This window comes from Nocardia sp. NPDC047038 (assembly GCF_040644075.1).
GTDB lineage: Bacteria > Actinomycetota > Actinomycetes > Mycobacteriales > Mycobacteriaceae > Nocardia > Nocardia sichangensis.
Genome location: NZ_JBEYVQ010000001.1, coordinates 869,631 through 924,308 on the forward strand (window position 1 = coordinate 869,631; position 54,678 = coordinate 924,308).

56 protein-coding genes and 1 pseudogene (1 of these 57 cut by a window edge) are annotated in these 54,678 nt (G+C 70.1%); 28 read left to right on the forward strand and 29 right to left on the reverse strand.

Annotation, left to right across the window (positions count from 1 at the left end; translation table 11 throughout):
- Both ABZ824_RS04225 and ABZ824_RS04230 read right to left on the reverse strand, forming a co-directional pair.
- Positions 1-695, reverse strand: the start of a protein-coding gene (locus tag ABZ824_RS04225; protein WP_356961562.1) for a methyltransferase. Its footprint begins 823 nt before the window's first position; only the first 695 of its 1,518 coding nucleotides appear in the window; the start codon lies at positions 693-695; the stop codon falls past the left edge of the window.
- 95 nt (positions 696-790) lie between these two features.
- Complete coding sequence (locus tag ABZ824_RS04230; RefSeq protein WP_355070344.1) at positions 791-1,534, reverse strand: VOC family protein; 744 nt, start codon at positions 1,532-1,534, stop codon at positions 791-793.
- A 190-nt stretch (positions 1,535-1,724) separates the two neighbouring features.
- Between ABZ824_RS04230 and ABZ824_RS04235 the strand changes: the two genes are divergently transcribed.
- Positions 1,725-3,020 (forward strand): MFS transporter, encoded by a 1,296-nt coding sequence (locus ABZ824_RS04235; protein ID WP_355070346.1) that lies wholly within the window; start codon positions 1,725-1,727, stop codon positions 3,018-3,020.
- Between the two features lie 19 nt (positions 3,021-3,039).
- Here the strand turns inward: ABZ824_RS04235 and ABZ824_RS04240 are convergent, their stop codons facing one another.
- The gene (locus ABZ824_RS04240) at positions 3,040-3,393 is read right to left on the reverse strand and encodes a DUF3099 domain-containing protein (RefSeq protein ID WP_355071024.1); all 354 of its coding nucleotides are present in this window, start codon (positions 3,391-3,393) and stop codon (positions 3,040-3,042) included.
- Positions 3,394-3,732: 339 nt separating this feature from the next.
- Here ABZ824_RS04240 and ABZ824_RS04245 point away from each other — a divergent pair, with 339 nt between their 5' ends.
- Positions 3,733-3,969: a DUF3039 domain-containing protein gene (locus ABZ824_RS04245; protein WP_039799212.1), complete on the forward strand. Its 237-nt coding sequence runs from the start codon at positions 3,733-3,735 to the stop codon at positions 3,967-3,969.
- Between the two features lie 9 nt (positions 3,970-3,978).
- Here the strand turns inward: ABZ824_RS04245 and ABZ824_RS04250 are convergent, their stop codons facing one another.
- The gene (locus ABZ824_RS04250) at positions 3,979-5,121 is read right to left on the reverse strand and encodes a YihY/virulence factor BrkB family protein (RefSeq protein WP_356961564.1); all 1,143 of its coding nucleotides are present in this window, start codon (positions 5,119-5,121) and stop codon (positions 3,979-3,981) included.
- A gap of 228 nt (positions 5,122-5,349) precedes the next feature.
- Between ABZ824_RS04250 and ABZ824_RS04255 the strand changes: the two genes are divergently transcribed.
- Positions 5,350-7,068 (forward strand): DEAD/DEAH box helicase, encoded by a 1,719-nt coding sequence (locus ABZ824_RS04255; RefSeq protein WP_355071026.1) that lies wholly within the window; start codon positions 5,350-5,352, stop codon positions 7,066-7,068.
- A 6-nt stretch (positions 7,069-7,074) separates the two neighbouring features.
- Here the strand turns inward: ABZ824_RS04255 and ABZ824_RS04260 are convergent, their stop codons facing one another.
- Positions 7,075-7,677, reverse strand: coding sequence for a TetR/AcrR family transcriptional regulator (locus ABZ824_RS04260; RefSeq protein ID WP_356961566.1), 603 nt, complete (start codon positions 7,675-7,677; stop codon positions 7,075-7,077).
- Positions 7,678-7,781: 104 nt separating this feature from the next.
- Between ABZ824_RS04260 and ABZ824_RS04265 the strand changes: the two genes are divergently transcribed.
- A complete protein-coding gene (locus ABZ824_RS04265) occupies positions 7,782-8,522 on the forward strand; it encodes an SDR family oxidoreductase (RefSeq protein ID WP_356961568.1) in 741 nt (246 codons plus the stop codon).
- Between the two features lie 274 nt (positions 8,523-8,796).
- Here ABZ824_RS04265 and ABZ824_RS04270 read toward each other — a convergent pair whose 3' ends face one another.
- Positions 8,797-9,351, reverse strand: a complete 555-nt coding sequence (locus tag ABZ824_RS04270) for a hypothetical protein (RefSeq protein WP_355070351.1) — start codon at positions 9,349-9,351, stop codon at positions 8,797-8,799.
- Positions 9,351-11,117 carry a DEAD/DEAH box helicase gene (locus ABZ824_RS04275; RefSeq protein WP_356961569.1) on the reverse strand — a complete coding sequence of 589 codons (1,767 nt, stop codon included), beginning with the start codon at positions 11,115-11,117 and terminating at the stop codon, positions 9,351-9,353. Before ABZ824_RS04275 ends, ABZ824_RS04270 begins: the two co-directional genes overlap by 1 nt.
- A 157-nt stretch (positions 11,118-11,274) precedes the next feature.
- On the opposite strand from ABZ824_RS04275, the gene ABZ824_RS04280 reads away from it, so the two are divergent.
- Complete coding sequence (locus ABZ824_RS04280; protein WP_356962451.1) at positions 11,275-11,982, forward strand: TetR/AcrR family transcriptional regulator C-terminal domain-containing protein; 708 nt, start codon at positions 11,275-11,277, stop codon at positions 11,980-11,982.
- A gap of 104 nt (positions 11,983-12,086) precedes the next feature.
- On the opposite strand, the gene ABZ824_RS04285 is transcribed toward ABZ824_RS04280, so the two are convergent.
- Positions 12,087-12,281, reverse strand: a complete 195-nt coding sequence (locus tag ABZ824_RS04285; protein ID WP_036538000.1) for a hypothetical protein — start codon at positions 12,279-12,281, stop codon at positions 12,087-12,089.
- Positions 12,282-12,557: 276 nt separating this feature from the next.
- Here ABZ824_RS04285 and ABZ824_RS04290 point away from each other — a divergent pair, with 276 nt between their 5' ends.
- Positions 12,558-12,917, forward strand: a complete 360-nt coding sequence (locus ABZ824_RS04290) for a DUF952 domain-containing protein (protein ID WP_356961571.1) — start codon at positions 12,558-12,560, stop codon at positions 12,915-12,917.
- Here ABZ824_RS04290 and ABZ824_RS04295 read toward each other — a convergent pair whose 3' ends face one another.
- Together ABZ824_RS04295 and ABZ824_RS04300 are read right to left on the reverse strand one after the other, a co-directional pair.
- The gene (locus ABZ824_RS04295; protein ID WP_355070358.1) at positions 12,918-13,565 is read right to left on the reverse strand and encodes a response regulator transcription factor; all 648 of its coding nucleotides are present in this window, start codon (positions 13,563-13,565) and stop codon (positions 12,918-12,920) included.
- Positions 13,562-14,737 (reverse strand): histidine kinase, encoded by a 1,176-nt coding sequence (locus ABZ824_RS04300; RefSeq protein WP_356961573.1) that lies wholly within the window; start codon positions 14,735-14,737, stop codon positions 13,562-13,564. Before ABZ824_RS04300 ends, ABZ824_RS04295 begins: the two co-directional genes overlap by 4 nt.
- 111 nt (positions 14,738-14,848) lie before the next feature.
- Between ABZ824_RS04300 and ABZ824_RS04305 the strand changes: the two genes are divergently transcribed.
- A complete protein-coding gene (locus ABZ824_RS04305) occupies positions 14,849-15,331 on the forward strand; it encodes a cation:proton antiporter regulatory subunit (protein WP_355070361.1) in 483 nt (160 codons plus the stop codon).
- 3 nt (positions 15,332-15,334) lie between these two features.
- The gene (locus ABZ824_RS04310) at positions 15,335-16,519 is read left to right on the forward strand and encodes a cation:proton antiporter (RefSeq protein WP_355070363.1); all 1,185 of its coding nucleotides are present in this window, start codon (positions 15,335-15,337) and stop codon (positions 16,517-16,519) included.
- Here ABZ824_RS04310 and ABZ824_RS04315 read toward each other — a convergent pair whose 3' ends face one another.
- From ABZ824_RS04315 to ppgK, 3 genes and pseudogenes are all read right to left on the reverse strand, one after another.
- Positions 16,520-17,284 carry a rhomboid-like protein gene (locus ABZ824_RS04315; protein WP_355070365.1) on the reverse strand — a complete coding sequence of 255 codons (765 nt, stop codon included), beginning with the start codon at positions 17,282-17,284 and terminating at the stop codon, positions 16,520-16,522.
- A gap of 165 nt (positions 17,285-17,449) precedes the next feature.
- Positions 17,450-18,859 (reverse strand): annotated as a pseudogene (locus ABZ824_RS04320) (RNA polymerase sigma factor); the annotation flags it as partial.
- Positions 18,860-19,010: 151 nt separating this feature from the next.
- On the reverse strand, positions 19,011-19,769 hold the full coding sequence (ppgK, locus tag ABZ824_RS04325) for a polyphosphate--glucose phosphotransferase (RefSeq protein WP_355070367.1): 759 nt from the start codon (positions 19,767-19,769) through the stop codon (positions 19,011-19,013).
- A gap of 198 nt (positions 19,770-19,967) precedes the next feature.
- Between ppgK and ABZ824_RS04330 the strand changes: the two genes are divergently transcribed.
- Positions 19,968-20,870, forward strand: a complete 903-nt coding sequence (locus ABZ824_RS04330) for an inositol monophosphatase family protein (protein WP_356961576.1) — start codon at positions 19,968-19,970, stop codon at positions 20,868-20,870.
- Here ABZ824_RS04330 and cei read toward each other — a convergent pair whose 3' ends face one another.
- Complete coding sequence (gene cei, locus ABZ824_RS04335) at positions 20,871-21,548, reverse strand: envelope integrity protein Cei (RefSeq protein WP_356961577.1); 678 nt, start codon at positions 21,546-21,548, stop codon at positions 20,871-20,873.
- Between the two features lie 376 nt (positions 21,549-21,924).
- On the opposite strand from cei, the gene ABZ824_RS04340 reads away from it, so the two are divergent.
- Positions 21,925-22,227: a DUF4193 domain-containing protein gene (locus tag ABZ824_RS04340; RefSeq protein ID WP_014351871.1), complete on the forward strand. Its 303-nt coding sequence runs from the start codon at positions 21,925-21,927 to the stop codon at positions 22,225-22,227.
- 24 nt (positions 22,228-22,251) lie between these two features.
- Here ABZ824_RS04340 and ABZ824_RS04345 read toward each other — a convergent pair whose 3' ends face one another.
- Positions 22,252-22,743 carry a DUF3093 domain-containing protein gene (locus ABZ824_RS04345; protein WP_355071029.1) on the reverse strand — a complete coding sequence of 164 codons (492 nt, stop codon included), beginning with the start codon at positions 22,741-22,743 and terminating at the stop codon, positions 22,252-22,254.
- Between the two features lie 73 nt (positions 22,744-22,816).
- Between ABZ824_RS04345 and dut the strand changes: the two genes are divergently transcribed.
- Both dut and ABZ824_RS04355 read left to right on the forward strand, forming a co-directional pair.
- The gene (gene dut, locus ABZ824_RS04350; RefSeq protein ID WP_355070372.1) at positions 22,817-23,317 is read left to right on the forward strand and encodes a dUTP diphosphatase; all 501 of its coding nucleotides are present in this window, start codon (positions 22,817-22,819) and stop codon (positions 23,315-23,317) included.
- Between the two features lie 5 nt (positions 23,318-23,322).
- Entirely contained in the window at positions 23,323-24,180 is an 858-nt protein-coding gene (locus ABZ824_RS04355; protein WP_356961579.1) for a DUF3710 domain-containing protein, read from the forward strand.
- A 10-nt stretch (positions 24,181-24,190) separates the two neighbouring features.
- Here the strand turns inward: ABZ824_RS04355 and ABZ824_RS04360 are convergent, their stop codons facing one another.
- Positions 24,191-24,886 carry an alpha/beta hydrolase gene (locus ABZ824_RS04360; protein WP_356961580.1) on the reverse strand — a complete coding sequence of 232 codons (696 nt, stop codon included), beginning with the start codon at positions 24,884-24,886 and terminating at the stop codon, positions 24,191-24,193.
- 132 nt (positions 24,887-25,018) lie between these two features.
- Here ABZ824_RS04360 and ABZ824_RS04365 point away from each other — a divergent pair, with 132 nt between their 5' ends.
- The 3 genes from ABZ824_RS04365 (at position 25,019) to ABZ824_RS04375 (ending at position 26,886) form a co-directional block, all read left to right on the forward strand.
- Entirely contained in the window at positions 25,019-25,396 is a 378-nt protein-coding gene (locus tag ABZ824_RS04365) for an OB-fold nucleic acid binding domain-containing protein (protein WP_067808861.1), read from the forward strand.
- 3 nt (positions 25,397-25,399) lie between these two features.
- A complete protein-coding gene (locus tag ABZ824_RS04370; protein ID WP_356961582.1) occupies positions 25,400-26,092 on the forward strand; it encodes a DUF3159 domain-containing protein in 693 nt (230 codons plus the stop codon).
- Positions 26,093-26,259: 167 nt separating this feature from the next.
- Positions 26,260-26,886, forward strand: a complete 627-nt coding sequence (locus ABZ824_RS04375) for a sigma-70 family RNA polymerase sigma factor (RefSeq protein WP_355070380.1) — start codon at positions 26,260-26,262, stop codon at positions 26,884-26,886.
- A 53-nt stretch (positions 26,887-26,939) separates the two neighbouring features.
- On the opposite strand, the gene ABZ824_RS04380 is transcribed toward ABZ824_RS04375, so the two are convergent.
- Together ABZ824_RS04380 and ABZ824_RS04385 are read right to left on the reverse strand one after the other, a co-directional pair.
- Positions 26,940-27,611 (reverse strand): TrkA family potassium uptake protein, encoded by a 672-nt coding sequence (locus tag ABZ824_RS04380; protein ID WP_355070382.1) that lies wholly within the window; start codon positions 27,609-27,611, stop codon positions 26,940-26,942.
- A 2-nt stretch (positions 27,612-27,613) separates the two neighbouring features.
- The gene (locus tag ABZ824_RS04385; RefSeq protein ID WP_355070384.1) at positions 27,614-28,279 is read right to left on the reverse strand and encodes a TrkA family potassium uptake protein; all 666 of its coding nucleotides are present in this window, start codon (positions 28,277-28,279) and stop codon (positions 27,614-27,616) included.
- 161 nt (positions 28,280-28,440) lie between these two features.
- Here ABZ824_RS04385 and ABZ824_RS04390 point away from each other — a divergent pair, with 161 nt between their 5' ends.
- Together ABZ824_RS04390 and ABZ824_RS04395 are read left to right on the forward strand one after the other, a co-directional pair.
- Positions 28,441-30,429: an APC family permease gene (locus ABZ824_RS04390; RefSeq protein WP_355070385.1), complete on the forward strand. Its 1,989-nt coding sequence runs from the start codon at positions 28,441-28,443 to the stop codon at positions 30,427-30,429.
- Between the two features lie 19 nt (positions 30,430-30,448).
- The gene (locus ABZ824_RS04395) at positions 30,449-31,870 is read left to right on the forward strand and encodes a TRAM domain-containing protein (protein ID WP_356961583.1); all 1,422 of its coding nucleotides are present in this window, start codon (positions 30,449-30,451) and stop codon (positions 31,868-31,870) included.
- 4 nt (positions 31,871-31,874) lie between these two features.
- Here the strand turns inward: ABZ824_RS04395 and ABZ824_RS04400 are convergent, their stop codons facing one another.
- Positions 31,875-32,678, reverse strand: a complete 804-nt coding sequence (locus ABZ824_RS04400) for an enoyl-CoA hydratase (RefSeq protein ID WP_356961585.1) — start codon at positions 32,676-32,678, stop codon at positions 31,875-31,877.
- A gap of 122 nt (positions 32,679-32,800) precedes the next feature.
- Here ABZ824_RS04400 and ABZ824_RS04405 point away from each other — a divergent pair, with 122 nt between their 5' ends.
- A complete protein-coding gene (locus tag ABZ824_RS04405; RefSeq protein WP_356961586.1) occupies positions 32,801-33,100 on the forward strand; it encodes a DUF1330 domain-containing protein in 300 nt (99 codons plus the stop codon).
- A 25-nt stretch (positions 33,101-33,125) separates the two neighbouring features.
- Entirely contained in the window at positions 33,126-33,491 is a 366-nt protein-coding gene (locus ABZ824_RS04410; protein ID WP_067809896.1) for a glyoxalase, read from the forward strand.
- 29 nt (positions 33,492-33,520) lie between these two features.
- Here ABZ824_RS04410 and ABZ824_RS04415 read toward each other — a convergent pair whose 3' ends face one another.
- Positions 33,521-34,195: an SIMPL domain-containing protein gene (locus ABZ824_RS04415; protein ID WP_355070392.1), complete on the reverse strand. Its 675-nt coding sequence runs from the start codon at positions 34,193-34,195 to the stop codon at positions 33,521-33,523.
- Between the two features lie 51 nt (positions 34,196-34,246).
- Positions 34,247-36,064 carry a glutaminase A gene (gene glsA, locus ABZ824_RS04420; protein WP_356962453.1) on the reverse strand — a complete coding sequence of 606 codons (1,818 nt, stop codon included), beginning with the start codon at positions 36,062-36,064 and terminating at the stop codon, positions 34,247-34,249.
- A gap of 193 nt (positions 36,065-36,257) precedes the next feature.
- Between glsA and dxs the strand changes: the two genes are divergently transcribed.
- On the forward strand, positions 36,258-38,153 hold the full coding sequence (gene dxs / locus ABZ824_RS04425; protein ID WP_356961587.1) for a 1-deoxy-D-xylulose-5-phosphate synthase: 1,896 nt from the start codon (positions 36,258-36,260) through the stop codon (positions 38,151-38,153).
- A gap of 34 nt (positions 38,154-38,187) precedes the next feature.
- Here dxs and ABZ824_RS04430 read toward each other — a convergent pair whose 3' ends face one another.
- Both ABZ824_RS04430 and ABZ824_RS04435 read right to left on the reverse strand, forming a co-directional pair.
- Entirely contained in the window at positions 38,188-39,426 is a 1,239-nt protein-coding gene (locus ABZ824_RS04430; protein WP_355070395.1) for an HRDC domain-containing protein, read from the reverse strand.
- Between the two features lie 137 nt (positions 39,427-39,563).
- Entirely contained in the window at positions 39,564-40,202 is a 639-nt protein-coding gene (locus ABZ824_RS04435) for a DUF3000 domain-containing protein (RefSeq protein WP_084823786.1), read from the reverse strand.
- Between the two features lie 123 nt (positions 40,203-40,325).
- Here ABZ824_RS04435 and hemE point away from each other — a divergent pair, with 123 nt between their 5' ends.
- The 5 genes from hemE to hemQ all read left to right on the forward strand — a co-directional run bounded on the left by hemE (position 40,326) and on the right by hemQ (position 45,673).
- On the forward strand, positions 40,326-41,390 hold the full coding sequence (hemE, locus tag ABZ824_RS04440) for a uroporphyrinogen decarboxylase (protein WP_355071032.1): 1,065 nt from the start codon (positions 40,326-40,328) through the stop codon (positions 41,388-41,390).
- Between the two features lie 310 nt (positions 41,391-41,700).
- A complete protein-coding gene (locus ABZ824_RS04445; RefSeq protein WP_356961589.1) occupies positions 41,701-43,062 on the forward strand; it encodes a protoporphyrinogen oxidase in 1,362 nt (453 codons plus the stop codon).
- A 196-nt stretch (positions 43,063-43,258) separates the two neighbouring features.
- Positions 43,259-43,732: an Rrf2 family transcriptional regulator gene (locus ABZ824_RS04450; RefSeq protein WP_356961591.1), complete on the forward strand. Its 474-nt coding sequence runs from the start codon at positions 43,259-43,261 to the stop codon at positions 43,730-43,732.
- Entirely contained in the window at positions 43,729-44,973 is a 1,245-nt protein-coding gene (locus tag ABZ824_RS04455) for a globin domain-containing protein (protein WP_356961592.1), read from the forward strand. The genes ABZ824_RS04450 and ABZ824_RS04455 overlap by 4 nt, the downstream gene beginning before the upstream one ends.
- Before the next feature lie 4 nt (positions 44,974-44,977).
- Entirely contained in the window at positions 44,978-45,673 is a 696-nt protein-coding gene (gene hemQ, locus ABZ824_RS04460) for a hydrogen peroxide-dependent heme synthase (RefSeq protein WP_355070401.1), read from the forward strand.
- A 97-nt stretch (positions 45,674-45,770) separates the two neighbouring features.
- Here hemQ and msrB read toward each other — a convergent pair whose 3' ends face one another.
- From msrB to ABZ824_RS04480, 4 genes are all read right to left on the reverse strand, one after another.
- Positions 45,771-46,214: a peptide-methionine (R)-S-oxide reductase MsrB gene (msrB, locus tag ABZ824_RS04465; protein WP_356961594.1), complete on the reverse strand. Its 444-nt coding sequence runs from the start codon at positions 46,212-46,214 to the stop codon at positions 45,771-45,773.
- A complete protein-coding gene (locus tag ABZ824_RS04470) occupies positions 46,211-47,545 on the reverse strand; it encodes a glycosyltransferase family 87 protein (RefSeq protein ID WP_356961596.1) in 1,335 nt (444 codons plus the stop codon). The genes msrB and ABZ824_RS04470 overlap by 4 nt, the downstream gene beginning before the upstream one ends.
- Before the next feature lie 82 nt (positions 47,546-47,627).
- On the reverse strand, positions 47,628-49,184 hold the full coding sequence (locus tag ABZ824_RS04475) for an alpha/beta hydrolase (protein WP_356961598.1): 1,557 nt from the start codon (positions 49,182-49,184) through the stop codon (positions 47,628-47,630).
- A gap of 31 nt (positions 49,185-49,215) precedes the next feature.
- Entirely contained in the window at positions 49,216-49,995 is a 780-nt protein-coding gene (locus ABZ824_RS04480; RefSeq protein ID WP_355070408.1) for a pyrimidine reductase family protein, read from the reverse strand.
- Between the two features lie 17 nt (positions 49,996-50,012).
- Between ABZ824_RS04480 and zapE the strand changes: the two genes are divergently transcribed.
- From zapE to ABZ824_RS04495, 3 genes are all read left to right on the forward strand, one after another.
- On the forward strand, positions 50,013-51,029 hold the full coding sequence (zapE, locus tag ABZ824_RS04485; RefSeq protein ID WP_356961600.1) for a cell division protein ZapE: 1,017 nt from the start codon (positions 50,013-50,015) through the stop codon (positions 51,027-51,029).
- A gap of 75 nt (positions 51,030-51,104) precedes the next feature.
- Entirely contained in the window at positions 51,105-51,887 is a 783-nt protein-coding gene (locus tag ABZ824_RS04490) for a tyrosine-protein phosphatase (protein ID WP_356961602.1), read from the forward strand.
- A gap of 68 nt (positions 51,888-51,955) precedes the next feature.
- Positions 51,956-52,708 carry an alpha/beta hydrolase gene (locus ABZ824_RS04495; protein WP_355070414.1) on the forward strand — a complete coding sequence of 251 codons (753 nt, stop codon included), beginning with the start codon at positions 51,956-51,958 and terminating at the stop codon, positions 52,706-52,708.
- Positions 52,709-52,715: 7 nt separating this feature from the next.
- Here the strand turns inward: ABZ824_RS04495 and ABZ824_RS04500 are convergent, their stop codons facing one another.
- Positions 52,716-53,255, reverse strand: coding sequence for a GNAT family N-acetyltransferase (locus ABZ824_RS04500; RefSeq protein ID WP_355070416.1), 540 nt, complete (start codon positions 53,253-53,255; stop codon positions 52,716-52,718).
- A gap of 106 nt (positions 53,256-53,361) precedes the next feature.
- On the reverse strand, positions 53,362-54,588 hold the full coding sequence (locus ABZ824_RS04505; RefSeq protein WP_356961604.1) for an MFS transporter: 1,227 nt from the start codon (positions 54,586-54,588) through the stop codon (positions 53,362-53,364).
- Positions 54,589-54,678 lie beyond the last annotated feature (90 nt).

Here is a 54,678-nt window from a genome sequence, read left to right on the forward strand (position 1 = left end):
GGATTGGCCACGACCTGGTCGAACCGCCTGCCCCGCACCGGGTCGAACCAGGAGCCTTCCACCAGTTCGATGTCCAGCTCGTTGAGCGCGGCGGTGGCCTCGGCCAGCCACAATGCGCGGGGATTGACATCGGTTGCGGTCACGCGCCGCGCGTAGGAGGCGGCGTGCACCGCCTGCACGCCGCACCCGGTGCCGAGGTCGAGCACCGTGCCGACCGGCCGGGTGGGTGTGGCGCGCAGCAGCGAGAGGGAGGCGTGGCCGACGCCGAGGACGTGATCCTCGGTCAGTGTGCGCCTGCGCATCGAGTCGTCGAGGTCGGACAGCACCCACCGAGTGCCCGCGCCCGTGTCGAGCGGCCGCAGGTCGAGCGCCGCACGCACCTCGTCGCCCTCGCGCTCCAGCAGGCCCGCCGCGACCGCGCGATCCATCTCGACCGGCGCCAGCGCCGCGGCCACCTCCCGCTCGGGCAGCGCGTCGCCCAGCAGCAACAGACGGATGAGGGTGCCCAGCTCGCCTGCCGCGCGGGCCGCGCGGCGCACCGGTACCGGCTCCGACCGGCCCAGCGCAGCGTGCGCGTCGCCGAGCACCTCGAGCAGGGTGTCGGCGTCGTAGCCCACCCGGGTGAGCGCGGTCCGCAGATCCGGGCACAGCGCGGCGAGCAGCGATCCGGTGGTCGTCGATCGGTTCGTAGGCACACCGGTACTCTGCCACCGCGACCACCGGGCGCGGATCAGGTGCCCGCTGTGTTCCGCGGCACCGCGCTGCCACCTCGGGCCGCCGCCGGAGTCGGTCAGACCCCGCTGGGGTCGCGTCCGGTGACGCAGTACAACGCGTCGCCGGGATCGCTCAGGACTATCCAGTGTTCGTGACGTTCCACCACGGTCGCACCGAGTGACTCGTGCCACGCGGCGGTGGCGTCGATGTCGGTGGCCGCCAGATCGACGTGCGCGCTGGTGGGGCGGTTCTCGCCGAGGCGCTGCAACAGCAACTGCGCGGGCAGCTGCCGTTCCTCGGAGCGCAACCGGGCGAACTCCGGCCGTCTGCCCGGTTGATGGGTCCAGCCGGTCAGCAGCGTCCAGAAGCGGGTCTCGACCTCGTGATCGTCGGGGCCTATGTCGAGGCACACCTGGTCCAGGCGCGACAGCGCGCCGTCCGGAGCCCGGACGGCGGGCGCGGGCGTGCTGGTGGCGCGGCCGCTGGGAGTCAGGCAGAACGTCTGGCCGCCGGGGGATCGCAGGACGGCGTAGCCGGGATGGTTGGCGACCAGCTCGGCCCCGAGGCCGAGCGCGGTGCGCACGGCGGAGGGGATGTCGTCGACGTCCAGGTCGAGGTGGACGCCGCCGAGGCCGGTCACCGCTTGCATCTTGACGCTCGCCGCAGCGAACAGCGCTGGGTCCGGCAACAGGGTGAGGAACTCGTCGTTCGCGCCGCGCCGAGGGGAGAGCTCGGTGCCGGTGACCGTGGACCAGAACTTCGCGCAGTCGTCGAAACGCTGCGCCGGGCGGTCCAGGAAGACCCAGATCCACCGAATCATGTGCACTCCTGTCTTGTCGCCCGCAACAAACCGTGGCCGGTGATCGTGGTGCGCGAGGCCTCATGCGACCCTAGGGACGCGTGCCCGCCTTGTCGAGAAAATACCGGCGCCGCCACATTTGGCAGGAATTCAATGTTATGTGGCATTTCAGCCACTCGTTGCGTGAGCATGGTTCGGGCAGGCTCATCGGGTGACCGAACTGCAGACGCCGACTCCCGTTTCCCTGGCTACCGCGCCGCGCCGGCGCTTGCACCCGGCGTGGCCGGTCGCAGGCGTGGGCTTCATCGCCCTGCTGGGCGCGGCCGCGTTCCGCTCCGTGCCCAGCGTGCTGATGGACCCGTTGCACGAGGAGTTCGGCTGGTCGCACGGCACCATCGGGACGGCCGTTTCACTGAATCTGCTGCTATACGGCTTGATCTCGCCGTTCGCCGCCGCGCTGATGGATCGCTTCGGCATCCGCAGGGTGGTCGCCTGCGCGCTGCTGCTGGTCGCCGCGGGCAGCGGGTTGACGGTCTTCATGTCCCGGCCGTGGCACCTCGTGCTGACCTGGGGCCTGCTGGTCGGTGTCGGCGTCGGGTCGATGTCCATGCCGTTCGTCGCCACGATCACCGGCCGGTGGTTCGTGCGGCAGCGCGGTCTGGTCACCGGCGTGCTCACCGCCGCGGGCGCGACCGGACAGTTGGTCTTCCTGCCGTTGGTGTCGGCGCTGGCGCACGCCCACGGCTGGCGGCTGCCGTCGCTGATCGTCGCGGGCGCGGCGCTGGCCGTGGCGCCGTTGGTGGTGCTGTTCATCCGGGACTATCCGAGCGACCTCGGCGTGCGAGCCTACGGCGCCGAGCCGGACAGCACGGCGGGCCTGCGCGTACCCGCCGCGGGCGGCGCGTCGCGCGCGCTCACGGTGCTCGGGACGATCGCGCGGCGTCCCGGGTTCTGGCTGCTCGCAGGCGGTTTCGCGGTGTGCGGCGCGTCCACCAACGGGCTGGTCGGCACCCATTTCGTCAGTGCCGCGCACGATCACGGCATGCCGCCGACCGCCGCGGCGAGCCTGCTGGCCGTCGTCGGCGTCTTCGACGTGGCGGGCACCATCGCCTCGGGCTGGCTGACCGACCGGATCGATCCGCGCTACCTGCTGATCGGCTACTACACGCTGCGCGGTCTGTCGTTGCTGATCCTGCCCGCGCTGCTGGGTCCGGACACGCAGCCGAGCCTGTGGGTGTTCATCGTCTTCTACGGCCTGGACTGGGTGGCCACGGTGCCGCCGACCGTCGTGCTGTGCCGCGAACTGTTCGGCGCCGACGGCCCCGTCGCGTTCGGCTGGGTGTTCGCCTCGCACCAGATCGGCTCGGCGGTGGCGGCCACCGGCGCGGGCGTGATCCGTGACCTGCAAGGCAGCTACGACCTCGCCTGGTACCTGGCGGGCGCTCTGTGCGGCGCCGCCGCCGTGATGTCGGCCGTCGTCCGCAGGCCTCCGGCAGCGGCGCGGTGAGCCGGTCTTCCTGGCGGACTCAGCCGTCGATGGCGTTGTGCGGACGCGACTCGATGGCCGTGCGCGGACGGTCCCACCTGCTGGGCTCGTCTTTGCGGCGTGGCGGGCGATCGTTGGCGATCAGCACCGCGATCCAGGGCAGCGGAATCGACGCGACGATGATCAGGATGGACAGCAGCGGGTTGCCGAACGCGCTGTAGGCGATCGCGGCGAGGACCAGGCACGGGATGCGGAACGCCATGATGATCGTGTACCTGCGCACCCGGGCCCGGTGCTGATCGTCCAGCGAGGGCGCCGCCTCGGTGATCAACGCGGGGTGCTTGTCGTCGGTGCCTGGGAAGTATCCGGAGGAACGGCGGGGCTGCGTCGGCATCGTCACGTCGGGGTGCTCTTCGCGGTCGCGGCCGTCGGCGGATGGGGAATCGCCGTTCTGCTGCATACCCCGAGTCTTCCACTCGTGGTCCTTCCGCGCACATACGGAGGTGGGGTCGGGTCTGGTCGGTGGTGGCCGGTGATGCGATACGGAGGTGGGGTCGGGTCTGCTCGGTGGTGGCCGGTGATGCGATACCGAGGTGGGGTCAGGTCTGCTCGGTGGTGGCCGGTGATGCGATACCGAGGTGGGGTCGGGCCTGCTCGGCGGTGGCCGGTGATGCGACACCGAGGTGAGACCGTGGTCAGCGGGGTTGTCGCGCGATGCGGCATCATGGAGTGCGTGAGCACCGACACCATGGTTCGCCCGGATACGACGACCGACGAGACGACGGGCGACGACACCCCGAAGTTCTTCCACTACGTGAAGAAGGACAAGATCGCCGAGAGCGCCGTGCTCGGCACCCACGTGGTCGCGCTGTGCGGAGAGGTCTTCCCGGTGACCCGCTCGCCCAAGCCGGGCTCTCCGGTGTGCCCGGAGTGCAAGAAGGTCTACGACGGCCTACGCAAGGGCGACTGAGGCGACGATCTACTCGCCGGACGAGGACCGCGCCGCGCGCAGATCGAGCACGGCGCGCAGGTCGTCGGAGCCCGCGTCGTCCGGACCCGCCGCGGCCTCGTCGGGATCCGTCGTGTCCGCGTCGGTTCCGCTCTCGCCGCGCACCTGATTGGCGATCCACTCCTTGACCTGCTCCATGCGCGTCGCGCGGGCGGGCCAGAACTCCTGCACCGCCGCGTTGAACTCCGCGCCCAGGATCACCGCGAAGCCCAGGAAGAACGTGAACAGCAGGAACGCGATCGGCGTCGCCAGTGCGCCGTAGGTGACGCCGGTGCGGCTGACCCACGACAGGTAGCGGCGCAGCACTTCGCTGGCCGCCATGAAGAACACGCCGGCCACCAGCGCCCCGCCGAAGAGCCGGTGCCAGGGCAACGAGGTGTGCAGTGCCAGCTTGTAGAGGGTGGTGAGCCCGACGATCAGCAGCAGGCCGACGCCCGGGTAATAGAAGAAGTCCAGCAGTTGCAGTCCGGTGGCCCGCCACGCGGTGGGCAGCACCCGCCCGATCAGCGTCGGCCCCAGCGCCACCAGCGGCAGGATGAACACTGACGCCGCCAGGAACAGCAGGTACAGCAACAGCGCGAAGATGCGCTGCCACACCGGGTGCCGCGCGTCCTGCTGGTCGTGGGCCTCCACGATCGAGTCGACGAAGGTCGCCATCGCCGACGATCCGGCCCACAGCGACAGCACGAAGCCCACCGACACCACCGCTCCGCGCCCGCGCCCGAGGACGTCCTGCACCGTGGGCTCGATGAGATCGGACACCACGTTGGCGCTGAACAGCTCCCGGCTGAACGCGATGATCTTGGACTCGACGATCTGCACCGTGTCCGGGCCGAACCATCCGCCGACGTAACCGAGGCTGCCGAGCAGGCCGAGCAACAGCGGCGCCAGCGAGAGCGTCTGCCAGAACGCGGCCGCGGCCGATTTGGCGAAGATGGAATCCGTCCACGCCTTCGCCGCCACCCGCAGGATCAGCGCGGCGGCCCGTCTGCCCAACACCGCTGTGCGCGCGCTCGCGCGGTCGGCCCAAGTGGGAGGGCGCACAGCGGCGGCGCGGGTCGACGGTGTGTCGGTCCGCGGCGGATCCCCCGGAATGGCGTGCTGCTCGGTCATCGTGCTTACAGCATCGCGCACTTCGGCGATCCGCATCGGAGTGTGCGCGCGACGTGTCGGTGGGCATCGGGTGAACTCCCAGCGTCCTGGCTGGTGGCTGTGTGATGCCCGTCGCGCCCACCGCGTCGGTTTGGCGACACGCCGTGCCGGGCCGCTAGGGTCGTCTGCGTGACTGGGTCGGGTGGCGCCGCTGTGGCGGGAGAGGCAGAGACGCCGGGCGATTCGAAAGTGATCGGCCCCGCCGTCAGCGGCGGTTCCCTCCGCGCCTGGCAGCGACGTGCGCTGACGAAGTACCTGGCCACCAAACCACGGGACTTCCTCGCCGTGGCCACCCCGGGCGCGGGCAAGACCACCTTCGCGCTGCGCGTGGCCGCCGAACTGCTGGCCGACCGCACTGTGGACCAGATCACCGTGGTGGCGCCCACCGAACATCTGAAGCACCAGTGGGCACAGTCGGCGGCGCGCTCCGGGATCGCGCTGGACTCGCGGTTCTCCAACTCCACCGGTGGCACCTCGGGTGACTATCACGGTGTCGTGGTCACGTACGCGCAGGTCGCCGCGCATCCCTCGCGCCACCGCGTGCGCACCGAGAATCGCAGGACGCTGGTCGTTCTCGACGAGATCCATCACGCGGGAGACGCCAAGAGCTGGGGTGACGCGACCGCTGAGGCGTTCGGCGACGCGACTCGCCGCCTCGCCCTGACCGGTACCCCGTTCCGCAGCGACGACAGCCAGATCCCTTTCGTCGTCTACGAACCCGACGAGTCCGGTTTCCCGAAGTCCCGCGCCGACCACACCTACGGCTACGCCGAGGCGCTCGCCGACGGCGTGGTGCGGCCGGTGGTCTTCCTGGCCTACTCCGGCGAAGCGCACTGGCGCGACAGCGCGGGCGAGGAGTATTCCGCCCGCCTCGGCGAGCCGCTGAACGCCGAGCAGACCGCCCGTGCCTGGCGGACCGCGCTCGACCCGGCCGGCGACTGGATCTCCGCCGTGCTGCGCGCCGCCGACATCCGGCTGCGCCAGAAGCGCGCCTCCGGCATGCCCGACGCGGGCGGTCTGGTGATCGCCACCGACCAGGACCGTGCCCGCGACTACGCCGAACTGCTGGAACACATCTCGGGTGAGAAGCCGGCGCTGGTGCTGTCCGACGACCCGGCCTCCTCCAACCGCATCGCCGAATTCAGCAACAGCACCCAGCCCTGGATGGTCGCGGTCCGCATGGTGTCCGAGGGCGTCGACGTGCCGCGCCTCGCCGTCGGGGTGTACGCGACCAGCGCCTCCACCCCGTTGTATTTCGCGCAGGCGATCGGGCGTTTCGTGCGTGCCCGTAAGTCCGGCGAGACCGCGACGGTGTTCCTGCCGTCGGTACCGGTGCTGCTGGATCTGGCCGCGCAACTGGAGTTGCAGCGCGACCACGTCATCGGCAAGCCGCACCGGGAGAAGAACGGCTTGGACGACGACTTGCTGATCGAGGCGAACAAGCAGCAGGACGAACCGGGCGAGCAGGAGAAGTCCTTCGTCGCGCTGGCCGCCGACGCCGAGCTCGACCAGGTGATCTACGACGGATCCTCCTTCGGTACCGCGACCTTCGCCGGAAGCGACGAGGAAGCCGACTACCTCGGGATTCCGGGCCTGCTCGACGCCGAGCAGATGCGCGCGCTGTTGCGTGAGCGGCAGGCCAGACAGGTCGCGGATCGGAGCCTGTCCGCGCCCGTCCCCGATCCCGGTCCACAGGTGGCGGGCGCCGCGGAGCGGGTCGCCACCGCCGATCGGCTCGGCGAGCTGCGGCGCGAACTCAACAGCCTGGTGGCGATGCATCACCATCGCACCGGGAAGCCGCACGGCGTGATCCACGGCGAGCTGCGCCGGGAGTGCGGCGGGCCGCCGACCGCGCTGGCCACCGCCGAACAACTCGGTGAGCGCATCGCGGCGCTGCGCCGGAAGTAGCCCGCGTCAGTCGGCCGGGGCGGGCCAGGCGGCCATGGCGCAGTCGATGGACGCGGTGAGTTCCGGCAGCGCCGCGCCGTCCCGTGCCTGGATGGACAACCCGTAGAGGACCGTCGTGTAGAAAGCGGCGAGCGCCGCGCTGTCGGTACCGGGCGGCAGATCGCCCTCGGCGACGCCGCGCTCGAGTCGTCGCCGGATGTCTTCGGTCGTCGCGCGGCGCTTGTCGATCAGGAAATCGCGGATGCCGGTGTTTCTCGTGGTGTAGGTGGAGCCCGCGAGCACGACCATGCACCCGTGCGGCTTGTTCTCCTCGGTGTAGGCCACCGCGTTGTCCCGCAGCATCGCCTCGATGGCCGCCCGCGCGGTGGGTTCCTCGCGCAGCGCACGGGCGGTGTAGCCGCCGTCGGTGTGCCCGTAGAGGTCGACGGCCGCGCGGAACAGCGCCTCCTTGCCGCCGAACGCGGCGTACAGGCTGGGTGAGTTGATCCCCATCGCGGCGGTGAGGTCGTTCATCGACGCGCCCTCGTAGCCGTGCTCCCAGAACACTTCCATGGCGCGGCGCAAGGCCTCGGCGCGATCGAAGGCGCGTGGTCGTCCCCGTTCTGCCATGCCGAACCTTTCTGTGTCGATCGTTAAATATACCCCTTGACACCGTGGCGGCGGATGCGCTTGGCTATTTATGTATTGATCGACACAAAATAGGAGGAGTACCGATGCCGGACCTGACGGGCAAGGTCGCGCTGGTCACCGGGGGCAGCCGCGGGATAGGGGCGGCGATCGTGCGCCGCCTCGCCGCGGCGGGCGCGGACGTGGCGCTGACCTACCAGCACGCCGAGGGGCAGGCGAAGACGGTGGTCGGCGAGGTCGAGGCGCTCGGGCGGCGAGCCGTCGCCATCCAGGCCGACAGCGCCGACGCCACCGCCGTGCGCACGGCGGTGGACCGCGCGGCGTCCGAACTCGGCGGGCTGGACATCCTGGTCAACAACGCGGGGATCTTCCCGGCGAAGCCGTTCGAGGAGTTCACCGTCGCGGAGATCGACAACGCGCTCGGTGTGCACGCGCGCGCCGCGTTCGTCGGCGCGCAGGCCGCGGTCGCGCACATGACCGACGGCGGGCGGATCATCAGCATCGGGACCAACCTGACCGATCACGCGCCGTTCGACGGGGTGACGCTCTACAACCTCAGCAAGTCCGCCCTCAACGGCTTCACCAAGGCGCTGGCGCGCGAACTGGGCCCGCGCGCGATCACGGTGAACCTCGTCCAGCCCGGCTCCACCGACACCGACATGAATCCGGGCGACGGAGCGCATGCGGGCAGGCAGCGCGACCTGACCGCGCTCGGGCGCTTCGGCGCCGCCGACGATGTGGCGGCGACGGTGGCCTTCCTGGCCGGGCCGTCCGGTCGCAGCGTGACCGGTGCGTTCCTCACCGTGGACAGCGGTACCAACGCCTGATCGACCCGGCGAAATGCCGCCGTTGCGGGACCACGACCGCCCGCTGGAACGCCGCGACGTACGTGCTCGGCGTCGCAGGACCGATCGGCTCGCGACCCGCGCGAGCGGCATGCCCGTGGCAGAGCAGCGGCAATGATGCGGCCGGGATCCGCGTACGCCACCCGTCAACGACGCGAACTATCGAGATCGCCTCCGGCGCAGTAATTCCCCGCTTCCGGGGCCAGACGGCGTGGGTACGATCGGTGGCCGGGATACTCCGAGATGGTTCGGCAGTTCAGCGCGGCGTCGTGGTGAAGAATCGCCGAGAGTCCAGTGCACTGATCGGCGTCCACCGCGTCGCCGGTGCGGACTCGTCCGAGTCCTGCGGCGCGGCGGCGAAATAACCAAGGATCGCCAAGCCCAGTCGCGGATCCTCGTCGACTCGCCGCGCCATCTCGTAGAAGACGGCCAGAAGGTGCACGCATCGTGTCTTGCGCGCGGTGCACGAGCAGTCGGTACCCGCGAGGACGGGTGCGAGGGAAATCCCGGCCGCGCTGATGGCGCGGTGCACATCGTCGGTCGGTACGGGCGGGTCCGGCACGAATCCGGCGATCGCGGTAACGGCGGTCCGGGACATGGGGGCCACCTCCACCTGCGTCACCGACGCCTGACCGCCCCGGTGGATGGTGGCCCGCACGACCTGTCCTTCGACGGTGGCCCGCACGCCGTTGTTGCGCGCGATGCTGCGCGCGCGGGGCAGCAGTGGGTCCGGCCGGGTCTGGCGCAGCGGCTCGGCCAGCCGGACCCAGTCCATGCCCCACGCGGTGTAGCCGAACTCGTTGTCCGCCATCAGTTCTCCCTCTTGCGGCGCAGTATCTCGATCAGCTGGGCGTCGTCCAGTGCGGCCAGCGCCGCGATACCCGCAGCGTCGCCGAGGTCGCGCAGCGCCGCCTTGCGGTCGTGCATGCCCGCGATGTGCTCCTCCACGGTGGTGGTGGAGGTGAGCGTGGTGACGGTGACCGTACGGGTCTGGCCGATCCGGTGTACCCGGTCGGAGGCCTGCGCCTCCACCGCCGGGTTCCACCAGCGATCGAAGTGGACGACGTCGGCGGCGCGGGTCAGCGTGAGCCCGGTGCCCGCCGCGCGCAGGCTGAGCACCAGCACCGGTGGCCCGTCCTCGGCCTGGAACCGGGTGACGATCTCGGCGCGCTCGGCCTGTGAGAGGCCGCCGTGGAAGAACGGCGCATCCACGCCGAACTGCTCGGCGAGATGCCGTACCAGCAGGTCACCGGTCTGCCGGTACTGCGTGAAAATCAACGTCGGACTGCCGGTTTCGAGATTGGCGGCGACGATGTCGGTGCACAGGTCGAGCTTCCCGGACCGGCCGGCGAGCTCGTCGAGTTCGCCGGTGATCAGGCCGGGATGGTTGCACACCTGCTTCAGGGCGGTCAGCGCCGCGAGCACGCGGCCGTGGCGCTCGATGCCCGCGCCGAATCCGTCGTCCACGGCCTTGTCGAGCAGTTGGTCGTACAGCTGTTCCTGTTCGGCGGTGAGGTCGCAGAGCAGGTCGCTGTGGATCTTCGCGGGCAGGGCGGCGGCGACCTGACGCTTCGTGCGGGCCAGCACCACCGGTTCGATGGTGTCGCGCAACCGTGCCGCGGCGGCGGCCGAACCCTCGTGGATGGGCCGCACGAAGCGCCGCCGGAACTGCGTCCGGTGCCCGAACAATGGGGGTGCCACCAGGTGCAGCAGGGCCCACAACTCATCGAGATGGTTCTCCACCGGCGTGCCGGTGAGTGCGACCGTGGCGGCCGCGTCGATCGCGCGCGCCGCCTTCGCGACCTGGGTGCGGGGATTCTTCAGCGCCTGCGCCTCGTCGAAGACGGCCGTCGCCCACCTCCGCTGCGCCAGCAGCTGCCCATGTAACCGCAGCGTCGGGTAACCGGCAACCACGATCGTCGCGGCGTCGGGATCGACGGCGCCGCCTCGCCACACGACCACGCGCAGCCCGGGCGCGAACCGGCCGATCTCGTGCGCCCAGTTGCCGACCAGCGAGGTCGGGCACACCACCAATTGCGGACCGGCCTCGGCCCGGTCGAGCAGGAAGCCGATGGTCTGCACGGTCTTGCCCAGCCCCATCTCGTCGGCGAGCACCGCGCCGCCGTGCGCGGCCACCGTTTCGCGCAGCCAGCCGACCCCGCGGGCCTGGTAGGGGCGCAGCCGGGCTTTCAGGGTGGCCCGCAGATCCGCCGTGACCGCCTCGGTGTCGCGCAGGACGGCCAATGCTCGTCGCGCGGAGACGATTGCCGTGCGGGACGCGTCCGGCACGGCGTGCGCGGCGATGGGCAGGGCATCGGCGTCCGGGCCGGGCGGCTCACCGGCGGGGTCGGCGAGCGCGGAACGCACCACCTGTTGCCAGACCAGCACCGACTCACCCGGGTGCTCCAGGCTCGAGTCCGCGAACGTCTCGGGATCCACCAAGGCGGCATCGACGTCGATGACCTCGAGGGCTCCGTCCGCGCCGATGGGGACGGCCAGCGCGAGGGTCTCGCGGTCACCTGGACCGGTCGGGGCCGGACCGGTGGCGTGTCCGAGCCAGGTCCAGAGCGCGAACATGTGCCGATCCGGTAGATAAGTGGCGTGTGTGCTTGGCAGAGCGCACCCCTTGAATCAACGTATGGTGTACGGAGTAACCTGACAACGGACACCGTAACGGATCGGTTCCGAGGAGCCAGTGAGCGAAGACGTCACATCCGACGAGGCCAGGCGGCTGATGAGCTTGCTGTGGCGGCACGAACTACCGTCGCGTCCGACGGGGCGCGGTCCGAAGCAGGCGGTCAGCGTGGACGCGGTGGTCGCCGCGGCGGTCGCGCTCGCCGACCGGCAGGGCTATGACAAGGTCTCCATCCGCACGGTCGCCGCCGAACTGGGGCTGCGGCCGATGAGCCTCTACACGTACGTACCGAGCAAAGACGCACTGACGGTGCTCATGGTCGACGCGGTGGCCGAGGAAGCCGCGCCGGTTCCCGCCGATCTGCCGCCGCGTGAGCGCCTCGCCGCGGTGGCCCGCCAGGTGCGCGCGGAACTCCTCGCGCACCCCTGGCTGCTCGAGGTGTCGCCGTGGCGGCTCGTGCTCGGGCCGGGACGGATGCGTCGCTACGAGCGGCAGCTCGCCGCGATCGACGGGCTCGGCCTGCCGGACGTGGCGATGGACCGGGCCATCGCCGTGCTGTCGGAGTTCGCCACCGGAAACGCGCGCATGGCGGTGGCCGCGGCCCGCGAGACCGCGCGAATGAGCGACGCGCAGTGGTGGGAAGTGCACGGTCCGCTGCTGAGCGAGGTCATGCCGCCGAGCCGGTTCCCGCTCGCCGCACGTGTCGGGGCGGCGGTGGGTGAGCTGTACCAGGCGCCGGCCGACCCGGACGGCGCGTTCGAATACGGCCTGGCCAGGCTGCTGGACGGCATCCTCGGCGCGGACTGAGCGCCGCCGGACACACCGACAGCGGGCGACCTGTGGGTCGCCCGCTGCCGGTGGAAACGGTGTTCTGTTGTTCGATGCTGTTGTGTCAGGACGCGAGGAGCAGGTCAGAGCGCGGGAGCGGACTCCGTGTCGATCACGGCGTCCAGCTCACGCAGCCGATCCATGTGTTCGTTCGCGTGGTGCTGGCAGAAGAGCAACTCTCCACCTGCGGGCAGTACGGCGCGCACACGGGCCGCCGCCCCGCAGCGGTCGCAACGATCGACCGCGGTCAGTGGGGTGCTTGTCAGGGTTCCTGGCATGACTCCTCCGTCCTGGCTCCCGGTCCCGACGACCGTTCACCTGGTGTGGGGCCCGTGGTCACTCACCACGAGCTCGCTACCGCTACTTCCCAGCAGGGGTATGACTACTCTGTCAGACGTTCGGGACGGGGGACTTTGTTCCCGCGGATGAAGCAGTGTGTTTTCGATAACACGACCAGGGATTTCGCTACGGGCGAACGCCGCTGGTCCTGTCGTAGATGTGCACTGCGTCACACTCTCGATCGGCCGATCCAGTTGTCTACCGGGAGATTACCCGTGACCTATGACACTCACACGCTTGTTCACCTATGCACTTTGGATGAATGGTTATCCGCGCGGCAAACGGGGGAGTACCGAGCGCCCTCCCTCGCCGAGGCAGGGTTCATCCATCTCTCGTCGCCGCAACAGGTGCACCTGCCCGCGAATCGCTTGTTCGCGGGGCGGCGTGATCTGGTGTTGCTGCGGATCGACTCCCGCCGCATCGGGTCGCCGATCAAGTGGGAGCCGGGTGTCCCGACCGATCCGGAGTCGATGCTCTTCCCGCACCTGTACGGCCCCCTGCCGGTGGGCGCGGTCACGGGGGTCGTAGAGTACCTGCCCGCGGCGGACGGGACATTCGCCCCGCTCCCGGCGTGACTACCGGTCGCGGATCTCACGCGCCACGATGGCGGCCTGAACCCGCGACCGCACACCGAGTTTCGTCAGTACCCGGGACACATGTGTTTTGACGGTCGTCTCGCCGATGAACAGCCGACCCGCGATCTGCGCGTTGGACAGGCCGTCGCCGAGGCAATCGAGCACTTCGCGTTCCCGCTCGGTGAGCTCGCCGAATCCGGCGGGAGCCGGTTGCGCGGCAATCTGATTCGACGCGGCGAACGCAGAGATCACCGCTCGCGTCACCTCCGGAGCCAGCACGCCGTCCCCGGCCGCGACCGCGCGCACCGCCTCGACCAGCGCCCGGCCCGACGTGGATTTCAGCACGAACCCGGAGGCGCCCGCGCGCAGCGTGCGAAAGACGTACTCGTCCAGGTCGAACGTGGTGAGGATCAGCACCTTCGCCAAGCCGTCCGCGGTGATCCGCTCGGTCGCGGTGATCCCGTCCACCCCCGGCATGCGCACGTCCATCAGCACCACCTGCGGCCGCAGCGCTTTGGCCTGTGCCACCGCGACATCGCCGTCGGCGGCCTCGCCGACCACCTCGATATCGTCCTCGACGTCCAGGATCATCCGCAGGCCGGCGCGGATCGCGGCGTGGTCGTCAGCGATCACCACCCGAATCGTCATGCGGCGCCCACGCAGCCGAGCGGCAGGGTGGCCAGAACTTCCCAGTGGCCGGAATCCGTTCCGGCGCGCAAGCTTCCGCCGAGTGCCGCGGCCCGTTCGCGCATGTTCACCAGACCGCGACGCCCCGCTCGGTCCACGGCCCGGTGGGGCCGCGCGGGCGTTGTCCTGTTGCGGACGGATATGGTCAGTCTCTCCCGCTCTGCGCGCACGTCGATGGAGACCGCCTGTCCCGGGGCGTGTTTCATGGCGTTGGTCAAAGCCTCCTGGACGATGCGATAAGCGGCCTGGTCGACAGCGCTGGGCAGCGCGGCGCCGTCCAGTGATTCGCGCACCCGTACCGAGATCCCCGCCGCGCGTGCGGCGTCCACCAGGATCGGCAACTGCGCGAGGGTGCGCGGCGCGGCTACTTCCGCCGCGCCGTCGTCGCTGTGCAGCAATCCGATCATGGTGCGCATCTCCTCCAGTGCGCTGACGCTGTTGGCGCGGATGGAGCGCATGATGCCGGCCACCGCCGGGTCGGCGTCGCGGCGGGCCAGCACGCCGAGCGCCGCCTCCGAGTGCAGTGCGATGGCCGACAGGTGCCCGGCGATCACATCGTGCAGGTCGCGCGCCATCGTGGCGCGCTCGTCGGCGATGGCCGCGCGCCGGTCGAGTTCGGCGACCAAGGTGAGCGCCTCGGCGCGGGTGCGCTCGGCGTGCGCGACCTCCTTGTGCGTGCGCACCGAGTTCGCCCACCAGATCGGCGTCGCGACGAAACTGAACACCGCCACCAGCGCCAGCGCGACCGCGCGCAGGTCGCCGGTCAAGGCGAGGGTCAGCGCCACCACGACGACGGAGAGCGTCGACCAGGACAGCGCCGTGATCCGCGACGCCCGGCGCCCGGCGTACAGCACGGCCGCGTAGATCAAGTCGGCGTAGACGATCCACACCGGCACCGTGGCGCCCAGCCAGATGTCCACGGCCAGCGGCAAGAGCCCGGCGAGCATGGCCGCGACCGGCATCCGGCGCCGGCAGAAGGTCGCCAGACACAGTAGGGCCAGCACACCGCACCGCATCCACAACGACGCCTGCTCGCCCCGCTCGGTCATGGTGGACAAGCCTGCGAGGTACAGCGCCGCGCCGCCGGCGAACGCGATCACGGCGCCCAGCGCATCCCGTGTCCGCTCCGGCACATCCGCCCACCGCCACACGCCTCCATCACAGCACAGCGACCGCGACGCGCCATCGGCCGAAGTGATGACCGATCCGTTCGTGGACGCGGTGATCCGGCTAATCTGGAGGGCGTGAACGTCGACGTCACCGCACTACCCGGGATCGGTGTCCGGAAGGACTTCGAAGTGCGATCCGGTCGCCGAATCGGCGTGGTCGCCCACCGCGATGGTGATATCGACCTGATCGTCTCCAAACTCGACGATCCCGACGCCTGTGCCGCGCAGATCCCGCTGACCACCGATGAGGCCGCGGTCCTGGCCAACTTGCTCGGTGCGCCGCAGCTGGTCGCCAAGCTCAACGACGACCACCGCGACCTGCCCGGGATCACCACGCGCCAGCTCCCGATCGGGGACGATTCCCCCTACGACGGCCGCACCCTCGGCGAGACCGAGATGCGTACCCGCACGAAGGCCTCCATCGTGGCGGTCATGCGGGCCGGGCAGTTGCATCCCTCGCCCGGACCCGATTTCACCTTCACCGCGAGCGACCTGCTCGTGGTCGTCGGCACTCCGGAGGGCTTGGATGCCGCCGCGAAGATATTGACGCACGGCTGAGCCGTGACGGACACCGCGCTCGCCCTGATCGAGCTCGGAGCGGTTCTCTTCGTTCTCGGCATGCTGGGGCGTGTCGCAGGCCGTGTCGGTATGTCGCCCATTCCGCTGTACCTGCTCGGCGGTGTCGCCTTCGGCCAAGGTGGTCTCATCGAACTCCGGGCCGCCCACGACTTCGGCCATATCGCGGGCGAGATCGGGGTGGTGCTGCTGCTCTTGCTGCTCGGCTTGGAGTACACGGCGGCGGAGCTGGTGACCGGCCTGCGTCGTTCCTGGGCGGCCGGTGTGGTGGACATCGTGGTCAACGCGTCACCGGGGGCGGTGGTCGCGCTGATGCTGGGCTGGGGTGTCGACGGCGCGATCACGATGGCAGGCGTCACCTACATCTCCTCCTCGGGCATCGTGGCGAAGGTCCTCGACGACCTCGGACGCCTGGGCAACAGGGAGACGCCGGTGATCCTGTCCATCCTGGTATTCGAGGACCTGGCGATGGCGGTCTACCTGCCGATCCTCACCACGGTGCTGGCGGGGCTCAGCTGGCTCAGCGGGCTGCGCGCCCTGGCGGTGGCGCTGATCACCATCACGCTGGTGCTCGTGGTGGCGCTGCGTTACGGGCGGTACGTCTCGGCGGTCGTGGACAGCGCCGACCGTGAGGTCTTCCTGCTCACGCTGCTCGGCGCGGCGTTGCTGGTCGCGGGCGTCTCCTCGGCGCTGAGCGTGTCGGCGGCGGTCGGAGCGTTCCTGCTCGGCATCGCGATCTCCGGCTCGACCGCGCACGCGGCGGCGAAGATGCTCGAACCGCTGCGCGACCTGTTCGCGGCCATCTTCTTCGTGGCCTTCGGGTTGAACACCGACCTGCGAGCGATCCCGCCGGTGCTGGGCTGGGCGATCGCGCTGGCGGCGGTCACGGTCGTCACGAAGGTGGCGACCGGGTGGTGGGCCGCCGCACGCGAGGGCATCCGGCGGATGGGCCGGGCCAGAGCGGGCGCGGCGCTCGTCGCGCGGGGCGAATTCTCTATCGTCATCGCGGGATTGGCCGTGAGCGCGGGCGCGATGGACGGTCAGCTCACGGCGCTCGCCTCGACCTACGTCCTGCTGATGGCGGTGCTGGGCCCGATCGCGGCGCGAGTGGTCGAGCCGATGGTCGGTTTGCTGCCCGACCGCGGCCGCCGCGAGCCCCAGGTCTACTGATCAGTCCTGGGCCGTGCGGGCTCTACGGCCCGCGGTACGTTCCAGCCGATGCCAGAACAGGCTCGCGATCGCCCCGACCGCCAGCCCGATCACGGCGGCGCAGAGATGGCCGTAGTCGGTGAATGTCGGCTCGATCCACAGCGCCACGCCGAGCGTCAGGAGCAGCGCACCGGCCCACACCAGCCGCACCCTGCCGCGGAACCGGAATGCCAGCGCCGCAAGCACGGCCGAAAAGCCGTAGCTGGTACCGACATCCGCGGCCACGGCCACCCGCAGCGGGATGAGGCCACGGTCGATGGCGTGTGAGATGCCGGTGACGGTCAGCAGCGTCGCCCCGATGTGCCCGGTCGCGAACAGCAGGATCCAGCGCGCGGTGCCAAGCCAGCGCTCGGCATATGCCATGACGATCAGGAAACCGGCGATGGTCGTCCAGGGAAAGCCGCCGTCGGTCCAGAACGCCGAGGCGACCAGCACCTGAACCGGGTTGTGCCGCATGTTGTAGAGGTTGGTCGACGCCGAGAAGATCAATCTGCGCTCCACCGAGTCACCGACCCCGCGCAGCGTCCACCAGGTGACGAACAGCGTGAACGCGTAGGCGGTGCTGGCGGGGGCGGCTCCCAGGTGCGCGCGGATCGCGGGCAGGAGCCGCCGCGGCAGCCCGGGACGGCGCAGCCAGGCTTGCACGTCGCGCCACTCGGCGCGCAGGTCGACGGTCTGCGTCCACGGTGACCGCAGCCAGCTCGAAGTCGAGGTCGAGGCAACCACCCCGCAAGTCTGCCGGGCGCGAGCTGCGCGCGGCGAAGTGCCCCCGTCGTGGCGCTGTTTCCTCCGCCGCGTCTGCGGCCCGGCGCGGAAAAGCGCGACGCCCGCATTCACCGGCCGCTGGAGGAATCGAGCGGACGACGAATGCGGGCGTCGAGGCGATGCGACCTAGTCGAGGTAGTCGCGCAGGACCTGCGAGCGGCTGGGGTGGCGCAGCTTGCTCATGGTCTTGGACTCGATCTGGCGGATGCGTTCGCGGGTGACCCCGTAGACCTGGCCGATCTCGTCGAGGGTGCGCGGCTGGCCGTCGGTGAGGCCGAAGCGCAGCCGGACCACGCCCGCCTCCCGCTCCGACAGCGTCTCCAGCACCGACTGCAGCTGATCCTGCAGCAGCGTGAAGCTCACCGCGTCCACCGCGACCACGGCCTCGGAGTCCTCGATGAAATCGCCGAGCTGGCTGTCGCCCTCGTCGCCGATGGTCTGGTCCAGCGAGATGGGCTCACGCGCGTACTGCTGGATCTCCAGCACCTTCTCCGGCGTGATGTCCATTTCCTTGGCCAGCTCCTCCGGCGTCGGCTCGCGGCCGAGATCCTGGAGCAGCTCGCGCTGGATGCGGCCGAGCTTGTTGATGACCTCCACCATGTGCACCGGGATGCGGATGGTGCGGGCCTGGTCGGCCATGGCGCGGGTGATGGCCTGCCGGATCCACCAGGTGGCGTACGTGGAGAACTTGTAGCCCTTGGTGTAGTCGAACTTCTCCACCGCGCGGATCAGACCGAGGTTGCCCTCCTGGATCAGGTCCAGGAACGCCATGCCGCGGCCGGTGTAGCGCTTGGCCAGCGAGACGACCAGGCGCAGGTTGGCCTCGAGCAGGTGGTTCTTGGCCCGGTTGCCGTCGCGGACGATCCAGTTGAAGTCGCGGCGCATGGCGACCGGCAGCTTCTCGCCCTGCTCGGCGAATTCGCGCACCTTCTCCGCGGCGTAGAGGCCCGCCTCGATCCGCTTGGCGAGTTCGACCTCCTCCTCGGCGTTGAGCAGCGCGACCTTACCGATCTGCTTGAGGTAGGCGCGGACCGAGTCGGCCGAGGCGGTGAGCTCGGCGTCCTTGCGGGCCTGGCGCAGCGCCTCGGACTCCTCTTCGTCCCAGACGAAATCGCCGGAGGCCTTGTCGGCCGCCGTCGGCTCGTCGGCCTCGCTCTCGGCTTCCTCGGTTTCGGTGTCCTCGGCGACGTCGACCAGTTCGTCGCCGTCGGCGAGGTCCTCCTCGGAGACTTCCAGATCGCCGAGATCGTCGAGATCGAGCGACTCGTCCTCGATCGCCTCGTCGGCGCCGGGCTCGCCGTCGGGGCCCGCCTTCTTGGTGGTGGCCTTCTTCGCGGGAGCCTTGGCCGCCTTCTTGGCAGGCGCCTTCTTGGCGGCGGCCTTCTTCGCCGGAGCCTTCTTCGCGGCAGCCTTACGGACCGGCCGTGCTGCGGTTACATCTGCGGAGTCGGCATCGGCCGATTCGGCGGTCTGACGGGTATTCGTGGCTACCACGTACGCCCTTTCGTGACGGTCTCGTGCGGCGTCACGCCAGAGTGGGTTTCCGGCGGAGCGATCTGTCGGGTTGCACCGGCGGAGGGCCGGTCGGGGTTTCTCCGGCTCAGCCGGGCACGTTCCATTGTAACGATCTAACCAGGGTACCTACGGCACGATGCCGGGAACGGCATCCTCGCGGTTCCCGCGCGCCTCACGGTGCGACGCCCCCCGCGATCGCCATGGCGGCGCCGACGATGCCCGCGGTGTTGCGCAGGCGGGCCGGGATGACCGGAGTCCGGTTGGTGAGCAGGGGAATCCACTGCTCGGCCTCCCTGCTGATGCCCCCGCCCGCGACGAAGACGACCGGGAAGAACAGGTTCTCCAGCCCCGTCAGCACCAGGCTGACCTGCGCTGCCCACTGCTCGTAGCTCAGGCCGTCGCGTTCCTTGATCGAGGCCGCCGCGCGGTGCTCGCTCTCCATCCCCTGGATCTCCAGGTGACCCAGTTCGGTGTTGGGCACCAGTGTGCCGTGGTAGAGCAACGCCGAGCCGATGCCGGTGCCGAAGGTCAGCAGCATGACCAAGCCCGCGAAATTGCGCGCCGCGCCGAAGTGGTCCTCGGCCATGCCCGCGGCGTCCGCGTCGTTGAGCACGGTGACCGGACGGCCGCCGAGCGCGGCGGAGAACAGCGCCCGCGCGTCGGTGCCGATCCAGGACTTGTCGATGTTCGCCGCGGTGCGCGCCACGCCGCCGATCACCACCGAGGGCAGGGTGAGGCCGACCGGCCCGGTCCACTTGGCCTTGTCGACCAGTTCGGCGACCGCCTCCGCCACGGCGAACGGTGTCGCCGGGTGCGGCGTCGCGATCTTGATCCGCTCGTGGACCAACTCGCCGGTGGCCAGATCGACCGTGGCGCCTTTGACGCCGCTGCCGCCGATGTCGATGCCGAATGCGTGCCCCCGAGCGGACATGACTAACCCCTCGTTTCCCTGTGCTGGCCGGTGTGATGACAGCGCTGCACGGGGCCCGGGACGCCCATGGCGGGCGTGCGAATGGGATGCCCGACGACGGCGCTGTGTCGTGCACGACAAGAGTAATGGGACCACGAGGCTGGGCGTTCGGCGAGGATGTGTGATGCGATGGTGGGCGTGCCGGAAACCTCATCGTCAGTGTCCGACTACACCCCCGACTCGTTCGTCTCGATCGTCGCGCGTGGCGACGAAGCCGACCTGCGCCGTGTCGCGGTCGACCTCGCCGAGACGGCCGCCGCCCATGTCCGTGCCCGTCGTCCCGAGGTGTTCGGGCCCGCGGGCGTGCACGCCGAAGGCGCCGTGCGGTCCAAGAGCCACGAGACCGATCCGGTCACCATCGTGGACACCGAGACCGAAGAGCTGATCCGAAGACTGCTCGCCGAACAACGCCCCGGCGACCCGATCCTCGGCGAGGAGGGCGGCGGCAGCATCGATGACGCGAGCGCGGACACCGTCCACTGGGTGGTTGATCCGATCGACGGCACCGTCAACTTCCTCTATGGCATTCCCGGCTACGCCGTGTCGGTGGCCGCGCTGCGCGGCGGCCGTCCGGTCGCGGGCGCCGTGGTGGACGTCGCGCGGGCAGCCACCTACAGCGCCGGGCTCGGACTCGGCGCGCTGCGTGTCGACGCCGACGGCGCGGTGGAGCACTTGAGTTGCACGCCCGTCGACTCGGTGGCGATGTCGCTGGTCTCCACCGGATTCGCCTACGGCAGGCACCGCAGGAGCAGGCAGGCGGAATTGATCGCGCAGGTGCTGCCGCACGTGCGCGACATCCGCCGTTTCGGTGCGGCGGCACTGGATCTGTGTCATGTCGCCGCAGGCCGTGTGGACGCCTACTTCGAGCACGGCTTGAACGCCTGGGACTGGGGCGCGGGCGCGCTGATCGCCGCCGAGGCGGGTGCGCGCCTTACGCTGCCGCCCGCGACGGCGCCGGGCACCGACGGCGACCTGGTGGTGGCCGCCGCGCCCGGCATCGCCGACGAGCTGGGGGAGCTGCTGGCCCGGGTCGGCGCTACCGAGCCGATTCCGGACCGCTGATCAGCAGCGGGCCTGCCGTGCGGCGTCGAGCAGCTTGATGTCGATGGAGGTGGAGTTGCCCGGCGCCGGGTTCTTGAGCGAACGCAGCACTTCCTCGGCGTCGTTGCTGGGGCGGATGTCCCGGAACAGCGAGCCGAGCACGAGATCGACGGTGTCGTCGCCGCGCTGATCCTCGATCAGCTCGGCGCACGGCGCGACCAGCTGTACGGCGGCCGCGGCCGGACGGCCGTTGACGCCGAAGCGGACCTGCCCGGTGCATTCCAGGTCGCCGTTGACGTATACCGAATCGTTGCCGTATTGCGTTCCGGGAGCGCTCGCGAATCCGAGGTCGCCGAGCTGGGCGGCGACGTGCGCGGCCTGGCCGCGCTGGTTGTTCGCGTTCAGCACGCGCACCTTGCTCGCCGCCAGCGGTGCGGGTTCCACGTCCTGCAGCCGGCCTGCGCCGACCCGCTGGCCGAGCGGAGTCGGTTGCGGCGCACCGGGATCCGAGGCCGGACTCGGTGAGTTGCACGCCATCGCGGTGTGGTCGGTGTCGTGCGTCGTGAGGGCTTTGACCCAGACGATCCCGCAGATCAGGGCGAGAACGCCGAGCATGATGAGCCAGGGCTGGGGGCGGCGGCGCACGTACGGTTGCCCTTGCGAATCCGTCGCGGTGCCTTCGGTGATCAGTGAAACCACCAGCACACTCTACGAAAATGTGGGGCGGTCGCGTCGCAAGGTCTCGGTGCGTTCCACGGACGGTGTCGATTGCCCCTCATTTTCGACTCGGCTGTGTTTTGATTGCGACTTTTGCTCCGGGGTCCGCTATTGTCTGGCGGCCCAGATCGAATCACCGGTGCGGAAATCAGTGGTCGGTCGCGGGAACAAGAAGGGCATGTCCTGCGTTTACCCAGCGCTATCAGGAGTGGATCGGCATGATCCGCCCTGATAGGCGACCGGTGTACGTGTGACGTGCACCACCGGCGGGGCGGTACCGGTCGCGGCGATTCCGGCAGGAATCGGGTGTGAGCGGACCGGTCCGGGATATACGGAGTTAGGACGAGGGGAAGACGACATGGCAACCGACTATGACGCACCGAGGCGCACCGAATCCGACGATGTGTCGGAGGATTCGCTGGAGGAGCTGAAGGCTCGTCGTAACGAGGCACAGTCCGCCGTCGTGGATATCGACGAATCCGATACCGCGGAGTCGTTCGAGCTTCCCGGCGCCGACCTGTCCGAGGAAGTGCTGACGGTTCGGGTGATCCCGAAGCAGGCCGACGAGTTCACCTGTTCCAGCTGTTTCCTGGTCCATCACCGGAGCAGGCTGGCCAGTGACAAGGGCGGTCAGATGATCTGCATGGATTGCGCCGCCTGATCTCGACGAGATCGAACAACAGTGTCAGCCCGCGCTCGGTAGACCGAGCGCGGCGAGGACCCGTTCGGGCCGCCGCGTACTGACCAGCCAGTATGGCGTCGGATCGTCCGGGTCGTCGAGCACGAGCAAGACCATCGGCCCGATCCAGGGGCGATGCTGGACATAAGCGGCGGGGTCGAGCTGGCGACCCAGCGCCGCGCTTTTCGCGGTGGGGGCGACGGCGGCCGCGCGAGCAACGAAATTCACCGGCAGATGCGCGCGATCGGCGCGCAACTCCGGTGTGCCGTTCGCGTCCGGCGCCACTTCGACGCGGTGGCGGCTCAGCCACAGCAGCACCCAGACCGGCACGGGGAACAGCAGCACATAGGGCAGCCAGGCACGCAGTCCCGGCGCGCCCATATGGATCTCCGCCGCGAGCAGTCCGGTGACGGCGAACGCCACCGGCCACCACCACAGCGGCACCCACAGGCGCTCCCGGTATCGGTGCGCAGGCTGCGCTTTCTCGTCCGCGGTCATGGGGTTGGGCTGGTCCGACACGAGTCAACACTAAGTCACGAGGGCAAACAGCCTACGCGTAGGCTCGTCCAACGTGAGCGCACTTTCACCCATACCCTTGCTGCGGCTCGACCCCGGCATCCCTCTGCCCACGCGCGCCCATGCGGGTGACGCGGGCGTGGATCTGTGCACCACGCAAGACGTCATCCTGGAGCCGGGGGAGCGGGTGCTGGTCGGCACCGGCGTCGCCGTCGCGCTACCGGTCGGCACCGTCGGCCTGATCCATCCGCGCTCGGGTCTGGCGGCCAAGGCCGGGCTGTCGGTGGTGAACACCCCCGGCACGGTCGACGCGGGGTATCGGGGCGAGATCAAGGTGTGCCTGATCAACCACGATCCGCGCACGCCGATCGAGTTGCGGCGCGGTGATCGGATCGCGCAACTGCTGGTACAGCGGGTGGAGCTGGTGGATTTCGTGGAGGTCGACTCGCTCGACGAGACCACCAGGGGAGCGGGTGGCTATGGCTCCAGCGGCGGTCACGCGAGTTTGACCGCACAGACGAACGGGGTGGGCCGGGCTACCGGCGAGGAGGCATGACGGGAATGTTCGGAAAGAGAAAGAACTCGAGCCGGGCCGCGGACGACCGGTACGACGAGGCGGGCGACTACGCCGACTACGAGGGCGAGTACGACGACGATTTCTACGACGACGCCCCCACCGACGAGCGCTCGTACGAGGGCGTGGATCTGGACGTCGACCGGCCCAACGGACGGCCCGGCCCCTACGACTACGACGAGGTCGCCGAGCTGCTGGATTCGGTGTCCGAGCAGCGGCTGGATCTCGGGTCGGTGTTGTTGCCGGTCCCGCCGGGCGGTCAGCTGCAGGTCGAGATGACCCCGGAAGGCCAGCCGCAGGCGGTGCACCTGGCCACGGAGCACGGCCGGATCACCGTCGCGGCCTACGCCGCGCCCAAGACCTCCGGCCAGTGGCGGCTGGTCGCCGCGGATCTCGCCGACTCGCTGCGCAAGGACGGCGCCAGGGTGTCGGTCGAGAACGGGCCGTGGGGCCGAGAACTGCTGGCCCTGACCGAAGGCGCGGACCTGCGTTTCATCGGCGTGGACGGCTATCGCTGGATGGTGCGGCTGGTCGCGGCGGGCCCCTCGGGCGCGGCGAACGACGGCAGCCCCCTGGTCAAGGCGGCGCGGGCGATCCTGAGCGAGACCGTGGTGCGGCGCGGCGAGGACCCGCTGCCGGTGCGGGACCCGCTTCCGGTGGTGCTGCCGCAGGAGCTGGCCGAGCAACTCGCCGCGGCCCATCAGCAGCAGGTGGAGGCTCAGCAGCAGGCGATGGCCGCGCAGGTGGCGGCGCAGACCGGTGCGCAACCGGTGGTGCCGCGCATGCCGCAGGGCCCGCGCCGGGGCGCGGACGGGTCGGCCATGCAGCAACTCGGCCTGAACTGAGCGGAAGATCTCACGCGAAGGCGCCGATACCCGTGTGTCCCAGGATCGCGGGGTCGGCGCCGAGTTCGTCCAGCGTGATCCGGTACAGGTGCGCGCGCGGGGCCAGCGCCGCCCATTCCTCGGCGACCGCACGCGGGTGCACCGGGTCGTCGACCGCGGTGACCACCGCGAGCGGCAGCTCGAATGCCGACAGCAGCTCGGCATCGGGCCACTTGTAGTCCGCGGCCTCCTCGAGCGCCCGCGGCAGTTCCGGCCACTGTGCCCGCCAGGACTGGGTCAGCGCGTCAGCCAGCCACCGCGGGCTGCTCGCCCGCATCCGGTCGATCACCGTGTCCAGGCCGTCCACGCGCAGCTGCGCCGCAGTGGCCGCCGCGCTCAGCGTGGCGGGGCAGGACGCGGTGTCGGGCCCGGTCCAGGCGGGCAGTGCCGCCACGACCCCCACGACGCGTCGGGGGTGCTCGGCGGCCCACTCCAGTGCGATCGCCGCGCCCAGGGAAATGCCCGCCACCAGCACCGGGCCCGAATCCGCCGCCGCATCCAGCGCTGCGCGGCAGCTCGCCACCACCCGGCGCGGGTCGGGTTCCACCGCGACGAAATCCAGGCCGCGTGCGGCGCTCGCGGGACCGAAGGCGCGCCTGGCGAAATCGGCGTCGGACCCGGTGCCGGGCAGTGCCACGACACGTTCGGGGTGTGGGGAGTCGAACATCGGTCCGAGCGTAGCGGGGGTGGCCCGGCCCATCTACAGTGGCGTTGTACGGCCGCCGCAGGCCGTGCGGATCGGATCCCTCACGATGGTGTGCGACCCATGCCATCTGCTCTATGCAGGAGAGCGTGCACAATGTCATCCGCAGCCTCAGGGTATTTTCGACGTCTGGGCCGCAGGCTGACCGAAGACATCGATCAGCTGGATGCCGAAGAGCTGGCCGAGACGTCCGAAGCATCGGGCGCATGCCGCGCGTCGGAGTGTCGGCGCGGTGACGAGGCGACCATGCTCGGTAGGCTCCGTAGCGTCGAAGCGTGTCCCAAGTCGGCGGGCGCCAGCGTCCAGGCCGAGTTCTTCGACGGCACCGACGCGATTACGCTGGTCTGGATCGGGCGCAGGCGCATTCCCGGCATCGAGCCGGGCAGGCGCATCCTCGTCCGTGGCCGGGTCGGCGACCGCGACGGCCGCAAAGTGATCTTCAACCCCTACTACGAATTGCGCGGGAACAGCTGACGTATGCCTTCGAGCGACGACAACGCAGGATCGGACGACCGCACCGGGCTCCCCTCGCCCGACCGTGACGAGGAACGTGCCGAGCAGACCCTCCTGGAACAACTGGGCGGCTTCAGCGGCCTGATCTACTCGACGCTTCCCGTTGTCGTGTTCGTTCCCGTGAACAGTGTCGCCGGGCTGGCCGCCGCGATCTGGTCGGCCCTGGGGGTGGCGGCCGCCATCCTCCTGTGGCGCCTGGTGCGGCGCAATCCCATCCAGCCCGCCATCTCGGGCTTCTTCGGCGTCGGCATCTGCGCCTTCATCGCCTACCGGATGGGCGAGGCCAAGGGGTTCTTCCTCTTCGGCATCTACACCAGCCTCGTCTACGCCGCGGTGTTCCTCGCGTCCATCCTGATCCGCAGGCCGCTGGTCGGCGTGATCTGGGGCGTTCTGAACGGCCACGGCTCCGACTGGCGGTCCGACCCGCGCTCGGTGCGCCTCTACGACCTGGCCACCACCACCTGGATCCTCGTGTTCGGGGCGCGCTACCTGGTGCAGTCGCAGCTCTACGACACCGACCGCACCGGCTGGCTCGCCTTCGCCCGCATCGCGATGGGCTGGCCGCTGACCGCGGTGGCGCTGGCCGTCACGATCTGGGCTGTGCGCCGGGCCGGTCACCTGCCCGCCAAGTCGGTGCGCGCGACCGAACCGGCCTGAGCCGTTAACCTTCCGCCGCCATCCGGCGAAAACCACAGGGGTGGGGAGATCGCCACCGCCGAGGTGGGTGCTTCCCCACCCTGGGGTGCCTGGTTGGTCCTCCGAGTTCATCAGACGATCTATGCGTACCGAAAAACACGCATTGATCGGCAAGAAAGGACTCGGACGTGGCTACCGAGCACAACACCGCGGCGCTGCCCGTCAACCACAACCCCGCGCTCTCGGAGAGCCGGCGGATCTCGGCCGAGCTGGACAAGCTGATCGGTCCGGCGGCCGGAGGCGATCGCCGGGCGGTCTCGGAGATCATCCGGATCGTTCATCCGCTGGTGCGGCGTTACTGCGGCGCGCGCCTGGGCAACACGGCCCATCTGCAGGTCACCGCCGACGACGTGGTCCAGGAGATCCTGCTGGCCACCGTCAACGCCATCCCGCGCTACCGCGACCAGGGCAAGTCGTTCCTGGCCTTCGTCTACGGCATCGCGGCCAACAAGGTCGCCGACGCGTTCCGCCGCTCGCAGCAGCACCCCGCCTACCCGGTGGCCGACGTCCCGGACTCCGCGTCCTCGGCCGCCGGTCCCGAGGAGTGGGCGTTGGCGTCCGAACGCCGCGCCGCCACAAGGGAACTCATGAAAGTGCTGGCGCCGGCGCACCGTGAGGTGCTGGTGATGCGCATCGTGCTCGGCTGGTCGGCCGCGGAGACCGCCGAGGCCATCGGCACCAGCCCGGGTGTGGTGCGGGTGATGCAGCACCGCGCACTGAACAAACTGCGCGCGGAGCTGAAGCTGGCCGCGTAGGGTTTTCCGGCAGCGCTTCGCCGAGAACGCGCGTCCGGCCGTGTCACGGGGAGTTACGGTCTGATGCCGTGGTTGGCGAGTTCCAGCCGGAGGTCCTCCTCGGCCTCCACCGAAGTCACGAACAGCAGCTCGTCGTCGCCTTCCAGCGCGTCGTCCGGCTGCGGCACGATCACGCGCCCGCCGCGCAGGATGGTCACCAGTGCGGCGTCGCGCGGCAGGGTGAGCGTGCGCACCGGTTTGCCGGCCAGCACGGTGTCCGCGGGCAGCGTCATCTCCACCAGATTCGCCTGGCCCTGGCGCAGCGTCATCAGTCGCACCAGATCTCCGACGGAGACCGCCTCCTCCACCAGGGAGGCCAGCAGCCGGGGTGTGGACACCGCGACGTCGACACCCCAGGAACCGTCGAAGAGCCATTCGTTGCGCGGATCGTTGACCCGCGCCACCACCCGGCGCACCCCGAACTCGGTCTTGGCCAGCAGGCTGTGCACCAGGTTCGCCTTGTCGTCGCCGGTGGCCGCGATCACCACCTCGTAGGTCTCCAGACCGGCCTGCTCCAGCAGGGCCAGTTCGCACGCGTCGGCGTGCACCCAGACCGCGTCGGGGATCGCGGCCGCATCGATGTGCTCGAGCTCACGCTCGAGCAGCATGACCCGATGCCCGCCGCGCAGGAGTTCCCTGGCGATCGATCGGCCCACGGCGCCTGCTCCGGCGATGGCCACTTTCATGTTCAGTCCTCGCTCGCGGGGGGCTTCCCGGCCAGGGCGACGGTTTCGCCCACGGCGCCGGATGCTGCGGCCACATAGACGATGTCGTCGGCCTGGATGATGGTCTTGCTGTCGGGGAGCACTGCCTGGCCGAACCGGATGATGAACGCGACCCGTGCCGCGACGGTCTGCTCCAGATCGCGCACGGTGCGGCCGTACCACTCTTCGTGCAGCGTCAGCTGGGTCACAGCGACAGTTCCGGTGGGGTCGCGCCAGGTGGTGGTGCCGGTGTCGCCGACGAGCGCGCGCAGGAAGCGGTCGGTGGTCCACGGGACCGTGGCGATGGTCGGGATGCCGAGCCGCTCGTAGACCGCGGCGCGCTTGGCGTCGTAGATGCGGGCGACGACCCGCTCCACCCCGAACATCTCCCGCGCCACCCGGGCGGAGATGATGTTGGAGTTGTCGCCGGAGGAGACCGCCGCGAACGCGTCCGCCCGTTCGATCCCCGCCTTTATCAGCACATCTCGATCGAAACCGACACCGGTCACCTGCTCGCCGGGAAAGTCGGATCCCAGGCGTAGAAAGGCACTGGAGTCCCGGTCGATCACGGTGACTTCGTGACCTACGCGGACCAGGGCATGGGCCAGCGACGAGCCCACGCGCCCGCACCCCATGATCACTACGTACACCGTGCAACCTCGTTCCTGGAACCGTGGTGTTCGGTCTGCTTCGCTGTTCGGTCGAACGCTACCCGCCGAATGATTCCACCGGCCACGTTCCCCCTCCAGCTGGCGAGCAAACCTGCGAGCCACGCGCGCGATCCACCGTGCGGGGGCCTATGCTCGCTCCAGTGTCCAAGTTGACGACGGCAGCGAAGCGAGTGCTGCTGGGCAGGCCTTTCCGTAGTGACTCGCTCGGCCACACGCTGCTGCCGAAGCGAATCGCGCTCCCGGTGTTCGCTTCCGATGCCATGTCATCGGTCGCCTACGCCCCCGAGGAGATCTTCCTCGTTCTTTCGGCCGCCGGGGTCACGGCCTACCTGTACGCCCCATGGGTCGGATTGGCCGTCGCCTTCGTCATGGCTGTCGTGGTGGCCAGCTACCGGCAGAACGTGCACGCCTACCCGTCCGGCGGCGGCGACTACGAGGTGGCCACCACCAATCTGGGGCCGAACGCGGGCCTGACCGTCGGCAGCGCGCTGCTGGTCGACTACGTGCTCACCGTCGCGGTGTCGATCTCCTCGGCCGCGTCCAACATCGGCTCGGCCATCCCGTTCGTCGCGACACACAAAGTGCTGTTCGCCGTCGTCGCCATCGCTCTGTTGACCGCGATGAATCTGCGCGGTGTGCGGGAGTCCGGCACGGCGTTCGCGATTCCGACCTACGCGTTCATCATCGGCATGTTCCTCATGCTGAGCTGGGGCCTGTTCCGGATCTTCGTGCTCGGCGAGGAGTTGCGGGCCGAATCGGCCGGTTTCGGATTGATCGCCGAGCACGAGCACCTCTACGGGCTGGCGTTCGCCTTCCTCATCGCGCGCTCGTTCTCTTCCGGGTGTGCCGCGCTGACCGGTGTGGAGGCGATCAGCAACGGTGTGCCCGCGTTCCGCAAACCCAAGTCGCGCAATGCCGCCACCACTTTGCTGATGCTGGGCACGATCGCGATCGTGTTGCTGATGGGCATCATCATCCTCGCCCAGAAGATCGGGGTGGTGTACGCGCACAACGTCGAGGACCTGACCGGCGCACCGTCGGACTACCACCAGAAGACGCTGATCGCGCAGCTCGCCGAGACCGTGTTCGAGGGTTTCCCGCTCGGCTTCTTCTTCATCACGACGGTGACCGCGCTGATCCTGGTGCTGGCCGCCAACACCGCGTTCAACGGGTTCCCCGTGCTCGGCTCGATCCTGGCGCAGGACCGCTACCTGCCGCGCCAGCTGCACACCAGGGGCGATCGGCTGGCGTTCAGCAACGGCATCCTGTTCCTCTCCGGCGCGGCCATCGCGTTCGTGGTGCTGTTCGGCGCCGAGGTGACCAAGCTGATCCAGCTGTACATCGTCGGCGTGTTCGTCTCGTTCGTGCTCAGCCAGACCGGCATGCTGCGGCACTGGACCCGCTTGCTGCGCACCGAGACCGACCCGGCGCAGCGCGCGCGGATGAAGCGCTCGCGGGTGATCAACGCGGTCGGTCTCAGCGCGACCGGAGCGGTGCTGGTCATCGTGCTGATCACCAAGTTCTTCGCGGGCGCCTACATCGCCATCTTCACCATGGTGGCGATCTTCGTCGTGATGAAGATGATTCGCAGGCATTACGATTCGGTCGCGCGCGAGCTGGACGAGCACGAGTGGGACGGCGTGCTGCCCAGCCGCTCGCACTCCATCGTGCTGGTTTCCCGGCTGCATCTGCCGACCCGCCGCGCCCTCGCCTACGCCCGCGCCAGCCGCCCGGACACGCTGGAGGCGGTGACGGTGAACGTCGACGAGGCCGACACCAGGGCGCTGGTGCGGGAGTGGGAGAACAGCGACATCACAGTGCCGCTCAAGGTGATCGAATCGCCCTATCGCGAGATCACCAAGCCGGTGCTGGACTATGTGAAGCGCGTGCGCAAGGACGCCCCGCGTGACGTGGTGACCGTGTTCATCCCGGAGTACGTGGTAGGCCATTGGTGGGAACAGGTGCTGCACAACCAGAGCGCGCTGCGGTTGAAGGGCAGGCTGCTGTTCGTGCCGGGCGTGATGGTGACCAGCGTGCCGTGGCAGTTGAGTTCGTCCGCGCGGGCGCGGACCCCCGGGGTGGTGAACGCGCCGGGCGCGGTGCGGCGCGGGTACGAGGATCGGATGTGACGTCCATGGAGCGTTCGGGATGAGCGATCGGCCGACCGCCACGTTCGAAGTGCGGCTCGGGCCGCCGGGTCACGGCGGCTTCTGTGTCGCACGGCACGAGGGACGTGTGGTGTTCGTCCGGCACGGCCTGCCCGGCGAGCTGGTGCGGGTCCGGGTCACCGAGGATCGCGGCGGCTCGTTCTGCCGTGCCGACGCGGTCGAGGTGCTCGAGGCGTCCCCGGATCGGGTGCGGGCCACCTGTCCGGTGTCCGGCCCCGGTGGCGCGGGCTGCTGCGATTTCTCCTTCGCCACGCCGGTGGCCCAGCGCGCGCTGAAGGCCACGGTGGTGGCCGAACAGTTGCGGCGGCTGGCCGGGATCGAGCGGGAAGTGGTGGTGGAGCCGATCGGGCCCGGCGACGCGATCGGGGGGTGGCGCACCCGCGTGCGCCTCGCGGTCGACGCCCACGGACGTGCGGGCGTGCACCGCTATCGCAGCACCGACGTGATCACGGATCTGCGGTGCCCGCAACCGGTCGCGGGGGCTTTGGACGGGATCGCGGACCGGCGGTGGACGCCCGGCGCCGATCTGGTGATCGCGGTGGACGGTGATGGGATACGGCACGTCGTCGAGCTGGCGCCCGCTGCCGAGTCCGAACCGGTCGGCCACGAGCCCGGTCGGCGCGGTCCCGGCGGGAGTGGGCGGCGATCGGAGCCGGGGAGCCGGGATCGGCGTGCGGGCGGCGGAGGTGGTCGCCGCGATCGGCCGCACGGCCGGGATCGGCGCGGGGCACAGTGGCCCGCCGCGGAGTCCGCTCGCAGCGACGACCGGCGCGCGGCATCCGCACGACGCGCCGCGGCGCACGCGGCACGCGACGAGTGGGTGTTCGAGGGCAGCGGGCGCGCGGTCGAGTACGTGGCCGGGCGCCGGTGGGAGGTCGCGGCGACGGGCTTCTGGCAAGCGCATCACGGTGCGGCGCAACGGTATTCGGACCTGATCGCGGAATGGTCGGAACTCGGTCCCGGCGGCCGGGCGTGGGATCTCTACAGCGGCGCCGGGGTGTTCGCCGCGCGGCTCGCCGAGCGGGCCGGGCGGACCGGCGTGGTGCTCGCGGTGGAATCCGCGCGGCCCGCCGTCGCGGACGGCGCCGCCGCGTTGCGCGACCTGCCCTGGGTGGAACTGCGGGCCCAGCGGGTGGAGCGCTGGGTGCTCGAGCACGTCGGTGCGGCCGCCCCGGACGTCGTCGTGCTCGATCCGCCGCGCGCGGGAGCGGGCAAAGAGGTGGTCGGCGCGGTCACCGCCAGCGGGCCGACGCGGATCATCCACGTAGGCTGCGATCCCGCCGCGTTCGCCCGCGATCTCGGCCTGTATCAGGCGGCGGGCTACCGGCTCGCCGATCTGCGCGCCTTCGACGCCTTCCCCGCGACGCACCACGTGGAAAGCCTCGCGCTGCTGGAGCGTTGAGCGGTCAGTCCTCGTAGACCGGGGGCCTGCGGTCCTTACGGGCGCGGATCGCTTCGTCGAAATTGCCGGTGGTGAGGCGGACGTACAACTGGGCCGTGCCCTCGTGCTGCATGTGCGATTCGAATCCGCCCGCCTCCAGGCCGCTCCACAACATGCGCTTGGTGAGCTCGGTGCCCACCCGGCTGAAGCCGATGATGCGTTCGGCGAGGTCATAGCAGGTGTCCAGCAGTTTCGCCGCCGGAACCGTGCGGGATACCAGGCCGATTCGCTCGGCTTCGGTCGCGTCGACGTCGCGGCCGGACAACATGATCTCGAACGCCCTCGACGCGCCGACCGCGCGGGGCAGCAGATAGCTGAGGCCCAGTTCGGCGGAGGTGAGGCCGTTGTTGATGCCCGCGGCGCGGAAGTACGCGTCCTCGGCGGCGATCCGGATGTCGGCGCCGACGGCCAGGCACAGCCCGCCGCCGATGGCCGCGCCGTTGACCGCCGCGATCACCGGCTGGTGCATCCGCCGCAGCGTGATCAGCACGTCGTTGAGCAGATCCATCGACCGGCGCGCGACACTGGTGACGGTCAGCCCGTCGACGTTCGGCACCTTTCCCGCGCCGGTCAGGTCGGCTCCCGAGCAGAAACCGTGTCCCGCCCCGGTCAGCACGACGACCCGCACGTCGTTGTCGGCGCGCACACCCTCCAGCGCCTCGCGCAGCGGGATCATCACGTCGAACGCCATCGCGTTCATCCGTTCGGGCCGATTGAGCGTCACCAGGGCGATATGGGGCCGTGGTTTGTCGATGAGCACGAACGACATGCGACCTCCTGAGCGGTGACAACCTCAATATAGCCACGCCGGGCGCGGCGCAGCGGTGAATCGCGGTCGGCACCCGCCGGATCCGGGTCGGGTCGCCGGACCGCCCAATTAGAGTCACCGCCATGACCGTGTACGCAATCGCGCAACTGAAGTTCACCGACCGCGCCGCCTACGATCGCTACCAGGCGCGCTTCCTCGACGTCTTCGTCCGCTACTCCGGGACGCTGCTGGCCGCGGACGAGTCCCCGCAGACCATCGAGGGCGTCACCGATCGCGAGAAGGTGGTGCTGATCTCCTTCCCGGACGAGCCGTCCTTTCGCGCCTGGGCCGAATCGCCGGAGTACCAGGAGATCTCGAAGGATCGGCACGCCGGAGCGGACACGGTCACCCTGCTGGTGCGGGGTCTCGGTCACGGGTCGTGAACCGGCATTCGGGCACGATGGAACCATGATCCATCACGTCCAATTGTGCTGTCCCGCAGGCGCGGAAGACCGGCAGCGCGGTTTCTATACCGGAGTGCTCGGATGGGCCGAACTCCCGAAGCCGCCCCTGCTGGCGGCCCGGGGCGGTTGCTGGTTCCGCGTCCCCGGTCGCGGTGGCCCGGACGGTGAACTGCACATCGGCGTGGAAGCCGACTTCCGTCCGGCCGGCAAGGCACACCCGGCATTCGTCGTGGACATCGATGCCGTCGCCGCGGCGGTCTCGGCGGCCGGATATCCGGTTGTCTGGGCCGATCCGGCCGAGATTCCGGGGCGGCGGCGGTTCCACACGCACGACGCGGTGGGCAACCGGGTGGAATTCCTCGCGGACTGATCCGGGGGGAGCACCAGGACCGGGCGCCGTCAGTCCAGCTGCCAAGTGACGCGGACGTCCGCGGAGATCTCGCTCTCGCCCAGCTCCACCGGGATGGCGACGGCACGGTAGGCCTCCATCGGAGCGGACATCGCCTGTGCGCGCGGAACCGGAGGCGCGGCGGCGGTGTCCTCGGTGATCTGCACGACGTCGCCGAGCGAGCGCCGTGCCCGCCGGGCGTACTGCTCGCCCTTGGCGAGGGCGTTGTCCCACGCGGCGTCGCGGGCGCGGGTGAGCAGGGACTCCAGGTCGGCGAAGGTGAGGGTCAGACCACCGAGGCGCACGTCGTCACCGCCCGCCTCGACGCAGTTGGCGATGATCGTGCCCGGGCCGGGATCGGCCTGCTCGCCGATATCGCGCAACGCGACCGTCAACGATGTGCTCGCGAGGTATCCCGTGATGCGGTTGCCCTGTCCCTCGGTCCACACCGTCTCGGTCTGTACCGACAGTCCGCTGGTGGCTATGTCCGCGCCGTCGACCCCGTCGGAGCGCAGCGATCGCGCGACCGCGGCCACGCGCTCACCGGCCCGGCTGTAGGCGAGCGCGACCTTGCTCGCGCGCGATTCGACGGAGATCGTCACCCGCATCAGATCGGGGACGGCGCGGGCGGTGCCGTGTCCGTAGGTGGTGACGGTGCCTGCCCGCGAATCGGTGTTCGTGCCCACTGAGCCTCCTCGTCGATCGCTGTCGATCCGCACCGCACCATCGTGCCCGCTTCAGTAGTCGCCGCCGCGGGCCGCGATCGCCCGCACAGCCGCGTCGATCTGCGCGAAGGCTTCGGCGGCCAGCTGTTCGAGCAGCGCGAGCTTCAGCCCGGGCGCTTGCGGGGTGAGCCGATCGAACCGTTCAGGGGTCAGCACCGCGACGCACGTCTCGGTCTCCGCCAGTACCTCGTTCCCGAACGGCGTTCCGACCAGCATCGGAATCTCCCCGAACGACATCCCGGCCGACAGGCTGAGCAGCCGGTGCGTGCGTCCGTCGGTGCCTTCGACCGTCAGGCGCACGCGGCCGTCGAGGATCAGGTAGAGACCCGAGCGCGCGCTGCCGCGTTCGGCGATCACCGCCCCGCGCGCGAACGTGCGCACCCGGAACTGCTCCGCCAGGCGGGATCGCTCGTCCGCGGCGAGGCCGGCCAACGCCGGGTGACTCTCGATGCCGAACGACGCGCAGGCGGCCTCGCCGGCGGGGCGATGGTTCGCGAGCACGATGTTCTCGCACCACTCGGTCGCGGTGTCGCGATCGATGAACACCGGCCCCCTCGGATCGTCGGGATCGATGCCGGAATCCGGGGACCGCAGTCGCGCGTCGGGATCGACCAGCGCCACTCGGACACCCGCCGACAACTGCTCGAGTCGCAGGTCGTCGATCATCCGCACCGCGATCGCGCTCACCTCGCCGACCCTGCGCACGTCGATGGCCAGCGCTTCCAGCTCGCCCGCCTGCTCCTCGATGGTGCGCACCGTGCGCTCCGCGCCCGCGAACAGCAGGTCGCCGTGCAGCTCGTAGACACACGCGCGATGCCCGTGCGCGGCGAGCACCGCGATCTCCTCGGTCGGGCGGCGTAGCCGCGAGGGCACCTCGGCCACCGAGTACGCCGCCCGGATCGCGGCCCGCGCCGCTCGGGTCACGTGCAGGAAGTGCAGCTCGAGTCGCCGCGACAGTTCACGGCAGGCGGCCACGCCGCGCACGCTGTTGCCGTGCCCGTCCAGCCGCGGCGAGTACACCGCGATCCCGACCTGTCCGGGCAGCACCGCCACGATCCCGCCCCCGACGCCACTCTTGGCGGGCAGGCCGACAGTGGTCACCCAGTCGCCAGCCGCGTTGTACATGCCGCAGGTGGTCATGACACTGAGCACCTGCTCCGTCAGCGCCGCCGAGGCCGCCTGCTCTCCGGTGACCGGATTGCGCCCGTTGTTCGCCAGCGATGCGGCCATCAGGGCCATATCCTCGCAGGTCACGGTAACCGCGCACTGGCGGAAATAGCGATCGACCGCCTCGTCCGGGTCGGCGTCGAGGATGCCGAACGAGCGCAGCATGTAGCCGATGGCGCGATTGCGGTACCCGGTGCGCGCCTCGGAGGCGTAGACCGCCTCGTTCACGGTGAGCTCGCGCCCGGCGAAGCTCGAGTAGCAGCGCCGGATCCGCTCGAAGCGGTCGGCGGGGTCGCGGCCGTCGATCAGCGAGGCGGCGGTGATCGCGCCCGCGTTGATCATCGGGTTGCGCGGCCGCGCGGTCACCGGATCCAGGCTGATCTCGTTGAACGGCTCACCGGAGGGCTCGACGTCGATGCGCTGGGCGACCGCGGCCTGCCCCCGGTCGGCCAGCGCGAGGGCGTAGGTGAACGGCTTGGAGATGGACTGGATGGTGAATTCGGTCCGGACATCGCCCGCGCCGTAGATCCGGCCGTCGGCGGTGGCCAGGCAGATGGCGAACGAATCCGGTTGCACCGCGGCGAGTTCCGGGATGTAGTCCGCCAGCGTTCCGGAGCGGTCGTCCCGGCAACGACGGTGGACGTCGTCGACGATCCGTGCCACCACGCCGGGTTCGATTGTCCGGGAGACCACTTGCTCGGGCCGGGCCACCCTGTCACTCTAGGCCGGGTACCGTATGTCGAGGCTCACATTTCGACGCCATGTCGGTTGGTGTGACCGTTCTCGTGCGGGAGCACCGGCCGCCGCTCCGTAGACTGATCGGATCAGATGCGCTATCCGGAGGGAGCTAGTTCAGGTGGGAGTGCTTTCCCGGGTCGACACGCCCGATGATCTGCGCCGGCTGACCGTGCCGCAGGTGCGCGAGCTGGCGGAGGAGGTCCGCGAGTTCCTGGTGCGCAAAGTCGCCGCGACCGGCGGGCACCTCGGCCCGAACCTCGGTGTGGTCGAACTCACCATCGCCCTGCACCGGATCTTCGACTCGCCGGCCGACCCGTTGATCTTCGACACCGGCCACCAGGCCTATGTGCACAAGATCCTGACCGGGCGCAAAGACCAGTTCGACTCGCTGCGCAAACAGGGCGGCCTGTCCGGCTACCCGAGCCGGGCCGAGAGCGCGCACGACTGGGTGGAGTCCTCACACGCCTCGGCGGCGCTGTCCTACGCGGATGGCCTGGCGAAGGCGTTCGCGCTGAGCGGGCAGGACCGGCACGTGGTCGCGATCGTCGGCGACGGCGCGCTCACCGGCGGCATGTGCTGGGAGGCGCTGAACAACATCGCCGCATCCGACCGTCCGGTGGTCGTCGTGGTGAACGACAACGGCCGCTCCTACGCGCCCACCATCGGCGGTCTGGCCGAGCGGCTGACCGCGCTGCGCACCCAGCCCGCCTACGAGCACGCCCTGGACGCGGGCAAGCGCATCCTCAAGAGCATCCCCAGGGTGGGCGAATCGGCGTACTCGATGGTGCACGCGGTGAAGGCGGGCATCAAGGACGCGGTCAGCCCTCAGGAACTGTTCAGCGACCTCGGCCTGAAGTACGTCGGGCCGGTGGACGGCCACGACGTCGTCGCGCTCGAGGCCGCGCTGCGCCGGGCCAAGGACTTCGGCGGCCCCGTCGTGGTGCACGCGGTGACGCAGAAGGGCCGCGGCTACGCGCCCGCCGAGAACCATGTCGCCGACCAGATGCATGCCTGCGATCCCATCGACCCGCTCACCGGCGTCCCGGTCGGTGGTCCGAAGGCGCGCGGATGGACCTCGGTGTTCTCCGAGGAGTTGATCGCGCACGCCGAGCGCCGCGCCGACATCGTCGCCATCACCGCGGCGATGCCGGGCCCGACCGGACTGGCGGCGTTCGGGGAGCGCTTCCCGGACCGGATGTTCGACGTCGGCATCGCCGAGCAGCACGCCATGGCCTCCGCCGCGGGCCTCGCGCTCGGCGGCATGCACCCGGTGGTGGCGATCTACTCGACCTTCCTCAATCGCGCCTTCGACCAGCTGCTGATGGACGTGGCGCTGCTGAAGCAGCCGGTCACCGTGGTACTGGACCGCGCGGGCATCACCGGCTCCGACGGCGCCAGCCACAATGGCATGTGGGATCTGTCGGTCCTCGGGATCATCCCCGGCATCCGGGTCGCCGCGCCGCGCGACGCCGCGACGCTGCGGGAGGAACTGGCCGAGGCGCTGGCCGTCAACGACGGACCGACCGCGCTGCGTTTCCCGAAAGGCAGTGTCGCCGAGGATATCTCGGCGGTGGAACGGCTGGACGGCATCGACGTGCTGCGGATGGCCGAGCCGGACGGCGGATCGGTGCAAGCGGTGCACGGCGACGTGCTGCTCGTCGCGGTGGGCTCGTTCGCGAGCACGGCGCTGGAGGCGGCGAATCTGCTGGATTCCGAAGGCGTCTCGGTCACCGTCATCGACCCGCGCTGGGTGCTGCCGGTCTCCGACGCGCTGCTGAAACTCGCGGAGAACTACCGGCTCGTGGTCACGCTGGAAGACGGTGGCCTGCACGGCGGCATCGGTTCCACGGTGTCGGCCCGGCTGCGCAACTCCGGGCTGGACATCCCGACCCGCGATCTCGGTGTGCCGCAACAGTTCCTGGACCATGCCTCGCGCGGTGAGGTCCACGCCGAACTCGGCCTCACCGGCCCGGACATCGCCCGCCGGATCAGCGGGTGGCTGGCCGCTCGCTGACGCCGCAGCCACGGGCGAGCCGACGGCGCGGGCGCTAGTCCGACGGCGGCAACGCCGCGGCAAGTCGCGGGACGTCGAGTTCCCGCTGCCACGGCCGGGCGCCGCCGGACTTCAGGAATCCGTCGACGGCGGAGGGGTCCACCGCCTCGTAGTCGGGCAGTCCGTCCCAGCACAGGCGGCGAACCAGATCCGGCGCGAGCAGGTTCTCCACCGGGATCGCGTGCTGCGCCGACAGGTCGGCCATGGCGGCTCGTGCCCGGGTCAGGCGCGCCGCCGCGGCCGGGTCGCGGCGCTCCCAGCGGTTGACCGGCGGCGGGCCGTCGAACGGCTGGGTGAGCGGCGGGAGGTCGCTGTCGGGCAACGTACGGCCGCGCTCGATCGCGGCGAGCCATTCGCGGGAGTACCGGCGCTGGCGCGGACCGCCGAACACCGGCAAGGTGCGCAACTGCGCGATGGACCTGGGTTCCGCGGCCGCCGCGGCGATGATCGCGGCGTCCGGGAGGATGCGGGCGGGCGCCACGTCGCGGGCACGGGCCAGCGCGTCTCGCGCGGTCCACAGCTCGCGCACCACCGCCAGTTGCCTGGTGCGCCGCAGGGTGTGGATGCCCGAGGTACGCCGCCACCGCTCGGCCTTCGGCGCGGGCGGGTCCAAGGTGCGAATGTGCTCGAATTCCTGTATCGCCCAATCCGTTTTGCCCTGCGCATCGAGTGCGTCGGCCACGGCGTCGCGCAGTTCGAGCAGCAGTTCCACGTCCAGGGCGGCGTAGTTCAGCCAGTCGGCGGGCAGCGGCCGGGTGGACCAGTCGGCCGCCCCGTGCCCCTTGCGCAGCGCGTGGCCCAACAGCCGCTCCACCATCGCGGCGAGCCCGACGCGCTCGAAACCAGCCAGACGTCCGCCGAGTTCGGTGTCGAACAGCCGGGCCGGGCGCAAACCCAGTTCGGCCAGGCCGGGAAGATCCTGGTCCGCGGAGTGCAGGACCCACTCCAGCCCGTTGATCGCGTCGGCCAGCGGGCCGAGGGCTTCGGTGACCGGGATCGGGTCGATGAGGAACGTGCCCGCGCCCGCACGGCGCAGCTGGATCAGATACGCGCGCGCCGAATAGCGGAACCCGGAGGCGCGCTCGGCGTCCACGGCCAGCGGGCCGGTGCCCGCGACCAGCCGGGCGGCGGCTGCGCTGATCTCGGCGGCGGTGTCCAGTACCGGTGGCACGCCCTCCACCGGCGCGAGCAGCGGCGTCGCGGCCGAGGGTTCGGATTCGTCTGGTACGGACATGGTGTTGAACTTTACGTGCCGACGCCACGGCGCCGCCGTCCTATCGGCGCATAAGTGTGTCGGCGAATCGGGCGCGATGTGCCCCGCACACAGAACGAGGGGCTCCGGCGCAGGTCACGGCACGCCGACGGGCGTGCTCAGGGGTGATCGCCGGACAGGCCGGGCCGGATCTGCAGCTGGGTCACCCCGGCCGGCGGCAACCCCGCCGCGTAGGCCAGTACCTCGCAGAACGCCTCCAGATGCGGGCGCATGTCGGTGGTGACCGGCGTCCACGACGCGCGTATCTCCAGCTGATGGGCGCGCGGCGGACCGGCGATGTCTCCGTAGCGCACCGAGCTGGTCGAGGTCACCGTGCCGCCGAGCGCGGTGAACGGCTCGGTGCGCGACTCCAGCGCGTCCACCAGCCAGCTCCACGCCACCTCGGGCAGCAGAGGATCGGTGGCGAGCGCGGCGTCGATGTCGGCCTGGATGTAGGCGACCAGACGCAAGGTGCCGTGCCAGGTGTCGTCGCCGTCCGGATCGTGCAGCAGGATCAGCCTGCCGAACGCGTCGCCTTCGGAATCGGCCGGTACGACAGGGGTTTCCGGATGAGCGACCTCCGCGCCGATGGCGTAGGAGAACGGTGCGAGTCGTTGCGGGGGCCGGATGGGCGCGAGCTCGATCCGAGGGTGCACGGTAGCGGTGCCCATCGCCTCGACCGCGGCGCGAAACTGAGCTGGCTCGCCATGAGGTCCTTCGGTCGGTGCGGCGCCGTCGCGGAAGTCGAGCGGTGTCACGAATGCTGACGGTAGACCTTGTGCACCCGGCGCAGTCGGAGGCGCGCCGCTACGGGCCATGCGGCGTCCGTGCGGTCATCGCTGCCGCCTCCGCGTCCGCCCCTCCCGCCGGGCCCGCATACGATAGCCGTGATGAGCACTCATACCCGCCGCCGGTTGACCGATGCCCCGTTCCTGGCCGCCGCTACCGGCGCGACGCCCAGCAGGCGTCCGGTGTGGTTCATGCGCCAGGCCGGACGCTCGCTGCCCGAGTACCGCGAGGTGCGGGCGGGCATCGGGATGCTCGAATCCTGCTTCGATCCCGAGCTGGTGTGCGAGATCACCTTGCAGCCGATTCGCAGGCACGGCGTCGACGCCGCGATCCTGTTCTCCGACATCGTCGTTCCGCTGAAAGCGGCGGGGATCGACCTGGACATCGTGCCGGGCGTGGGGCCGGTGGTCGCCGCGCCGGTGCGGACGGTCGGCGACGTGCGCGGTCTGCCCCGGCTGCGCCCCGAGGAGGTCGGGGCGGTGACCGACGGCGTGCGCCTGCTGGTCGACGCGCTGGGGGAGACGCCGCTGATCGGGTTCGCGGGCGCGCCGTTCACCCTCGCCTCCTACCTGGTCGAGGGCGGTCCGAGCAAGAACCACGAGCGCACCAAGGCGATGATGTACGCCGATCCGCAGACCTGGCACGAGCTGCTGGGCGTGCTCACCGACATCACCATCGCGTTCCTGCAGGCGCAGTTGGCAGCGGGCGTCGACGCGGTGCAATTGTTCGACTCCTGGGCGGGCGCCCTCTCGCTGGCCGACTACCGCAATTTCGTGCTCCCGCATTCGGAGCGGGTGTTCGCCGAGATCGCCGAGGCGGGCGTGCCGCGCATCCACTTCGGTGTGGGGACCGGAGAGCTGCTCGGCGCCATGAGCGAGGCGGGCGCCGACGTGGTCGGCGTCGATTGGCGGGTGCCGCTCACCGAGGCCGTCCGCCGCGTCGGGCCCGGAAAAGCGTTGCAGGGCAACCTCGATCCCGCCGTACTGTTCGCCGGACCGGAAGCGATCGAGGAGCAGGCCCGGCGGATCGCGCGCGAAGCGGACGAAGCGATCACGCTCGGCGCCGCCGGGCACATCTTCAACCTGGGCCACGGGGTGCTTCCGGACACCGATCCGGGCGTGCTGACCGCCTTGGTGGAACTCGTCCACGAGCTGTAGCGCGGGCGAACGCGGGTAGGCCGCCACGGCAGCGAGTGCGGCGGCTGCGTCGAGCGCTGAGTCAGGATCCGCCCGCTGTGGTCGCGGCGCCCGTGTCGGCGTACCCGGCCGCCAGGTCGACCCGCGTACCACGCGCCGACGCCCGGCATCCATCCGCGAGCGGCCGAGGCGGTTCATGCTCCCATCGGCCGAGTCGAGTCCGGCCGACGTATCCGTCATCGCCGCGGACATCGTGGACGCAGTGTGTTCCGAGTCATCCGGGCGCCTACCGTTGAACGGCCGCCGTCGCGGTACGCGATACGGTCGAGGGATGCGTATCGCGGTGGTCGGCGGTGGGATCAGCGGGCTGGTGGCCGCGTATCGGTTGCGGATGTCGCTCGGGCCGGATGCCGACGTACTCGTGCTCGATCGCGCCGAACGGATCGGCGGCATCCTCTACACGGGCGAACTGGGCGGGGAGCCACTGGATCTCGGCGCGGAGGCGTTCGTCGGGCGACGGCCGGAGGTACCCGCGCTGCTGCGGGAACTCGGGCTCGAGTCGCAGTTGGTGACCCCGGCGGGTCTGCGGCCGTTGGTGTGGTCCGCCGGCACCGCGCACCCGCTGCCGGAGGGCACCTTGATGGGTGTCCCGGCGACCGCGGAGTCGATGCGCGGGCTGGTCGACGCCGAGACACTGGCACGCATCGCCGCCGAACCCGACCGGCCGCTGGACTGGGAGCCCGGCTCCGACACCGACGTCTACCGACTGGTCGCCGACCGCTTCGGCGCGCAGGTCGCCGAGCGCAGCGTGGATCCGCTGCTCGGCGGCGTGTACGCGGGCAGCTCCCGCTCCATCGGTGTCCGCGCCGCGCTGCCCACGCTCGCTGCCGCGCTGGACGACGGCGCGCCCAGTCTCACCGCCGCCGTCGGCGCCGCGCTGCCGCCGCCCTCGAACGCGCCGGTCTTCGGTGGCATCCGGGACGGCTACCGGGTGCTGCTCGAGGCGCTCGCCGAACGTTCCGGGGCGCGGTTCGTCACCACGACGCCGGGCACGCGTCTGGCCAGAGGGCTGCGCGGTTGGGTGGTCGACCCGATCGGCGCCGTCGACGCGGTGGTGCTCGCCACTCCGGCGCCGGTGACCGCGCGACTGCTGGCCGCCGTCGCCCCGGTCGCCGCCGCGGAACTGGCCGGTGTCGAACTCTCCTCGTCGGCGGTGGTCGCGCTGGCGCTGCCCCGCGAGACCGCCCTGCCACAGAACTCCGGCATCCTGGTGGCCACCGGAGAGCCGCTGCGGGCCAAAGCCTTCACCCTGTCCAGCCGCAAATGGACACATCTCGCACAACGTGAAACCGCGCTCGTCCGCGTCTCTTTCGGCAAGTTCGGCGACGACTCCCCGCTGTCCTGGCCCGACGCCGAACTCGTCGCCGCCGCCACCGCGGACCTGGCTACCGTCACCGGGGTCGCGATCGAGCCGGTCGAGGCCGTCGTACAGCGGTGGCCGGGTGGCCTCGCCCAGTACGCGCCCGGCCATCCGGCCCGCATCGCGGCCGTCGAAGCCGAGGTCGCGGCGCTGGACGGGCTGGCGGTGGCGGGCGCGTACCTGCACGGCGTCGGTGTGCCCGCGTGCGTCGCCTCCGGCGCGGCCGCCGCACAGCGCATCGCGGCGGAGATCGGTGCGGGCACCGTACGTTGACCGTTCGCCGGGCGTGCCCGTACCGGCGAGATTCGTCGCGGCACCGCGCACGCGCTTTCCTGTGACCACAATTATGCGGCACTTTTCCGGCCTGTCGGACAATGTGCGGCGCACTCGAAATGCGCACCGATCGGCGTAATTAAAGACACCCCGTCGGAATGCGGAATCGGTGGAATTCGCCGGTACCGTGAGCGCCATGCAGCTCTCGCACTTCACCGATATCGGTTTGCGCACCATCATGCGGCTCGCGGTGGAGGACGAGAAGAAGTCCCGGGTCACCACCAAACTCATCGCGCGACAGGTCGGCGCGTCCGAAAAGCATGTGGCCAAGGCGGTTTCGCGGCTGGCCGACCTGGGCCTCGTCGAGGCGCACCGCGGACGATCCGGCGGATTGTTCATCACCGAGGCAGGTCGCGCCGCGTCGGTGGGTGAGCTCGTCCGGGAATTGGAAGACAACCGCGACGTGGTGGAGTGCGGGGAACCGAATCCGTGTCCGTTACTCGGCGGGTGCCGATTGCGTCGAATTCTCGCCGACGCGAAGAAGGCTTTCTATACCGAACTCGACCGTTATTCGATAGAGGATTTGGTCACCTCGTCGACAACCGGGTTGCTGCATTTACTCGTCCGCTCCACGGCGAGTGTCACCCCTGAGATGAAGGAAGTTTCATGAACCTCGACAGCGTCGTCCGTGCCGAACCGGAACTCGAACCGCGGCACGCCGAGGTCGTCCGCGCGACCCTACCGCTGGTGGCGGCAAACATCGACCGCATCACGGCCGTGTTCTACCGCACGATGTTCGACGCCCACCCCCGGCTGCTGCGCGACACGTTCAACCGGGGCAATCAGGCACAGGGTAGTCAGCAGCGGGCGCTGGCCGTCTCCATAGCCACCTTCGCCACGTACCTGGTCGACCCCGCGCTGCCGCACCCGGCCACCATGTTGTCGCGGATCGCGCACAAGCACGCCTCACTCGGGGTGACTCCGGAGCAGTACCGGATCGTGCACGAAAATCTGTTCGCGGCCATCGTGGAAGTGCTCGGCGCCGATGTGGTCGGCGACGCGGTCGCGGCGGCATGGGATCGGGTCTACTGGATGATGGCCGACACATTGATGGATCAAGAGAAGGGGCTCTACGCCGAGGCTGGCGTGGATTCCGGCGACGTGTTCCGGGACGTCCGTGTCGTGGCTCGCGACGACGACCCCTCGGGCGTCGCGGTCTTCACCGTCGAGTCCGCCCACCCGGCTGCGCAGCTACCGGGGTTCATTCCGGGACAGTATGTTTCGGTCGGTGTCCGGCTTCCCGACGGTGCGCGCCAGTTGCGGCAGTACAGCCTGGTGGGCAAGCCGCACGACGGCGCGCTGTCGTTCGCCGTCAAGCGGGTCGAGGCGGCCGCCGGCTGCCCGGCGGGTGAGGTGTCCTCCTGGCTGCACGAGCAGTTGCGCCCGGGTGACCCACTGCAGATCACCCTTCCGTTCGGTGACGTCGTCCTCGATACCGCGTCGGAGACACCGCTGGTGCTGATTTCCGCCGGCATCGGTGTGACCCCGACGATCGGCGTTCTGGACTATCTCGCCGCCCACGACCCGGGCCGTCGCACGCTGGTCGTGCACGCCGACCGTGCGCCGCGCACCCATCCGCTGCGCGATCGGCTGCTGGGACTCACTGCCCGGCTCGAACAAGCCGAGGTCGAGATCTGGTACGAGGAACCGACTCCCGGCGCCCGGAACGGCCGGGCCGATCTCTCGGTGCTGAACGTGCCCGAGGACGCCGACATATACGTCTGCGGTCCATCCGGGTTCCTGGGCGAGATGCAACGCCAGTTGCGCGCCCTCGGTATCCCCGACGCCCGCGTGCACATCGAGCAGTTCACGCCCGGCGACGCGGGCGCTCCCGAGCGAGTGGCACGATAGTGCTATGGCGCGACTCGACTATCAGGCTCTCAACTCCACCATCCGCTACCTGATGTTCTCGGTCTTCCAGGTGCAGCCGGGAGTGCTGGGCGAGGACCGGGACGCGGCGACCAAGGAGGCCAAGGCGTTCTTCGACGGTCTGGCCGACCGCGACGTCGTGGTCCGCGGCATCTACGACGTGGCCGGGATGCGCGCCGACGCCGATTTCATGATCTGGACCCACGCCGAACGCGTCGAGGACCTGCAAGCCGCGTACGCCGATTTCCGCCGCACCACCGAGCTGGGACGGGCCAGCGCGCCGGTCTGGAGCAACGCGGCGCTGCACCGCCCCGCCGAGTTCAACAAGAGCCACATCCCGGCCTTCCTGGCCGGCGAGGAGGCGGGCGCCTACATCTGCGTGTACCCGTTCGTCCGGTCCTACGAGTGGTACCTGCTGCCCGACGAGGAGCGCCGCCGGATGCTGGCCGAACACGGCAAGGCCGCGCGTGGCTACCCGGACGTGCGGGCGAACACCGTCAGTTCGTTCGCGCTCGGCGACTACGAGTGGATCCTGGCCTTCGAGGCGCCCGAATTGCACCGGATCGTCGATCTGATGCGTGACCTGCGGGCCACCGACGCCCGGCGGCACGTGCGCGAAGAGATCCCGTTCTTCACCGGCCCCCGCGTGGAGATCGAGCAGCTGATCGCCGCTCTGCCCTGACGCGCCCTGCCCCGGTGCAGGCAAACGCTTGCCCGAAGTTTTCGGGGCATGCGCCGAGCGCCGGGGCTTCGTACGCTGCCCGTGAGCGTCGGGCTGGTTACTCCGCTGCGCTGTCCGAGGGGTGCAGTCGCAGGGCGATGGAGTTGATGCAGTAACGCTTGTCGGTGGGCGTGTTGTACCCCTCGCCCTCGAACACGTGGCCGAGGTGGCTGTGGCAATTCGCGCACAGCACTTCGACCCGATGCATGCCGAGCGAGTCGTCCGACCGGAGAATCACCGCGTCGGACGCGGCCGGATCGAAGAAGGACGGCCAGCCGCAGTGCGAGTCGAACTTCTCGGTGCTGCGGAACAGTTCGGTGCCGCAGGCCCGGCACACGTAGACGCCTTCGGTTTTGGTGTCGGTGTACTCGCCGGTGAACGGCCGCTCGGTAGCCGCCTCGCGCAGCACCGAGTACTCCTCGGGGTTCAGCTTCGACCGCCATTCCTGCGGCGAGAGCTGGATGCGCGGCGCGGGCAGGGACGTGTCGGCTTCGGAACTCATGGCTCCACGCTAATACGATTCTGCTCCGCGGGCGTCGAACCGTTTTGTGGCCTGTGGGTTTCCGCCGGGAGAGCCGCGGCGACCGGCGGCTGCGGCTGTTCGCCGCGCGGGTCCGGGGCGGAACTCATCCACGCGGGATCGATGCCGAACGGCAGCCTGCCTTCCCGCCGCGCGGCCAGATAGCGGTCGCCGAGCACGCAGAACACGACGATGAGCAGCAGGCCCCAGCCGAAGGTGATGCGCAGGTACTCCAGGTTGCGGCCGATGTGCTGCCAGCGGTCCGATAGCCACTTGTCGTAGCTCATGAACCCGAAGATCGCCAGCCAGGCCGGCCAGTTGCGCAGCACCGAGTTGCGCAGCACGACGGTCATCAGGAAGGGGAACAGCATCATCGAGTAGTACATCTGCCCCAGCGAGCTGAGCAGGAACGAGGCCGTCAGCAGCACGCCGGAGGAGGTGCAGACGAAGAACAGTTCGTCCTCGCGGTAGTAGCGGTACAGCAGCCACAGCGAGATCAGCACGAGCACGCCGAGCGCCACGCGCATGCCCCAGGTCAGCCACGGCGGCAGTCCGTAGTACTCGCCGTTGCCGACGATGGCGCTGTTGAAGTAGTCGCGGGATTCGAAGAGGTAGGGCGCGGTGCGGGTGATGAACTTCTCCGGGTCCTTCACCAGCGGCCAGGCGATCGCGGTGAGCGCGAGCGGCACGCCGAGGGCCGTCACGAAGACTTTCCACTGCCCGCGCACGAGCGCGATCAAAAGCAACGGAGCCAGTGTCGGTTTGACCGCGATACTCAATCCGAGCGCGGCGCCCGCCCAGAGGTCGCGCCGCTTCAGCAGCAGGTGGATGAAGATCAGCTCCGCCAGCAGCACGCAGCCGTTGACGTTGGTGAACACCAGCGTGTTGATCACGGTCTCGGAGGAGAACATCGCCAGCAGCAGCGCGGGCGCGGCGACCGAATGCAGGGTGTACCGGAACAGCCGCAGCAACAGGTACCAGGCGATGAGAATCGCGATCGCGTTGAGGGCGATGAACAGCCAGCGCGACTTCTCGTAGTCGATGGCGGCGATCGGCGCGATCAGCAGGGTGCCGCTGGGCGGATACAGGTAGTGCGGGTCCACCGAGTCGAAATTCGCGGTGTAGACCGGCCGCCCGTTCAGGAAGTCGAACGACGCCTGGTAGACAGGCCGGTAGTCGTCGGTGATGAAGCCGTTGACAGCCTTGATGAAAACCCGGTTCAGCACGGTCATGACCGCCAGGGGCCAGAGTGCGAACTTGATCACCTCGGCGGTGGTGCGAGCGGTCCTGGGCTCGAGCTGTCGAAGGAACACTGGGGCACGGTACACCGGATGGGTTACCGGCGGTTGGCCGGACCTGTCGGACGCGCCGCTCGAACGGCTCCGCACGCCCGGGCTACGCCGGGCAGGCGGTGCCATCTGCGGGAAGTTTGCCGTCCTTCAGATAGTCGAGCACCGCCCGCTGCGCGCAGCCGGAATGCGTGGACACCGGATGCCCGAAGCCCTGCCAGGACAGCGCCGCGTGCCGGGCGCCCGCCGAACCTATCGCGCCGGTCACCGAGGACTGACCGCCGTTACCGACCACCGGATCGGCTACCCCGCCCAGCACGAACACCGGAATACCCAGCTTTTCGGGCAGCGGCGGCGCGGTCGACACCGGCCAGGCAGCGCACTCCATCAGGCCGATGGCCGCCGCCTTGCCGAAAACCGGATACTTGCCCGCCCATGTGCCCGCGAGTTCGTTCGCCTTGGCCGGCGTCGGCGGCAGCTGTGTGTCGGTGCAGCGGTTGACGAACTGGCCGTCGCTCGCGGTGGCCGCGGCCTCCTGCCTGATCAGGTTGCTCAGTGGCCCGCGATCGCCGCGTCCGGCCGCGGCCAGCGTGTCGGACAGCTCGGTGACCCGAGCGGCCTGGTCGGCGCGCGGGCTGCCGAGGAAGCCCGACACCGCGGTCAGCAACGCGTTCGCCGAGATGTCGCCGAGTTCGCCGCCCGCGGCACGATTCACCAGATCGGTGACCGCGGCGCGCGGATCGGCCCCGAGTGAGCAGCCGACGCCGACGCAGCGCTGCGCGAAGGCCGTCAGCGCCGCCTCGGCGCCCTGCACGGCCTGTTCGGCGCGGGTCACGGCATCGGTGCCGACCGGTTCCGGGGAGTCGAGCACCAGCCGGGCGACGTGATCGCCGTACTTGCGGGCGTAGCTGAGCGCGACCTTCGCGCCGTTGCCCGTGCCCAGCAGCGCGATGTGGTCCACCTGCCATTGCCTGCGCAACTGCTCGATGTCGTCGGCGGCGTGCGGCGCGTCGAAGGTGCCTTCGTACGGCTGCAGGAAGTCGCGGCAGGCGATGGTGCCGTCCTGGCTCAACTTCGTCATGCGGGCCACCGGGTCGCCCGCGCCGGGACCGGACTGGGCGTTGTCGGCCAGGCCACGGCGGATCTCCGTGGGCAGGCAATCGATCGGCTGCGAGCCGCCGATGCCGCGCCGGTCCACCGCGACGATCGGGCGGGCGGCCAGCAGCACGGAGGCGGGGCCAGCGGCCAACCCGGCCAGGGTGGCGGAGGAGGAGCGATCCGAGCCCGAGGTGAGCACCAGCGGCGGCGCGTCGGCCGGGGTCTGCGCCAGCCTGGCCCGCAACGCGGCCGCGCGGAAACTGCCCAGCACCGTGCCCGTCGAGTCGATCGGGGTGGCGTACTCGGCGCAGTCGAGCACCAACCCGGCGGGCGCGGGGCCGAGTCCGAACTGATCCAAGGTCGGCTGGGTGCACTCGCGCCAGCTGAGGTCGGTTCTGGGCAGCTCGGCCTTGGGCAGCGGAGCGGGCGCGGCGGAGGTGGTCGCGGTGCCGGCGACCGGCGGGCGCTGCACCGCGACACCGGGACGATCCGACGGTCCCGCGCCGCAACCGGCGGTCACGATCGAGAGGGTGGCGGCAAGCACGGCGGCCCGAGTCCAGCGCATTGCTACAGCCTGCCAGGTTCGGACGGTTCTTTCATCGACGGGCCCACCGGGTGAGCATGGTGCCGTCGTCGTCCAGCAACACGTGCGCGCGCGTCATGCGGACGCGGAATTCGTGCGCCGACAGCGAGATTCGCCGCGCCGCGCCGCCGACCAGCAGCGGCGCGGTGGTCAGGCACAGCTCGTCGACCACATCCGCCTCCAGCAGTTCGCCGAACAGATGCGGGCCGCCTTCGGTGAGTACCCGCAGCAGGCCGCGCTCGGCGAGCACCCGCAGCAAGCCGCTGGGCGTCACCGCGATGCCACCCGCTTCGATCACCTCGGCGCCCGCGTCCGCCAGCCGCTGCTTGCGGTCGGCGGGCGCGGTGGTCGTCGTGATGATCAGCGGCGGCACCTGGGTATCGGTGAGCAGGCGCGCGCCGGGGTCGATCGCCGCGCTCGCCGTGACGACCGCGATCGGCGGCGGCGCGCCGTCGGGATGCCCGCCGATGCCGCGCTCGTGGAACGCGCGGCGGCGCGCCGGGTCGGTGCGCGCCCCGCCGTAGTTCTCCGCGCGCGCCGTGCCCGCGCCGACGACGATCACCTCCGCCAGTTCGCGCAGCAACATGAACACCGTTCGGTCGGCCGGGGTGCCCAGCCCTTCGGTCAGGTTGCCGCTGGTGGCGGCGCCGTCGATGCTGGAGACGAAATTGGCGCGGACCCAAGGCGCGTCGAGCGCGGCGGGGAAGGCGTACATCTGCGCGAGGTCGTCCGGGCCGAGTGCTGTGAGCTGGATCGCATTCTGGCTACGCTGCATGAAATCAGATCTCACCACGTCTTTAGGCTTCGTCCATGCAAGAACGCCTCGTCGATCGTCACCCGGAGGTCCCGGCCGATCAGCTCGTCGCCCAAATGGTGCCGCCGCCCATGTTCGACGAGGTGAGCTTCGCCTCCTACATTCCCGATCCGAAGGAACCGAGCCAGGCGGCCGCGGTCGGCAAGGCCGAGGAGTTCGCCGGGCAGGTCGCCAAGATCAGCAAGGCCGCGGGCAAGAAGAGCTTCTTCGGTAAGAAGAAGCAGGTCAGCGGCGCCGGCCTGTATCTGGACGGCGGATTCGGCGTCGGCAAGACCCACCTGCTGGCCTCGATCTTCCACAGCTCGCCCGCGCCCAAGTCGTTCGGTACGTTCGGCGAGCTGACCAACCTGGTCGGCGCGCTCGGCTTCGCCAATGCCCTCGAGCGGCTCTCGGGCAACAGCGTGCTGTGCATCGATGAATTCGAACTCGACGATCCCGGCGACACGATGCTGGTCTCGCGCCTGCTGACCGAACTGTCCGCGGCCGGTGTCTCGATCGCGGCCACGTCGAACACCTTGCCGGGGCAGCTCGGCGAAGGCCGTTTCGCCGCACAGGATTTCATGCGCGAGATCAAGAAGCTGGGCGCCATCTTCGAGGCGGTGCGCGTGGACGGGCCGGACTACCGCCACCGCGATCTGCCTCCCGCGCCGGAGCCCACCGCCGCCGCGGTCCTGGCCGAACGGGCGGCGAGCACACCGCATTCCACGCTCGACGAGTTCGACGCGCTGCTGAAGCACCTCAGCACCTTGCATCCGTCGAAGTACGGCGCGCTGATCTCCGGGGTGTCGTCGGTGTTCGTCTCCGGCGTGCATCCGGTCACCGATCAGGCCGTGGCGCTGCGCATCGTGGTGCTGGCCGACCGGCTCTACGACGCGAGCGTGCCGGTGACGGTCTCTGGCGCGAAACTGGACGAGATCTTCTCCGCCGAGATGCTGGAGGGCGGCTACCGCAAGAAGTACCTGCGCGCCATCTCCCGCTTGCTCGCGCTGTCGCGGTTCGAGGTCGCGGCCTAGCGCTGTCTGCCCGGCCTCGGCGGCCGGCGAGAGAACGTGGGCAGACCCCACAGACCCGATGATTGGAGCAGCCGAATGGCCACTCGTTTCCGCGCCCCGGTCGCGATGGCGGCCGGCCTGGCGGTCGCCTTCGGGCCGGTAGCCATCATCGCGCAGGCCGACCCGCCTGCGGTCGTCGTCGCCGATCCCTCCCTGCACCTGCAAGGGGTGCGGAACGCGCGGGACATCGGCGGGTATCGCACCACCGACGGCCGGATCGTGCGCACCGGTCTGGTGTATCGGACCGGGCAGCTGAACAGCGCGACGCCGGAGGATCTGGCCGCGCTGACCGGCCGCCGCGTGCGTTCCGTGCACGACCTGCGCACGGTCTACGAGCGCGCGCTCGGTCCGGACCGGCTGCCCGCGGGCGCGACGGCGCACTGGGCCGACGTGATCGGCCAGGCTCCGCCGGAGGTCATCGCCACCACGCTCACCGGAGGCGACGGCCTGTATCGCGCGTTCATCACCGCGCCCGGCGCGAACGAGGCGTTCGCTTCGGTGCTGCGCGACCTCATCGGCGCCGACGGCGCGGTGTTGTTCCACTGCACCGCGGGCAAGGACCGCACCGGCTGGACGGCGGCCGTGCTGCTCACGCTGCTCGGCGTCGATCGTGCCACGGTCACCGAGGACTATCTGCTGTCCAACCGATTCCGCAACGCGAGCGAGAACGACCCGCTCAACGGCGTTCAGGGATCCTGGCTCGACGCCGCCTTCGACCAGGTGGATCGAACCTACGGAAGTTTCGACGCCTATGTCCGGGACGGCCTGGGACTCACCGGCGACGATATCGCGGCCTTGCGGGACCGACTGCTGGGCTGAGCGCGGCACCCGGCCCGATACGTCCGCTTCGGCAGTTTCGGTGGCGTGCCGTGCACTACGATCCCGGCATGGCGAAGTTTGAGACATGGGACGGCCTGGAACTCAATTACCGGGTGTGGGAGGGCGAGGGCATCCCGGTCGTGCTGCAGCACGGAGTGGTCGCGGATACCAACGCGAACTGGATGAGCACCGGTGTGGTCGCCGCACTGCAGTCCGCCGGGCACACCGTGGTGTCCCTGGACGCGCGTGGTCACGGCCGTTCCGGCAAGCCGCACGACGCGGCGCGGTACTCGTGGCAGGCGATGGCGCGTGACGTACGCGCCCTCTACGACGAGCTCGAATTCGAGGAGGTCGCGCAGGTCGGGTACTCGATGGGCGGGGTGATCTCGCTGATGGTGGCCGCGACCGACCGGCGGGTGCGGCGGCTGGCCGTCGGCGGCATCGGGTCGGGTGTGCTGGACTGCGGTGGCGTCGATCGCCGCGTGATCGACCTGCCGGATCTGCAGGCCGCGATGACCGGAGACGGCGCGGACGCGTCGCCGACCGCGAAGATGTTCCGGGTGCTCGCCGACGCGGTACAGGCCGACGTGCAAGCCATCCACGCCGTGGCGACGGGTCTGGACGATCGTCCCATCGAGACGCTGGCGGATATCACCGTGCCCGCGCTGGTGCTGGCGGGCGAGGACGACCCCTTCGCCGCCGAACCGGAGCGACTCGCCGCCGCGCTGCCGAACGGTGAACTGGCCGTGGTGCCCGGCGATCACCTGATGGCGGTGCTGAACCCCGCGTTCCACACCGCACTCGTCGATTTCCTGCGCTGAGGCGGGATCAGAAGACCAGCCGCAGCACGTAGTCGTGATGCACCTGGGCGCCGACGGTGAACGTCCTGGTGCCGGCCTCGGTGAAACCGTGTTTGGCGTAGAAGCGCCGAGCGCGGACGTTCTCCTGGTTGACGCCAAGCCAGACGCCCGGATATCCCTCGGCGCGCGCCCAGTCCAGCGCGGCGTTCATCAGCGCGGTGGACACCCCGGTGCCGTGCCGGCCGGGCAGCACGTACAACTTGCTGAGCTCCACCATCGGGTGCGGCCCGACCGGCTCGGCCACCGCAGGGTCCGCTGGGCCGCCCGTGACCAGCATCGCGTAACCGACGATGTCGTCGTCCGCGACAGCCTTGAGCACGATCCGGGCCGGATCGCTCAGATATTCGCCGAACCGTTCGCCCGACAGGACCTCGCCGACGAACACCGCGATGTCGTCGGGCGTCGCCTCGGGCGGGCACGCCAGTGGAAAAGTCGCGGCGGCAACATCACTGAGCGCTTCCGCGTCCCACAGCCCGGCGCGGTCGACGACGACGGAGAGGTTGCTCATGGCTACATCAGAGCATATCGACAACGCGTCAGCGGCGCGGCTCAGGGCGCTCACCTCGTCGCGCGCCTGGCAGCAGGTGAGGTCCAGTTGTGCACCGCTGGTCGCACTAGCCGGTGGCAGGCCCGAGTTCGGTGGGCTGGTCCAGTTTCCGCGTAGGAGGCGCGCTCGCGACCCGATGGGAGCGGAAGACGCGGGAGAGCCCGATCAGGGCCACGGCGAACAGCAGCGGGATCACGAATCCCACGCGGTGACCGACGCTCGCCGCGATCGCGCCGACCACACCGCCGCCGAGCAGCGTCCCCGCGTAGTTGAACAGGTTGAGACGCGCGATCAGTGCGTCGAGCTCCCGTCCGGTCGCAAGTTGCCCGGCCGCGCTGAAGCACAGCGGCGCGATCACGGGCAGGCCCGCGCCCGCGACGAGGAACCCGGCGATCGCGACCGCCGGACTCGGCGCGGCCACCACGAGAGCCAGACCGAGGACTCCGGTGCCCGCGGCGGCCCGCACCACAGGGCGCGGACCGAAACGGCGCACCAGCGAATCCCCGGCGATCCGGGAGACCAACGACGTGCCTTGATACGCGGCGAAGGCGAGCGCCGCCGTCGCCGAACCGGCGAGCAGGTCGTCGGTCAGGTACAAAGCCGACCAGTTGCCCACCGCGAGGTCGACCGCGAAGACGAACGCCATCGCGACCCCGAACCCGACATACGCGCGCAGCGCGACGGTGGGACCGGACGCGGCGGTCTCGACGGGACTCGTCTCCGCGTCCCGCACGCCGAGCAGTCCTCGTCCGAGCGCCCAGCCGAGCAGCAGCACGATCGCGGCGGCCGCGAGCAGCGATTCGCGCAGCGTCACCTCCAGCGCCTCGCACCCGGATACGAACAATGCCCCGGCTATCGTTCCGGCGCTCCACGCGGCGTAGAACGACGACAGGATGAACGTCCCATAGCCGTGCTGGATGAACACGGCCTGCATGTTGGTGCTCGCGTCGACGATGCCGACCGCGATCCCGTAGCAGCCGAGTGCGGCCACCAGCAGCGGCGTGTTCGGCGCGAACGCCGCCGCCGATCCGGTGACGGCCACGAGTAGCAGCCCGATCCGCACCGCCGCGCGGCTGGACCAGCGCAGCGCCAGCCGCTCCGCGAGAACGCTGCCGCCGCCCGCCAGCAACGAGATCAGCACCACCGAGACCGCGATCACGCCGTCCGACAGCCCGAAATGCTCCTTCTGCTGCGGCAACTCGGTCAGCACGACGGCGAGGAAGAAGCCCTGTGCGCCGAACGCGAACGAGTTCGCGATCCGGGCACGCCGCAGGACGGGCGCGATCGAACTCATTGGCGCAGGGTAGCCGGACCCTGACGACGACGCGCGCCGGGCCGGGCCGCGACGAGGGGCAACGCTGATCACAGGATGGTCCGGTCGCGC

What these genes read in the sequence shown, in the direction of transcription:
- zapE (WP_356961600.1), top strand. Translation starts at nt 50,013, where the DNA reads ATGCAAGAACGCCTCGTCGATCGTCACCCGGAGGTCCCGGCCGATCAG.
- ABZ824_RS04285 (WP_036538000.1), bottom strand. Translation starts at nt 12,281, where the DNA reads ATGCCAGGAACCCTGACAAGCACCCCACTGACCGCGGTCGATCGTTGC.
- ABZ824_RS04250 (WP_356961564.1), bottom strand. Translation starts at nt 5,121, where the DNA reads ATGACCGAGCAGCACGCCATTCCGGGGGATCCGCCGCGGACCGACACA.
- hemQ (WP_355070401.1), top strand. Translation starts at nt 44,978, where the DNA reads ATGGCGCGACTCGACTATCAGGCTCTCAACTCCACCATCCGCTACCTG.
- ABZ824_RS04240 (WP_355071024.1), bottom strand. Translation starts at nt 3,393, where the DNA reads ATGCCGACGCAGCCCCGCCGTTCCTCCGGATACTTCCCAGGCACCGAC.
- ABZ824_RS04455 (WP_356961592.1), top strand. Translation starts at nt 43,729, where the DNA reads ATGAACCTCGACAGCGTCGTCCGTGCCGAACCGGAACTCGAACCGCGG.
- ABZ824_RS04450 (WP_356961591.1), top strand. Translation starts at nt 43,259, where the DNA reads ATGCAGCTCTCGCACTTCACCGATATCGGTTTGCGCACCATCATGCGG.
- ABZ824_RS04490 (WP_356961602.1), top strand. Translation starts at nt 51,105, where the DNA reads ATGGCCACTCGTTTCCGCGCCCCGGTCGCGATGGCGGCCGGCCTGGCG.
- ABZ824_RS04370 (WP_356961582.1), top strand. Translation starts at nt 25,400, where the DNA reads ATGCCTTCGAGCGACGACAACGCAGGATCGGACGACCGCACCGGGCTC.
- ABZ824_RS04280 (WP_356962451.1), top strand. Translation starts at nt 11,275, where the DNA reads ATGAGCTTGCTGTGGCGGCACGAACTACCGTCGCGTCCGACGGGGCGC.
- ABZ824_RS04410 (WP_067809896.1), top strand. Translation starts at nt 33,126, where the DNA reads ATGATCCATCACGTCCAATTGTGCTGTCCCGCAGGCGCGGAAGACCGG.
- ppgK (WP_355070367.1), bottom strand. Translation starts at nt 19,769, where the DNA reads ATGTCCGCTCGGGGGCACGCATTCGGCATCGACATCGGCGGCAGCGGC.
- ABZ824_RS04505 (WP_356961604.1), bottom strand. Translation starts at nt 54,588, where the DNA reads ATGAGTTCGATCGCGCCCGTCCTGCGGCGTGCCCGGATCGCGAACTCG.
- ABZ824_RS04270 (WP_355070351.1), bottom strand. Translation starts at nt 9,351, where the DNA reads ATGGCGGACAACGAGTTCGGCTACACCGCGTGGGGCATGGACTGGGTC.
- msrB (WP_356961594.1), bottom strand. Translation starts at nt 46,214, where the DNA reads ATGAGTTCCGAAGCCGACACGTCCCTGCCCGCGCCGCGCATCCAGCTC.
- ABZ824_RS04405 (WP_356961586.1), top strand. Translation starts at nt 32,801, where the DNA reads ATGACCGTGTACGCAATCGCGCAACTGAAGTTCACCGACCGCGCCGCC.
- ABZ824_RS04380 (WP_355070382.1), bottom strand. Translation starts at nt 27,611, where the DNA reads ATGAAAGTGGCCATCGCCGGAGCAGGCGCCGTGGGCCGATCGATCGCC.
- ABZ824_RS04340 (WP_014351871.1), top strand. Translation starts at nt 21,925, where the DNA reads ATGGCAACCGACTATGACGCACCGAGGCGCACCGAATCCGACGATGTG.
- ABZ824_RS04365 (WP_067808861.1), top strand. Translation starts at nt 25,019, where the DNA reads ATGTCATCCGCAGCCTCAGGGTATTTTCGACGTCTGGGCCGCAGGCTG.
- ABZ824_RS04345 (WP_355071029.1), bottom strand. Translation starts at nt 22,743, where the DNA reads ATGACCGCGGACGAGAAAGCGCAGCCTGCGCACCGATACCGGGAGCGC.
- ABZ824_RS04260 (WP_356961566.1), bottom strand. Translation starts at nt 7,677, where the DNA reads ATGGCAGAACGGGGACGACCACGCGCCTTCGATCGCGCCGAGGCCTTG.
- ABZ824_RS04295 (WP_355070358.1), bottom strand. Translation starts at nt 13,565, where the DNA reads ATGACGATTCGGGTGGTGATCGCTGACGACCACGCCGCGATCCGCGCC.
- ABZ824_RS04230 (WP_355070344.1), bottom strand. Translation starts at nt 1,534, where the DNA reads ATGATTCGGTGGATCTGGGTCTTCCTGGACCGCCCGGCGCAGCGTTTC.
- ABZ824_RS04275 (WP_356961569.1), bottom strand. Translation starts at nt 11,117, where the DNA reads ATGTTCGCGCTCTGGACCTGGCTCGGACACGCCACCGGTCCGGCCCCG.
- ABZ824_RS04475 (WP_356961598.1), bottom strand. Translation starts at nt 49,184, where the DNA reads ATGCGCTGGACTCGGGCCGCCGTGCTTGCCGCCACCCTCTCGATCGTG.
- ABZ824_RS04360 (WP_356961580.1), bottom strand. Translation starts at nt 24,886, where the DNA reads ATGTTCGACTCCCCACACCCCGAACGTGTCGTGGCACTGCCCGGCACC.
- ABZ824_RS04355 (WP_356961579.1), top strand. Translation starts at nt 23,323, where the DNA reads ATGTTCGGAAAGAGAAAGAACTCGAGCCGGGCCGCGGACGACCGGTAC.
- ABZ824_RS04495 (WP_355070414.1), top strand. Translation starts at nt 51,956, where the DNA reads ATGGCGAAGTTTGAGACATGGGACGGCCTGGAACTCAATTACCGGGTG.
- ABZ824_RS04500 (WP_355070416.1), bottom strand. Translation starts at nt 53,255, where the DNA reads ATGAGCAACCTCTCCGTCGTCGTCGACCGCGCCGGGCTGTGGGACGCG.
- ABZ824_RS04265 (WP_356961568.1), top strand. Translation starts at nt 7,782, where the DNA reads ATGCCGGACCTGACGGGCAAGGTCGCGCTGGTCACCGGGGGCAGCCGC.
- ABZ824_RS04430 (WP_355070395.1), bottom strand. Translation starts at nt 39,426, where the DNA reads ATGTCCGTACCAGACGAATCCGAACCCTCGGCCGCGACGCCGCTGCTC.
- ABZ824_RS04445 (WP_356961589.1), top strand. Translation starts at nt 41,701, where the DNA reads ATGCGTATCGCGGTGGTCGGCGGTGGGATCAGCGGGCTGGTGGCCGCG.
- ABZ824_RS04400 (WP_356961585.1), bottom strand. Translation starts at nt 32,678, where the DNA reads ATGTCGTTCGTGCTCATCGACAAACCACGGCCCCATATCGCCCTGGTG.
- ABZ824_RS04395 (WP_356961583.1), top strand. Translation starts at nt 30,449, where the DNA reads ATGAGCGATCGGCCGACCGCCACGTTCGAAGTGCGGCTCGGGCCGCCG.